We start from the raw sequence: 57,671 nt of genomic DNA on the forward strand, positions 1-57,671 counted from the left end.
GGGACGCGAAATAAGCTGGCGGATACGGCGCTTCGCTATGAGTCCTCCGACCCGGTGGTGGCGGAGGTGACGGATGAGGGCGTATTGATTGGACACACGCCCGGCACAACGGCTGTGCGGGTGACTGCTGTCGGAAATCCGAAGGTGTATACGGAGGTGCCGGTAACGGTGGTACAGAAGGCTGTCCGCATGGAAGTCTCCCTGCCGGAGGAGCTTCCGGCCAATGAGTACTATTATCTGGTGCATCGGGGGGACAGCGTATCCTTTCAGCTAAAGCCCACACCGGCCAACGCGCAGGTGGAAAATGTCACCTATGAAAGCAGTCGTCCGGATGTGGCCTACGTGACGGAGCGTGGCGAAATCCGGGCGTTCAAGGGCGGAACCACGCTGGTCAGCGTCTACTGGACAGGACCCTACACGCCGGAGGGACAGAAGGAGCTGCTGGGTGAATTCTGGCTGAATGTGTGCCGCCGGGGCGATCACGACAGCCTGGCCCGCCACGAAATCCAGTGGTATGAGGAAAGCTGCCTTATTGCCCATGCCCTGGGAAATGCGGGCGAGTATAAATACACGAATACCCGGGACGCCCTGGAGGAGTCCATTTCCGAAGGCTTCAAAATCATCGAGGTGGATCTGGCCAAGACGTCTGACGGTGAGATTGTCTGCCGCCACAACTGGAAGAAGGATACCTTTGACGTGTCCTATGACGGGCACATTCCGGATCTGGCCACCTTTGAGCGGGAAAAATACTACGGAACCCTGACGACACTGACGGCCAGAGGCCTTCTGGAAATCTGGTCGGAGCATCCGGAGCTTTATTTTATCACCGATGTGAAGCAGGATGAAAACACCGATTTGCCCGAGGTCATGGAGAAATTTGTGGCCCTGGCCAGGAAAATGGGACAGGAAAAACTGCTGGATCGTCTGATTGTGCAGTTGTATAATGCGGAAGATTATGATAAAATCAATGCGATTTATTCCATGAAGCACTGGCTGTTTACCTTCTATCAGCTGCCGAAGACGACGGAAGCAGAGGAAGCGGCGGCCAAATACTCCAAGGAGATGAATTTCGGAGCCTTCACGGTGCCGGTCAAGTGGAAGAAAACCGCCTACTTCGTGAACCTGGCGGCGGACAATAAGCTGGATATGTTCGTCCATGTGGTGGACGAGCCGTCGGAGATCCGAAAATATATGAAAAAGGGCGTGTACGGCTTCTACACCGATTACTGGAGCCCGCGCGCCTTAGAAGAACTGAGAGAAAGTGGAGAATAGTACGAAATGAAAAAATTATTCGGACAGATTGTAAAATTTGGAGCCGTGGGCTTCCTGTGTTTCTTTATTGATTACTTTATTATGGTGGCTTTAACTGAGCTGGTGGGAATCCCATCCTTTATTTCCAGTGCATGCTCCTACACCATCTCTACCGTAGTCAATTACATCTTAAGCATTACCGTAGTCTTCGACGCGGATAAGAATGCCAATAAGACGGCCCAGTTCGGTATCTTTGTAGTCTTAAGCCTGATTGGCCTTGGTATCAACCAGCTCCTTATGTGGGCAGGTACCGGCTGGCTGGAGGGTCTGATGGATCAGAGCAGCCTGCTGGCGGCATATTCCCGTTACGCGTACATGGTAGTGAAGATTTTCGCGACCGCAGTGGTGATGGTTTACAACTTTATTACACGTAAAATTTTTATCGAAAAGCACTGAGCAAAATAAGTGTTTTCAGAAAGGAGCAGATATGAGGGAGAAAAGGATAGCACTGGCTGTCTGCCTTGTGCTGCTCCTTATCAGTTCCGTCTGGCTGATAAGGTTTCCGGTGCCGGCATCTGCGTTGGATTCCCAGGTGCTGACTGTCAAAAAGGCGGAGAAGCTGATGAAAAGCCTGACGCCGGTAGAAGGGGAGAAACGGCTGCTTACCGGGCTTTATTTCGCGGACGGAGAGCTGCCCTGCGACGAGGCCAGCCGGACCTGGTACATTCCGGTGGACATGGACAATTCCGCCTGGGAGAGCGGAAGCTTCACAGGAGCGGACGGCGTTGAGCTTTATCTTCTGGACAATCCGCTGCTTGATGATAAGCAGGAGGCCGTAAAGACCGGTAAGGCCTATCGGCTGCTGGCGGTGAAGGGCGGTAATTATGAGATCGTACAGGTGGTATTTTCAGGACTGCCCATGATAAGCCTTACGACGGACAGCGGCGAGGAGATCCGCTACGACGAGATCTACGGAACCATGCGGTTCTATGCGGCGGACACCAAGGAAAACTGGGTGACGGAAAGTGTCATGAGCGCCCATATCCGGGGCGGCTCCAGCCGCCTGAACCCGAAGAAATCCTACAAAATGACCCTGTACAGACAGAACCAGACCGGCGCGGGCGCTTTGCGGAAAAACAAGCTGTCCTTCCTGGGAATGCGGACTGACGACGAGTGGCTGCTCTATGCCATGTACAGCGAAGACTCGAAGGTACGTGATAAACTTTCTCAGGATATATGGAACGAATCAGGCGCTTTGGGTATTGAATCGACCGGTTTTTATGGCTATCATATGGAATACATTGAGGTCTTTCAAAATGGGGAATACCGCGGTATCTACGGTCTGATGGAGCCGGTGGACTACAAGCAGCTGGGTCTGACCAAAGAAAACGGAAAGAATCCGGAGGAGTATCTGTACAAGCAGAAGGATCCGGAGGTCTATGAGCTGAAGGGAAATCACAGCGCGGATGATGAAGCCCATCGGGAAGTCCTCGACACATACCTTGCATATCTGGGGGCAGACGACGAGACCTTTGCGGCCCATATCGGGGAGTTGATCGATGTGGATAACGCGCTGGACGTCTGGCTCTATCTTCAGGCTGTCATCGGCATGGATAATATTCAGCGGAATATCTTCTATCCGGCGGTCTGTGCGGACGACCGGTATCAGATTCGTTTCATGCCCTGGGACATGGATTATACCTGGGGAAATGTACACGATTTTGATGCGGGGAACCGTACCAGGTTCTCGGAAGACATTCTGACCATGCGCATCGCCTGGAAAATAGGCGACCGTCTGGTGAAGCTTGACGTGGACGACGCCCGGGCGAAGGTCACGGCCAGATGGAAGGAGCTGCGGGAAAGCGTCTATTCCGACGGGTGGCTCTGTGAGCATATAGATACGTATGCCCACAGCGTGGTGGATTCCGGCGCCTTTGAGCGGGATCAGGCTATTTGGGAAAATGGCGGACATAATTCCGACTATGAGAGTCTGAAAGAGCTTGCCTGTGATCGGATGGCCTTTCTGGATGAGCAGATGGCCGATCCGCTTTCCTATCTGGATTTGGAGGAGTATGTGGAGTGAAAAAGAAGATAGCGCTTCTTTTAAATTTGATATTGCTTGGCTGCTGCCTCACAGGCGTCTTCTGCTGGCGGTTCCTTACGCCGGCACTGGGCTATCGGAGCGCGGACGCGGAGGATATAAAGGCCATGAAAGCGACTCATACGCAGGCGGCGGAGCCGTTTTTTACGGCGTTGGCGTTTTCCGGAGAGCAGCTGCCCTATGACAGCGCCACCTCGACCTTCTATCTGCCTCTGGATATGGAGACGGACGTATGGGAGAGTGGGGAGCTTAGCTCCCTCGATAAGAGCGTGCAGCTCCTTTTTGAGGAAGATATGGCCGACACGGACAAGCAGGAAGCCATCCGGACGGGAAAAGCCTTCTGTTTCTATGCAGTAAAGGATGGGGAATATCAGGTCTGTCAGGTGGTGGCCACCGGCCTTCCGGTCATTTCTATTGAGACGGCAGAAAGCGCGGACACAGAAGTTTTTGGCGGAAGCGCCTTTTTCTGGGATAATACCACCAAGGTAAACTGGACCTCATCCAGCATTCTGGAGGCCCATATCCGCGGCAATACCAGCCGCATGTATCCGAAGAAGGGGTACAAGCTGACCCTGAAAAAGCAGAAGAAAAGCGGCGATATTGTAGCAGATAAAAAATCTCTGTTCGGCCTGCGTTCGGATGATGAGTGGATTCTGAACGCCATGTATACAGATTCTTCCAAGATCCGCGACAAGCTGAACGCGGATCTCTGGAGTGAAATCGGCGCGGTGAGAAGCGATTTCCCAAGCGCTTATTTCGGCACCCGGATGACCTATGTGGAGGTTTTCTTCAACCACGAATACTGGGGACTCTATATGCTGGCGGAGCCGGTGGATTCCAAGCAGCTGAACCGCGCGAAGCTGAACGAAGGCAAGGCGGAGGAGTATTCCTACAAGTCCGTGACGCCGCAGACCCTGCCTACGGAGGAGCTTCTGAATCAACCTGAGTATGGTCAGAATCTGGACGGCTATGAACTGAAGGGCAAGCGGGATACGGTGGGGCGTTCCGATTGGGAGCCACTGCTTGACTATCTGAAGCTGCGGGATCTGACCACAGATGAAGAATTCCGGGAGACGGCCTCGGCTCTTACGGATCGGGAGGGTGCTCTGAACGTCTGGATTTTCCTTCAGGCGGTGCTGGGCATTGACAACCGCGGAAAAAATATGTATTATGTGGCAAAGCAGACTGCGAGCGGTCCGAAGCTGTACTTTGCGCCCTGGGATATGGATATTACCTGGGGAGACGCCTTAAGTGAAAATGAGGACGGAGACAGCGTGTGGAAGGTAGGGCTGTTTACCGGTCTTTATTCCGAGCGGATCAACTGGGCCTACGGCGACCGTCTGGTGGAGCTTGACGTGGACGAAACAAGAGATTATGTAAACCGGACATGGAAGGAGCTGCGGGCCGGCGTTTTCTCAGAGGAAAATCTGACGGAGCGTATCGACGGCCTTGTACATCAGGTGCAGGATTCCGGCGCTTACACAAGGAATGAAGAACGCTGGCCGGACAGCAGCAGCGGACAGAATTACGACCTGTTCAAGCGGATGGCCTTTTATCGGTTTGGCATCCTGGATTATTATTTTAACGGCAATCTGGAGGAATACATGGGGCTTGGATACGAATAGGTCCCGCTCTAAAGGAGAAAACATGGATTATCGGCATGAATTAAAGTATGTGATTACGGCGGCGCAGCAGGCGCTTCTGGAAAACCGGATTCAGGGTTTGATAAAGCCGGACAGTCACGCGGGCGCGGACGGTATGTATCACATCCGCAGTCTGTATTTTGACGATTACTATAACAGCTATTATAAGGAAAATGAGATCGGCAGCGATCCGAGAGAAAAATTCCGGATCCGCATCTACAATGCCGGTACGGGGCGTATCAGCCTGGAACTGAAGCGGAAAGAACACGGCATGACCCAGAAGCTTTCCTGCCGCCTGACCGAGGAGCAGTGCAGGGAGCTGATGGTCGGAAGACCCCTTCCAATGGATCCTTCTTATCCGCCGGTATTGCAGAAGCTGAACCTGCAGATGCGGACGAGACTCTTAAGACCCCGGATTATCGTAGAGTATGACCGAATTCCCTATGTGGATCCCCTGGGCAACACCCGTATTACGCTGGATCTGAATATCCGTTCTTCCAGCTATACGAGCCTGTTTCTGACGGAGCAGCCGCCTATGCGGCCCATTATGCCGAAGGGGCGGAATATTCTGGAGGTCAAATACGACGAGTTCCTGCCGGATTACATATACCGGAATCTGCAGCTTGACAGCTTACAGCAGACGGCGTATTCCAAATACTATCTATGCAGACGGTACTCCTTTACGGGAATACCGGAGTAATATAAAGAATTCAAAAAAGACTATGGAGGATATGAAAAATGGGATTTAAAGATGTATTCAAAAAGTCATTTCTCGAAGGCTTTACCAGCATGGACATTTCTGCCGGACGGATTATGGCGACCTTTGCAGTGACCTGTATTCTGGCCTGCTATGTATTTCTGATTTACCGCCTGGTGACCAGAAAGTCCTTCTATTCTAAGGGCTTCAATGTGTCGCTGGCAGCCATGTCCGTGATTACCGCGGCGATTATTCTGGCCATGCAGTCCAACCTGGTCATCTCCCTCGGTATGGTCGGCGCGCTGTCTATCGTGCGTTTCCGTACGGCCATCAAGGATCCGATGGATCTGGTGTTCCTGTTCTGGTCCATCAGTATCGGTATCATCTGCGGCGCAGGTCTCTATGAGGTAGCGCTTCTGACCTGTCTGGTGGTGACGATTCTGATTCTGGTGCTGGAGAATCTACCGGCTTCCAGAGCGCCCATGATGCTGGTGGTCAATGTGACCGATGCGGATAAAGAGGACGCAATTCTGGATATCGTAAAGAAATACAGCCGTTTCTACAAAGTAAAATCCAGAAACCTGACAGCAGGCGCCCTAGATATGGTAGTCGAGGTACAGGTGAAGGAAGAGGGCGCCTTTGTGAAAGAGGTCGCTGCGGTGGATACCGTAATGACAGCTTCCCTGATTGCCCACGACGGCGAGGTAACCTTCTAAATATGGGAAAAATCATGCGGCTTGGCGGGCGCGGACTGCGGTATATAAAGCAGTACGGGCTCGCCCGGCTTTATCGGAAGATTATGGAGCGAAAGCGGCGGAACGCAGCCGAGGCCGGTTACAATGACTGGCTTCAGAAACAGCTTCCGGATGCGGAGGAGGACGCGCGCCAGCGGGAAAAGAAGTTCGCGTATGAGCCGTGCATCAGCATTCTGGTACCGGCTTATGAGACGCCGGAGATCTTTCTGCGGCAGATGATCGACTCCGTACTGGACCAGAGCTATGGAAACCTGGAGCTGTGTATCGCCGATGGCAGTCCTTCCGATAAGGTCGAACAGACAGTAAAAGAATATGAAAAGAAGAATTCCCGGATAAAATATCGGCATCTGACGGAAAACCTGGGAATTTCTGACAATACCAACGCGGCGCTTGCCTTGGCGACCGGCGATTATGTGGGCCTTTTGGATCATGACGATCTGCTGCTTCCGGGGGCTCTTTTTGAGATTGTAGAGGCACTCAATGAGAGCGACGGCGCAGACGCGGTTTATACGGACGAGGATAAGGTCAATATGGAACTGACCCGTCATTTTCAGCCCCATTTCAAGCCGGACTTTAATCAGGAATATCTGCGAAGCAATAATTATATCTGTCACTTTTTCGTGGTTCGGCGCTCCATTGCCCTGAAGGTGGGCGGCTTTCGGGAGGAGTTCGACGGAGCCCAGGATCATGACTTTATCTTCCGCTGTACAGAAGAAGCGGAGCAGGTATTGCATGTGGCGAAGGTGCTGTATTCCTGGCGCAGCCACGAGGCATCCACGGCCACGAACCCCGAGAGCAAGCTTTATGCTTATGAAGCGGGAAAGCGGGCGGTGTCGGCCCATCTTGCCCGGACCGGACGCATGGGAACCCCGCAAAATACGGATAATTACGGCTTTTACCGGGTCTGCTATCCGGGCGTTCCATCTATCTTAAAGAATTCTTTCGAAAAATTTGATGGACAAACAGGTGTAAACGTTGTATATTATGGTAAGGTATGTAATATTTCCGTAACAATTAACCCGGAAGATCGTTATGTGCTTTTTATGCATGTTCGGAATCAGAGACAGAAGCATATGCGGGTAAACGCGCAGTTTTATGAGGCGCTGAAAGCCTGTTGTGACCGTCCTGATACGGGGCTGGCCTGCGCGCGGGTGTACGACGCGCGGAAGCGGCTGGCAGGCGATATCCGGATGCGCGGTGTGAAGGATCCCTTTTCCGATGGAATGAAGGGTCTGAAATACGGATATACCGGATACAATCACCGGGCGGTGCTGCAGCAGGAGCTGGAGCAGCCGACGGACTGCTTTATGGCGAGGGCGGATATCTTAAAGACCTGTGTGCCGGAGGGCGGAGAAGTGTCTGTGGAGACGCTGGCGGCGAAGCTTATAGAATCCGGTTACCATATCTACTATGAACCCTGGGCGGTGTTGTATGAAGGCTGACAGTCAGGTATCCATTGTGATACCCAATTACAATGGAATGGCTTTTATGGAAGCCTGCATGCAGGCAGTACTCCGGGACGCGCCGAAAGCGGAGCTTATCGTGGTGGACAATGCGTCAAAGGACGGAAGCCTCGAATATACCAGAGAGCATTTCCCGGAAGCGCGTGTACTGGCCATGGATCAGAACTATGGGTTTGCCCGGGCAGTCAATGAAGGCATCCGGGCGGCAACGCGGCCCTACGTGATTCTTTTGAACAATGATACCGAGGTGGAGCCGGGCTTTACGGACGCGTTGGTGGGGGCTCTGGAAGCGGACGCGAGGGCATTTTCAGCCCAGGCCAAGCTGATTCAGCTTCAGGATCCGTTGAAGCTGGACGACGCGGGCAATTTTTACTGCGCCCTCGGCTGGGCTTTTGCGAGAGGAAAAGATAAGCCTTCCGCAGATTATGAAGAACAGGACGAAGTATTCGCGGCCTGTGCGGGAGCGGCGGTCTACCGGAAAGCGCTTTTTGAAGAAATCGGGTATTTTGACGAAGCTCATTTCGCCTATCTGGAGGATATCGACATCGGCTGGAGAGCGCGTATCTTCGGGTACCGGAATCTCTACGTACCAAAGGCCAGGGTATTGCACGCCGGAAGCGGAACCAGCGGTTCCCGTTATAATGAATTTAAGGTGACATTAAGTTCACGGAATAATATATGGATTATCTATAAGAATATGCCCCTGCTTCAGCTGGTGCTGAATCTGCCGTTTTTGGTGGTGGGCTTTGGGGCAAAGCAGTTGTTTTTCTGTAAGAAGAAGCTGGGCGGCACTTACGCTCGGGGGATTCTTAAGGGAATCCGTACCTGCGACCGGGAGAAAAAGGTCCGCTTTATGTGGAAGCATTTCCCGGCGTATGCCAGACTCCAGTGGGAGCTCTGGCGGAATATAGCGAGAAAAGAAATCATTTAGTACAGGCTGAAGCACTTGCTGCTGAAGCCGAATGTGGGTGAGAAGTAGTGATAAAGGATAATCAGCAGCATTTTAACCGGCTTCACGTGCTGGTGGATGCGCTGGTGGTCGCGGCAGCCTATCTGCTGGCGTGGACTATCCAGTTTAAATTACTGAATCATATATCCGGTTTTGTATTCCAGGATTATATGCTGATTCTGATTCCGCTGGTGCCGGGATATCTGGCGCTTTACGCGGCTTTTGGCATGTATACCACCAAGAGTGTCAGAAGAAAGCGTGTGGAGCTGGAGAAGATCGTACAGGCCAATACGCTGGGGCTTGGTATTTTTATGATGGCTATGTTTTTACTGCGCTGGAATACCGAGTTTACGACGAACTTCTCACGTCCCATGTTGTTTTATTTCTACGCCATCAACATCGTGCTGGAAGCCATGGCCCGCAATTCCATCCGTCTGGCCCTGCACCAGCTGCGGAAGAAGGGATTCAACCAGAAGCACATGATTCTGGTGGGCTACAGCCGCGCGGCGGAGGAGTATATTGACCGCATCAAGGGCAATCCGGAATGGGGCTATGAGATCATGGGGATTCTGGATGACAATGTGGAACAGGGCATGAAGTATCGGGGCGTGGAGGTGTTTGGCCGCACTGAGGAGATCGAAGAAGTTCTGGAGAAGGCCAAGCCGGATGAGATTGCCATTACCCTGGGCTTAAGCGAGTATTCCAAGCTGGAGCATATCGTGGCGGTCTGTGAGAAATCCGGCGTGCATACAAAGTTCATTCCGGATTACAATAATATCATCCCGACCCGTCCGTACACGGAGGATTTGATGGGGCTTCCGGTGGTCAATATCCGCCATGTGCCTCTGACCAATACATTCAATGCATTTGTAAAGCGAACGGTGGATCTGGTGGGGGCAGTCTGTGCCATCATCATCTTTTCGCCGATTATGCTGGTGACAGCCATCGCCATTAAGCTGACCTCTCCGGGACCCCTGATCTATGCCCAGGAGCGTGTGGGACTTCATAACCGGAACTTCAAGATGTACAAGTTCCGCTCCATGGACGTCCAGTCGCCCAAGAAGGAACGGGGAGCCTGGACCGTGCCGAACGATCCCCGTGTCACAAAGGTGGGAAAGATTATCCGCAAGACCAGCATAGACGAGCTGCCGCAGCTCTTTAATATCTTAAAAGGGGACATGAGTCTGGTGGGACCCCGTCCGGAGCGCCCGTTTTTTGTGGAGAAGTTCCGGGAGGAGATTCCCCGTTATATGATTAAACACCAGGTGCGTCCGGGTATGACCGGCTGGGCCCAGATTAATGGGTACCGGGGCAATACCTCGATCCGCAAGCGTATCGAATATGATCTCTACTATATTGAGAACTGGACGCTGGGGTTTGATATAAAAATCTTATTTCTGACGATTTTCAAGGGCTTCGTCAACAAGAATGCCTATTAAGGTGTCAGAACACAGGAAAGGATTTTACACGTATGGCAGATACAAGAGGCAGAAACGCGAGGGGACGGGACGAGGAACACAGCACACGTCGAAACAGCAGCAGTCGCAACACCCGCAGTAATGCACATGCGCACAGCTCCCACAGTAAGGGCAGAACCGCCCATACACCGGAAGAAAAGCGCAGAATGGCAAAGAGACATAAAAAGGCGAAGCGCAAAAAGCGCATGATCGGAATCCTTGTTCTGGAGGTATTTCTGATCCTGATTCTCGGCGTCGGCGTCTGGGGCTTAGGGAAGCTTGACAAGCTCCAGAGTGAGAACATCGGTGACGTGGTCGTCAATGAAGATATGGACGAGGATACAGCCAAGCTCCTGAAGGGCTATACGAATGTTGCCCTGTTTGGTATTGATACCCGAAAGATTGGCGAGCTGGGCGCAGGCAACCGAAGCGACACCATGATCATCGCCAGCATCAACAACGAGACCAAAGAGGTAAAGCTCATGTCCGTATACCGCGATACCTATCTGAACCGGGCGGACGACACCTACGGCAAATGTAACGCGGCCTACAAGAGCGGCGGCCCCAAGCAGGCCATGGAAATGCTGAACACGAACCTGGATCTGAATATCCAGTATTATGTCAGCATAGACTTTGTGGCCCTGATCAAGACCATCGACGCCCTGGGCGGCATTGACATCGATGTACAGGACGATGAGTGGGAGTATGTCAACGCCTATATGTACGAAACGACTGAGATTTCCGAGGATTATCTGGATCACTACAGCCCGTTCCTGGAAGGACCGGGACTGCAGACTCTGGACGGCCTGCAGGCGACGGCTTACTGCCGCATCCGCTATACAGCAGGAAGTGATTTCAAGCGTACGGAACGTCAGAGAATGGTTATCAGTAAGATTGTCGAGAAGGCAAAGAGCGCAGGACTGGGTACGATTAACAAGATTGTGGACGAGGTATTCCCGCTGGTATCCACGAATATCCCGAAGACGACCATGATCGGAATGGCGGCCAATATGATGTCCTACGAGCTGGGCGAGAGCGGAGGCTTCCCGACCTATATCGAGAATAAGAAGATCAATAAGCAGGATATGGTCGTGCCTGCAGATCTGGAGTTGAATGTAATGGAGCTTCACAAGTTCCTGTTTGGAGAGGAAGATTATTATCCGTCACCGACAGTCTTGAAGATCAATGAGAAGATTATCTCTGACACAGGCGTAACGGCGAAATCGACGGAATAATTACACGGAATAAAAATGGACGGGGAGAGTAGGCCTCGTCCATTTTTTCAGAGAGGGAAAGTATGAAAAAAGAAGCGATTATCGACGCGGTTATCCCGGCTTACCGTCCGGGGGCAGAGTTCCGGGAGCTTCTGAAGCGGCTGATGGCGCAGAGCCGTCCGCTGCGGCGGATTATCATTATGAATACACGTACGGAAGTAGATATGCGAACCATGGCGGAAGATATTCCGGGGGCAGAGATTCACGAGCTGGACAAAAGTGAGTTTGATCACGGCGGCACCCGGGACGCGGGCGCGCGCCTGTCTGACGCGGATTACCTGCTCTTTCTGACACAGGACGCCCTTCCGGCGGACGAATATCTGGTGGAGCGTCTGGCGGCAGCTTTTACGGAACCGCAGATTAAGGCGGCATACGCGAGGCAGCTGGCCAGGCCGGATTGCCGGGAGCTGGAACGCTATACACGGATCTTTAACTATCCGGAGGAGTCTCGGGTTAAAACGGCGGCGGATCTGGACACACTTGGCATCAAGACCTTTTTTTGTTCCAATGTGTGCGCCATGTACGAACGGGAAACTTATGTAAACCGGGGAGGCTTTATCAGAAAAACCATTTTCAACGAGGATATGATTTATGCGGGCGGGCTTATTAAGGCCGGTTACGCCATCGCCTACGCGGCGGACGCCCGGGTCATCCATTCCCACAATTACAGCGGGCTCGAACAGTTCCACCGGAACTTTGATCTGGCCGTATCCCAGGCCGAGCATCCGGAGATCTTCGGCGGTGTGGCGTCGGAGGGCGAGGGCATCCGGCTGGTGAAGAAGACGGCGGCCCATTGCCTGCGGATCAGGAAACCCTGGCTCATCGTGACGCTGGTGTGGCAGAGCGGCTGGAAGTTCCTGGGTTACAGGATGGGTAAGAGTTATCGGAAGCTGCCCCGGTGGCTGGTGCTTCGCTGTACCATGAACCGGGCTTACTGGAACGGATACCGGAGATAACGGAGGATAAATTTTGGCAGAGTTATATGAAAATAAAGAGGCAGCCCGGGAGCGCGTCATCCTTGTCGGCGTCTGCACCCGGGAAAATGAAAATGTGGAGGAATCCCTGGATGAGCTGGCAGAGCTGGCCGACACCGCAGGCGCGGAGGCCGTAGGCCGGGTCATCCAGAACCGGGAGAGTATGCATCCGGGCACCTATATCGGCAGCGGCAAGATCGACGAGGTCCGGGAGCTGGCGGCAGAATTGCACGCCGACGGCGTCATCTGCGACGACGAGCTGACTCCGGCCCAGCTAAGGGGACTGGAGCAGGAACTGGATTTGAAGGTGATGGACCGGACCCTGGTGATTCTGGACATCTTCGCACAGCACGCTACCACCAGCGAGGGAAAATTGCAGGTGGAGCTGGCCCAGCTGCGTTATCGTCTGGCAAGGCTTACCGGAAAGGGTATCGCCATGTCAAGACTGGGCGGCGGTATCGGCACCAGAGGTCCCGGCGAGAAGAAGCTGGAGACGGACCGACGGCTGATTAAGAGCCGCATTGCGAGACTGAACCGGGAACTGAAGGAGATGCAGATTCACCGGGATACGGCGAGAAAGAAGCGCCTGAACGAGAGTGTGCCGGTGGCGGCCATCGTAGGCTACACCAACGCGGGCAAGTCTACCCTGCTGAACGCCCTGACCGGAGCCGGTATCCTGGCGGAAAATAAGCTGTTCGCCACATTGGATCCCACCACCCGCCGGATGGAGCTGCCAAGCGGCCAGGAGATTCTGCTGACGGATACGGTCGGCTTTATCCGGAAGCTTCCCCACCATCTGGTGGAGGCCTTCAAGAGTACGTTGGAGGAGGCCCGCTACGCCGATTACATTCTTCACGTAGTGGACAGTGTGAGTCCGCAGATGGACGCCCAGATGGAGGCAGTCTACGAGACTCTGGATCGTCTGGGTATCGCGGGCAGGCCGGTCATCACCCTGTTTAACAAGCGGGATCTGGCGGCGGGCAGCGAGCTTCCGAAGGATCCGAACGCGGTGCGCGCCATCGGCATTTCCGCCGGAACCGGCGCGGGACTTAAGGCGCTGCAGGAAGTGCTGGAAGAGCAGCTTCGTAACAGCCGGGTACAGGTAGAGAAGCTGTTTCCCTACGCCCAGGCAGGGGATATCCAGCGGATTCGAAGGTACGGACAGGTGCTGGAAGAGGAATATCGGGAGGACGGTATCTATATCAAGGCCTGGATGCCGCGGAATTATTAGGTGGCGCAGAGGATCCTTACAGTTGCATTCTATAAAAAAATACTATATAATTTCTTAAACGGACCTGCGGGAGAAGCGCAGAGACCAGAAACCATAACTTTATAAAACGAAGGAGAACGTAAAATGATTGATAAGCTGATTGCAAAGATTCAGAAGACCGGAGCCCCCATCGTGGTAGGACTGGATCCGATGCTGAACTACATTCCGGAGCACATCCAGAAGAAGGCGTTCGCGGAGTACGGCGAGACCCTGGAGGGAGCAGCAGAGGCCATCTGGCAGTTCAACAAGGAGATCGTGGACAAGACCTACGACCTGATTCCGGCGGTAAAGCCTCAGATCGCCATGTATGAGCAGTTCGGTATCGAGGGCTTGAAGGCATATAAGAAGACCATCGATTACTGCAAATCCAAAGACCTGGTAGTCATCGGCGATATCAAGCGCGGCGACATTGGTTCCACTTCTGCCGCATATGCGGTGGGCCATCTGGGCAAGGTACAGGTGGGCAGCAAATGTTACGTTCCCTTCGACGAGGATTTCGCCACTGTAAACCCGTACCTGGGCAGTGACGGCGTAAAGCCTTTCATCGAGGTATGCAAAGAGGAAAATAAGGGTCTGTTTATCCTGGTAAAAACCTCCAATCCGTCCAGCGGCGAGTTCCAGGATCAGCTGGTAAATGGCCGTCCGCTCTATGAGCTGGTTGGCGAGAAGGTAGCCCAGTGGGGTGAAGAGCATGTAGGCCAGTCCGGCTACAGCTACATCGGCGCGGTAGTCGGAGCTACCTATCCGGAGATGGGCGCGACCCTTCGTAAGCTTATGCCGAAGACCTTCATTCTGGTGCCGGGCTACGGTGCCCAGGGCGGCAAGGGCAAGGATCTGGTGAACTTCTTTAACGAGGACGGTCTGGGAGCCATTGTCAACTCCTCCAGAGGCATCATTGCCGCATACAAGCAGGAGAAGTACGCAAAATTCGGCGCGGAAAACTTCGGCGACGCTTCCCGCGCGGCGGTGGAAGACATGGTAGCCGACATCAGCGGCGCACTGAACGCACGATAGGAGAAGGCTATGAAATATCAGGAAACAGCGCTTATTAAAGAGCAGCGTGAGATTGCCCCGGGCGTCTACAGCCTGTGGCTTCAGACAGAGCATATCGCGGAAGAGGCGAGACCGGGCCAGTTCGTGTCCGTTTACTGCCACGATGAGTCCCGGCTTCTGCCCCGGCCCATCAGTATCTGTGAGATTGATAAAGAGAATAAAACCCTGCGTCTGGTATACCGGAAGGCAGGAGCCGGAACCGCAGAGTTTTCCGGCTACGGCGCGGGAGAGACCTTACGCCTCATCGGCCCCCTGGGAAATGGCTTCCCTCTGGACAAGGGCTATAAAAAAGTATTCCTCATCGGAGGCGGCATCGGCGTACCGCCCATGGTGGAGCTGTCAAAGCAGCTTCCCGGGGAGAAAATCGTGGTTTCCGGTTACCGGGGCGGCGACCTGTTCCTGAAGGACGAACTGTCCCGCCACGCAGAACTTGTGGTAGCCACTGAGGACGGAAGTGCCGGAACAAAGGGAAATGTATTGGACGCCATCAAAGAAAATGGCCTGACTGCGGACGCCATTTTCGCCTGCGGACCTGGTCCCATGCTTCGGGCCCTGAAGGCTTACGCCGAAGAGCAGGGCATCGACTGTTATCTGTCCCTGGAGGAGCGGATGGCCTGCGGCATCGGAGCCTGTCTGGCCTGCGTCTGCAAGTCCAAGGATGTGGACGCCCACACGAACGTGAAAAATAAGCGCATCTGCAAGGACGGTCCGGTCTTTGCGGCTGACGAAATCGAACTGTAACCGGAGGAAGAAGAGCTATGGAATACAAGACAAGTGTAAATCTGGCCGGAGTAGAGCTTAAGAACCCGGTGATGACAGCCTCCGGAACCTTCGGATCCGCCGGCGAATACGGAGAATTTTACGACCTGGGCGAGCTGGGAGCCGTAGTGACCAAGGGCGTGGCAAATGTACCCTGGCCCGGCAATCCGACCCCGCGTATCGCCGAGACAAAAAGCGGCATGCTGAACGCCATCGGGCTTCAGAACCCGGGATTGGACGTATTTTTGGAGCGGGATCTGCCGAAGATCCGCCGCTTTGATACCAAAATCATCGTCAATGTCTGCGGCAAGACCACCGAGGATTACTGCGACGCGGTGGAGCGCCTGTCCGACGCGGACGTGGATATGCTGGAGATCAATGTTTCCTGCCCCAACGTGAAGGAGGGCGGTATTGCCTTCGGTCAGAAGCCGGAAGCCCTGGAAGCCATTACAAAGGCTGTGAAGAAGTACGCAAAAAAGCCGGTTATCATGAAGCTGAGCCCCAATGTGACGGACATCACCGAGATGGCCCGGGCGGCAGAGGCAGGCGGTGCGGACGTGCTGTCCCTCATCAATACCATCACCGGCATGAAGATCGACATCAACCGCCGTACCTTCGCCATCGCCAATAAGACCGGCGGCATGTCCGGTCCGGCAGTAAAGCCCGTGGCCGTGCGCATGGTCTACCAGGTGGCAAACGCGGTGAAGCTGCCGATTATCGGCATGGGCGGCATCACGAACGGCGACGACGCCATGGAGTTCATCCTGGCCGGAGCCACCGCCGTATCCGTGGGAACCGCCAATTTCGCCAATCCCTACGCGGCAAAAGAGACCGCCGAGGGTATTCTGGCCTACATGAAGAAGTATCAGGTGGCCGATATCAACGAGCTGATAGGCGCAGTTCACTAGAAATTATTTCCGGAGAAAACATTACAGATAGTAATTACAACCCGCAAAAGCACTGGACAATCCCAGTGCTTTTTGTTATATTAAAAAATGATATTTTTTAAAATGATAAAGGTTTTACGGGATGATAGAGAATGAAAGACAGAAGAAAAGGCTTTACGTTGACGGAACTTACAGTTGTATTGGTGATTATGGCTATCATCACAGCAATCGCGGTTCCCTTTTTTGTTAAATACTGGAAAATTGCGGAATTTCGAAAAAATGAATCCAACGCCCGGACCGTGTATCTGGCGGCAGAGTCGAAGCTGACCTGGTATCGTTCCTCCGGACAGTGGGAACAGTTTCAGAGGGAAGTAAAAAAGAATGGAGAAGCGGCTGTGTTTGAGGAAGCCTCAAAGCTGAATGGCCGTATCTATACGATTACGCTGGACGCGGACAGCTATCAGAGCCCATCGGAAGAGGGCAAGCTGGTATTGCAGCTTCTGGATGATTCTGCCTATGATAAGAGCTTCTTAAACGGGGCCGTCGCCATTGAGATCGATATGGAATCGGGCGAGGTCTATTCTGCGTTCTATGGAACCAGGTGCAAGGGCTTGAATTATGCGGAGAAAGACGCGGACGGTTACCTGACCATGAAGGAGCGGGAATATGAGAGTCGGCAGAAGCGTCTGCTGGGTTACTATTCCGTGGAGGATACCGTCAACGTGGCAGCGCTGGATCCGGTGCGTCTGCGTATTACCACTATCAGCCTCTTAAACAGTGAAAAGCTGACCCTGAACTGGTCCTCCAACGCGAAAATCAAGAATGCAGTCAGCTATGAGCTGACCTTCTATAAGGCCGACGATAAAACAAAACTGTTCAGCCTCATGATGTCTCCCAACGATATGGGTACAAAGGGATGGGACGGCAAGAGCGGATCCACCTCAGAGATGGCTTCCTTTACCCTGCTGGATAAGGACGGCAATGAGAAAGGTATCTGGGACTTCCCGGTAAGCCAGAGCCCTAACGGCTATTCTCTGGTACTGGATGCCATGATGTCGGCAGAGATGCTTGGCACGCTGGATGCGAAAAGCGGAAGCGGTATCGAAGAGACCGAGAGCACCAGTATCTTACGTCTGGCGAATGTGGCGTCAGAGCTTGGACAAAATCAAAATATTTATGCCACGGTCAAGGCAACAGCCTACGCGGGAAGTGATCCGAGGGTGAAGCTGACCCAGGAATACCGGGACAGCGAGGTCGTGGCATCCAATACAGCGCAGACCCTGTACGGTGACGAAACCAAGGGGACATCCGTGGAAATCTGCACCTGGCGCCATCTGTCCAATATCCGTTACCGGAATCAGAATGGACAGATAACCTATACCCTGACAGCCAAAAACATGGACTGGGCTGCGGTGGGAACCGGCCTGTACAGTCTGCAGCCGGAGGGCGGGGATTCGATCTTAAAGCCCTGCTGGTCGGATAATGGCAGTGAAGTAGCGGACTTTCCGGCGATCCCGCAGCTTTCAAAGGATGCAGTGCTGAAGGGAGAAGGGGATAAAACCCTGCTTTCCAATCTGCAGCTGGGAGCTTCTTCCATATTGGATAACAAAACGGCGGATACAATTTATGGAACAGAGCATGATACCAGCTACCTGGGCCTGTTTGCCGAGAACAACGGAACCATTTCCGATGTGACACTGGCAGATCCGCGTCTGAAGCTGACATCCAATCAGGAGCATCCTTTTACGAAGCTGAAGGGTGTGGGCATTCTGGCCGGACGCAGCGAGGGCACACTGCAGAATATTACCATAGAAGCAGATAAGACAGCAGGTACGTCCGCTAAAGCAGAGGGGGAAGACAGCGATACGGTGTATGTGAGACTGGACGAAACCTATGGCGCGAAAGCAGCTGTGGGCGGTATCGCAGGTGTGCTGGCAAAGGTGACGGCTGCCGCGCCGGGCGAGTATCAGGCGGTACGGTCTCAGATTATAGAAAAGCTTTCCATGGACGGAACCATGGATGTACAGCTTCCGGCAGAGGAAAAGGATAAAAATGGAGACGCGTCGTCGGTGCGGTACGGCGTCGGCGGTATCGTCGGCTACGCGTATCTGGCCAATGAGGGAGAAGGCATCACGAAGCTGAACACCTGCGAAAATCATGCGGATGTAACCGGCAATCTGTTTACCGGCGGTATCGTGGGCAAACTGGAGGGAAGCATAGAGAATGGGAAAGGACTTTCCGAAGCGGATCATGCGGCAGTGGCCAGCGTGGCCGGCAGCAGCAGCGACGGCCTGATCTTAAGCTCTGTCCTGGCGGATGCGGATACCTTCGCAGGTCACTATTTCGGCGGCATTACCGGTTACAGCTATAACGCGGTCCTTTACGACTGCGAGACTGCGTCCGGAAGAGCCGGAGGCTACAGCTACGACAGCGCGCAGCAGGACAAGGTGCTGAAGGGCGATTATGTAGGCGGCATCGTCGGCTATGGCAATTACACCATCTTAAGCAACTGTGAGACTCAGAAGAACGGTTATGTCCTGGGTGAGAATTATGTGGGCGGCATCGCCGGAGGCCTTGGAAATGAAGTAGGAAGCTCCATCCGGAATACCGGAGAGGTGTTAGTCACCACTAATCGCAGCTATGTCATCGGTAAAAATTATGCGGGCGGCATCACCGGTATCAATACCGATGGCGTGACTCTTGAAAACTGTGTCAATAACGGCGTAGCCGCAGCCACGAAAAAATATGCGGGCGGCATCGTCGGCTATAATGAATATGGGGCGAAGATCAAGGACTGCGTAAGCTACCTGTCCGACTATGACAGCTCCATCTACAATATGATTGTGGATAAATGGAAGGCCACCGGCGATTACGTGGGCGGCATCGCAGGCTACAATAACGGAGCGATCACATTTGACAGCGCAAGCCAGAAGGTTATGGTAAAATCTGTCTCCGGTATCGTGGCGGGCGGAAGCTATGTGGGCGGTATCGCAGGCTTTAACGACGTACAGGGAACCCTGGACGCGAAATACGATCTGATCGGCGGCCGGATTCACGGTGACGGCGACGGGGTAGGAGGCTGCTTTGGTCTCAACGCGTCCAAGTCTGTCCTGACCTCGGAGCTGGTCATTAAACCCCGGAGCGTGGAGGGCCGCTATTATGTGGGCGGCGTCATCGGCGCGAACGTGGTGGAGCTGAACGGGAAGGAAGTGACGGCGGGCGGTCTGCGTGCGCAGAATTCCCTGGGCGTGATCCGCGGCCAGGCCTTTGTGGGCGGCGTCATCGGCTACCAGCGGACCTATAGGGCCGACCAGATAGATGTGGACAGCGACAAACCGATTCTGGAAGCGCTGGCCGCGGCTCAGAGTAATGGCAAGCAGCGGCTGCTTCCGGGTCTGGATGACAGTCATGTGCCGACGGCAGTCCAGGCTTCCACGGATCAGGGCAGACTGGTCCTGACGGCAGCCGGCAATACCGATGCTGCATTTACCGTAGACAGCAACAACATTCCCATCCAGGCGGGCTATTACGCAGGCGGCGTCCTGGGCTACTGCGAGCGTGGCAGTCAGCTTATCATCCGGAACTGCCGGAACGCGGGCAATCTGTCTCTCTATAGCCGGGTGGGCGCGGATGACGGCGTAGTACTGGAAAAATATGTAAAAAGCAGGGAGGTAAACAGCGCAGCTCCTGACGGTGCAGCGTCTGTGAAGCTTCATTTTGTGGGCGGCATCGTGGGCGTCAATCTGGAAAACCAGATCATCGATCATTGCAGCAATACCGGCAATATGTCCGGCTGCGTGGGCATCGGCGGTATCGTGGGCCTGAACGGCGGCTATATCTACAACTGTGCCTTAAGCGGCAACTTTGGCAACGCGGGCCTGAATTACCTGGGCGGTATCGCTTCCATCAATATCCGGACCTCTCGGGAGACAAAGAATTATACAGATAAGAATAAAACATACACAGCGGGAACCATTGAAGACTGCCGGACAGAGCAGGGCAGAACCGTCACCGGAAAGGACTGTGTGGGCGGCATTGTGTCCTGGAACCTGACAGACGGTCTGGTCAAAAACTGCGCAAGCGTGGCCAATGTGACGGCGGCAGGCAATTGCGCGGGCGGCATGGCCGGACGCAACAGCGGTCTCATTGAGCTGGCGGACGCGTCCTCGGATACGGCGGCAAGAACCGTACAGGGCAGCCGCGGCGAAGGCGTCGGCGGCATCGTGGGCGTCAATGAGGCAGGCGGTCAGCTCCGTATCAGCGGCGGACAGAACAGCCAGGTGGTAGCCGCAGGCAGCGGCCTTACGGTTATGGGACAGAGCAGCGTGGGCGGCATCATCGGAATCAACGAGGGTTCCCTTGGTAATGAGATCACCTATCTGGTCAGTCAGGTGAAGCTGGTGCGCGCTTCTAAAGGCAATGCGGGCGGCGTAGTGGGAACCAGCCGCGGCAATATTACCCGGGCTGTGAACCGCTCTGACGATGTCCGCGCGGACGAGGGCCCGGCGGGCGGTATTACCGCAGTAAATGAAAGGGCGATTACCGGCTGTGTAAACTATGGCGACGTCACCTCCAGCGCCGGCTATGTGGGCGGTATCGTGGCGGAAAATAAGGGTACCATCGCGGACAGCCGTGTAAATGATACAAACGGCGGTACGGTGACACTCATCGGCCGCGGCAAAGACGAGATGGGCGCAGTCTGCGCCCTGAACGAGGGCACCATCACGGGCAGCATGCCGGTGGCCAACGTAAAGCTTGCGGGAACAGCTTCCATCTTCGGCGGTATCGCGGGAAGAAACAAGGGTACCATAGAATATACGGAGCTTACTTATATGCCGGAGCTTTCCGGAAGTGGCAGTCTGACCGTCGGCGGCGCAGTGGGCGTTAATGAGAATAACGTCAATCATATTACAGCAAACGGCCTGAACTTCGAAGGCTTTACCAACTATCGTTATCTGGGCGGCATCACAGGCCAGAACGGTCTGAAGACCGACGGGGACGCGACGGCACAGGCGCAGGTTACAGCCAGCAGCTATTCCGGTACCATCAAAGAGGGCCGGAGCACGGCAGGCAACTGCTACGGCGGTATCGTCGGCATCAACTACGCGGCTCTGCGTGAGTGTACGGTAGCGCAGATCGTCATGGATATTCAGGGCGTCTACACAGCCACCAGCACCAGCACCACGGAGCAGAAGGAATCCCTGGCCAGCCATGCAGGCGGCGTTACCGGTAAGAATGAGACGAATGGCTCCATCGAGAACTGCGTCCTGACTAACAACGAGACGAGCAGCCTGACTGCCGGTTACGGTATGCTGGGCGGTATCGCAGGCTTCAATAAGGGCAGCATCACCGGATCCGGAAGCAATCAGACAAAGGCAGTGCTGGCAAATACCGGCGATAAGAAGAACGCGGAGGTGCTGGATCAGATCAATGAGAATGTGGTGGGAAACGGACTTACCCCGATAACAGATTATGTAAACTGGAAAAACAATACAGACATTGAAAACTTAAGCTACCGCAATGGCGGCGGAGTCACATCCGGCCGTCTGCAGATTCGGATGCTCAGCAACGGTAACCTGGGCGGTATCACCGCTTACAACAGTACCACAGGCAGCCTGAACAGCTGTGTATCCGGAAAATGGTTCCTGAACAATAAATCCGAGGCCATCGGCGTCGGTACCGGCGGTATCATCGGTATGAACGAGTCCGAAAAGGATATGCGGTATCTGGTGAACGGGGCCTTCGTGGGCCGTCAGATCAAAACAGGCAGCACCAACCGTTTCGCGGGCGGTATCATCGGAAACCAGAACAATTCCACCAGCAGTGAGTGGCGTCTGGAATACTGCGTCAATTATGGAATGATCTATTGCTATAATTCTCATTATTCAGGCGGCATCATGGGACAGTGGACTGGCACCGGCGGAACGATTACGAACTGCCGGAACTACGGAAGTCTGCAGACCACCTATGGAACGGCATGGATCGGAGCGTCCGGCGGCATCGTGGCGCAGCTGTACCATGCTTATGAGAATAATGAGTACAACCTGATAGGATGCGGAAATTACGGAAGTATCTTTACCGCAAACGGAAGAAAACATACATTTTCCAAGGAGGAAAGTGACGCAGGTCAGACCGGCGCGAATGACAGTGCCGGAATACTGGGAAATATTACCAATTACGAGGCGACCAGCCCGGAGAAATCCCAGAGCTATACAGTCCAGATCCTGGATTGTGTAAATGCGCCGGGTGTGGAGATCTATTCCGCGTCTATGGCGTCCGGAATCTTTGGTTTCCTGTCCAGCGATAATCCGGCAGGAGAGACGATTAAGAAGTCCACCGGAAATGTGGTTATCCGCATTGAGCGGTGTCGGAATTTCGCAAGAGTATTGAAGGGAGCCCAGTATACAGCGGGTATCTTCGGAGATCGCTATGGAGCGGAGGCATGGAAGAATCATACCATCGTCAAGGATAATTATTCGGTAAGAATGACGACTACATACCAAAGCTCGAACAATTCGCCGATTTATTCCGCACAATCCGGTTACTCCAAGTCAAACGGTCCCGGAACCATTAGTCCGGAGAGTAACCGGGCGCATAACTACTATATGAACGGCAGCGACAATGGCGACCATCAGTTTGACGATGTGAGTATCGGGCATGGGAAAACCGTGGGTTCGGGAACCAAGATAGCTTATAGCATGTCGGAATGGCTGAGAGGACTGCACGCGAATCCGTCCGCATTTATGTACGATATTGATAAGAAAAAGTACTTTGTGGCGGATATCACCATCGGAGATTCCGTGTCAGGTACAAACGGCGATTACATTGACGAGAATAATAACATCATACAGAAGAGTACCGGAAGAAAGCTTGGCAAGATTTTATATTATCTGGAAGATACGCGATACATGTACAAAGATCTGGAAAATAAATCCACAGTAAACGTGGACGATACCGTATTTGTTAATGCGCGCACAAGCTACCGGCGGCTGGAGGGCATCAAGGACAATAAGCTGGTTGCCCCGAAGAATGTAACAGCGTCCGTGGAGCAGGGAAAGATTAAAGTGGAGATAACGCCATGGACCCTGCAGGAGGCAGGTGTAGATTCATCTTCCACAGATCTATGCGATCCGTTTGCGTACCTGGTGAGACTGGAGGACAGTGAGGGACACAGCTATACCCATACATTATATACGGAAGCTGGCAGCTTTGAGCTTCCTGCGGATACCGAGCTGACAGGGAAACTGAACGTCATTGTCAAGGCGATCAGTATGTTTGATGATGTAAAAGATTCCGACGAGGTGTCCGGCGGCAGTGTATTGAACCCGACGCTTCCGGATCCGGATATCCGGATTCAGCTCATCTACACAGGGCCGAATAATAATAATTTCGCGTACCAAATCAGTCTGAATAATCTGGATGCGTACAGCGCGTATGACAGCTGGCAGACGGTGGTAAATATTGAACGCGAAGGCAATGTGGTCCTGACAGCGAAAAATCCGGTTCAGCGGCTTCCGGTAAAACAGAACAAGAATGCCATTTATCAGATGACGGCTCAGACGACCATGAACAGCGGAACCACGGATATTCAGGCTTCGCAGGTGGTATCGACTGCAGTCAGCCTGCCTGGAGGAGAAGGCATCGGAAAGCCGGAGTATCAGCTGGCAACCGCCTTCGGAAACAGACTTTTGAATGGCAGTGTCACTGTATCCGGTACGACGCTGGAGGATCTGACGATTGAGGTCAGTCTGACGTCGTCCGGCGCCATGACCACCCCGCCCATCTACCGCGCGGAACTGATTGGCGACTGGAAGGATACGAACGGCAGTGTGCAGACGGATACTGTACTGGCCCAGACCGATATTCTGACCGTATCCAGAGGAACCGCCACAGGAAACTTTACGGCGCTTCCGGAATACGTGGGAGACGCGACCAATATGCGGGTGCGTATCTGGTACGCGGCTTCGGGATTGGGACCGGTCTATACCTATGATATCGGCGTGGACGGTGATTCTGCAGACGCGAATTGTGATATGCATCAGCTGCTTGGCGTCACAGAAGAGGAGGACGGTACCAGGGCGGAACAGTGGCATAACACCAACAGCACTATCTGGGCGCGCAGAGGAAGTGACGCGGGATATCAGTTCTGCGATTACGCCCATGAGACCGGCATACTTTTCACCTGGCTTCCGAAGCCGGATCTGGTGGGAGCGGACAGCACCGAACGGATGAATCCGGACGCGAACGGCTGTTATACCTTCGAATGGGATAAGACCTTGGCGGCGACGGAAGACGCCCATTACCAGGTCTCCCTGACCGGTATCGACGCGGATGGCCGGGAGGTTATCATTCCGACAGACAGCTATTATACAGACAATACCAGCCGGAAGCTCTATATCGACGGCTCCGACTGGAACTACCAAAGCGTGAAGCTGAAGGTTACACGCATCGGAAGCGACAGGGGCACGACAAAATATATCGGTCTCTCTGGCACCGGCACCTATCTGGTTAAGGAGCGCCTGGAAGCGCCCGGACAGCCCTCCGTAACCAATGCGGATGAGAATGAACTGAACTATCAGTTAAGCTGGGCGGCCAATCTGTCCGAGGAAGGGCTGAAGGGCTACCAGGCCTATATTCAGACCTACGGAAGCGACGGCAGTCTCACGGACGCCATGCCCCTTGGCGGGCTGGTACCCGCAGGCAATTCCGGCGTGTACACAGAAACGGTGAACCTGGAGGATTACGCCGGCCAGAAGGTGGTTATCTACCTGAAGGCCATGGCCGTGGAGAACAGCCAGTATCTGGACAGCCTTCCCGGCGTCACCACAGAGCTTACGATCCCCAGCCGTCTGGCTGCGCCGAAGGTCAGCTGGCGTGCCGGTTGGAAATACGATAAACAGGTGCCGGTGACGGCTGCGGAGTTTCTGAACAGCCTGCAGATCAATCTGTCCGCTGGGCAGGACAGCATTCCGCCTGCGGGCAGCGCGTATCTGCTGTGCGCGTATATCTATGACAGCCAGGAAAAAGCACAGAACGCAAGCCTTACAAATCCCGGCGATTACCTTGCGGTATATCCGGTAAGCTATCAGGAAACCCGGGTTCCGGTACAGATGGATGTAAAGAGCAGTATGGAGTATTATCATGTACTGCAGAATCTGTCCATAGACTATGCCGGAAAATGGATTGCCTTCTACGCGCGGATCTCTTCCGGCAGCGGCAGCGTAAGCTCCGCGTGGACAAAAGCGGGAAAGGCATTCCGTCTGCCATACGTGAAGCTGGATACGCCGGATATAAGCTCTGATACCGTATGGACAGAGGTGGATGCACAGGTCAGCGATTCTCCGGATATCGCAGGACAGCCGGCAGAGCTTCCCTGGGAAGCAGAGCACACCCGGATCAACTGGAGCAGTGTGGACGGCGCTGAGGTATATGAGGTTACTTCGACGGAGAAAGCGGATATCAGCGGCGGAGCCGTGGATTTGACAAGAAATATCCGGATTCAGGAGAGCGGGGACAGCGTAACTGTAAGCCAGCAGTGGTCGGACCTGAGTGGCTATAACGTCAATGACTGGTCAGAAGCGGCAGTTAAGAAGACGGATGAAAATACCTGGCGCTTTGACCTGGCCTATCCGGATGTAATTGCGGGTGATATGGCGGCGCAGGGCTATTATGATACCCCGTCCGGAGCGAGAAGCTACTACACCGTGCAGGAGACAGCGGCGCTCTATGCCACCAGGAATGACGACGGCACCTGGAGCTATAGCCTGGAGCTTCCGGATATCAACAAACTGACGGCGAGGGATAAGGCAGAGGACGGCAATACGGAGGAAACCACCTTCCCCAATGAAAGCAGCCGAATCGTGAGCAAGGTGACCGTCCGGGCCAATGTGAAGGCCAACCTGTCAGAGAACCCGGCAGACCAGAGCGACGCCTACGCCGCGTCAGAGCGCGCAGAGGTGGAACTGAAATAAGATGAAACAGACCATAAAAAAGAAAGGAGGGGAGTCCCGTTGCAGCGAAAAGGAATGCGTGAACTAAGGAAAAACAGCCGTCAGGGTGTGTCTCTGGTCATCGTGCTGTGTGTATCAGCCTTCTTCGTGGCCTTTGCCGCAGCCATTCTGTATACAGCGGGACTTCTGACCTCCCAGAGCACCGGGCGGCTGAAGGAGGAACGGAGCTATCTGCTGGCCCAGAGCTTTGCGGAAGCTTTGGATAAGGAGCTTTCCGATTCGGACGCGTCCTTCTTTGAATTTGTGAACCGTTTTCTGGACGGAAATCAGTATGCGGAGGATACCCCCTACTCCTTTATGCCGGAGGGCACGGATCTTAAGAACCTGTATGCAGGCAGCGCCAAAAGTCTGGAAGGCTACGGCAACCTGCGTGTGACCCTGACCAAGGAAATTAACGAAAGTGAGAGCAGTGTCAGCCTCGGAGGCACAATCCCGGCGACGGGAGCCGGTAATTACGGGACGACCATTGCGGAGCTGGAGCGCATGACTGTGCGCCGCTATCTGGTGATAGTGGATGTGACGTCCTATTATGACGACATAACCTACACCTACAGCGCAGAATATACCCGGGAGCAGAAATACGCGTTGAATTTCTGGCAGGGGGAACAGAAGCTGGTATGGGAAAAGGGCTGGCATAAGGACACGGCTGTCGGACCGGTCTATGATCCGGATCCGACTAAGGATATCCGTTATGAGTATGACGCGTCCAATGTGACAGAATGTAAATTTGTGGAAAATACCTATACCGATACGGAGACTACCGATACGGAGCCGCCGGATCCGGAAGGAGGCGATACCAATGGGACCGATTAAAACACTGAGATCCCGTTCCGGGGATACGCTGGTGGAGGTTATGGCCAGCATCTTTATCTTCCTGCTGATGATGGGAATTCTCCAGGGAGCGGTATCCTACAGCAGCGCCTCCATGCGGAAAAATCAGGAAATCAGACAGGAAAACGCGGAGATTCTGAAAGAACTGAGCAAGGCCCAGGCTGAGCCCCGGGACGGCGGGAAGAATCAGCCGGTTGAGCTGGCGTTTCGCGCTGTCAATGCGGATTTTACCCAGATGGGTTCTGCTACAGGCTTTACCGTGGAAGTGGAGCTGTATCAAAAAAAGGCAAAGGATGTTTCCTTTCTTCTGTACCACCCACCGGAGAAGTCAGACGCTTCCGGCTCCGATGAGGACGGAGGTGACACGCCATGAGAAAAAAGAAGCATAGAATCCTGTGGGAACGCGCGGGAACGACGCTGGTGGAGACACTGGTATCCCTGCTTCTGATGAGCATTCTGATCGGTATGGCGGCCCGGGTGCTGAGCGGCGCTTACCGGGTGTATCTGCGGCTGCAGAAGACCCAGTACGCAGAGTCCATTCTGGATACAGCCATGACGGAGGTGCGAGATCTGGCAAATGAAGCCTGCGGCTATGTGAAGCTCTATCAGGATGGCGCGCAGATTGTGGATCAGCCTGGAAATAAGACCGGAACCGCCATGGAATTTCTGGATTCCAACGGCTACGTGGTGCTGATTTCCACTGACGGCTGTGAAAAGACCACCCTGTACCGGGGAAATGATCTGGAAAATGTCATTGGTACCCAGGAAGAGCTTTCAAAGGGGCGGCTGCTGGCCCGGTATTATAATCGTAAAAACGATGGCACCTATCTGTACACGGACGGTACCCAGCCGGTGGCCCGCGCGGCTGCGGAGGCCTACGGCGAGGGCTTTTATATGGGGTATTACCTGAAGGTGACCTACCGGGTACCGGATGAAACGGAAAACGGCGGGGCGTTGAGCTCTCTGGTTGCCGATGTGGCATTGTATCAGGATGAGAACTGCACAGAACTGGTAATTTCTGACACGGAAATCCTTGATTTTCGTTATAAAATAAAGTATAGTGAGGGTGTGACGGCAACGACTGTAATGAATAACACGCCGTAAGGCCGTACAAACAAGATATAGACGCCTGCCCGGGCGCTTATATAGAAAATATCTATAAAGAAAAAGGAGAAAAGAGAAATGTTTAAGAAACTCAAAGAGAACAAAAAAGGCTTTACACTGGTAGAGCTGATCGTTGTACTGGTAATTCTGGCTATCCTGGCAGCACTGCTGGTACCGGCACTGACTGGGTATATTGACAGAGCGAAGAAGAAATCCGTTATTGCTGAGACACGTCAGGCTGTAATGGCTGCACAGACACTGGTAGATGAGGCTTATACAAAGGTGGATGTTGGAGTTGCTATTACGGTAGGCAAAGATACAGGTACTGTAAAGTATTCTGAGATTAAAGATTTAGCAGAAGTTAAGGGTGAGATTACAGAGGTAACTCTGGACACTGCTGCAGATTCAAAAACACCGAATAAAGTAACAAAACTGGTTTATAAGAACTCTACATATACTTGTACATATGAGCCGGCTGGCACTAATAATAGCGATGGCGATTATAATGTAGCAAAAGTTACTAACTAAAAACTAGAATTTGATATTTTTATAAAAGAAAGGACCGTACCCCATGCCCACCCAGCACCCCGCCTCTGCACAACAGAATAAGGAAAAGCAACACCGCTGGCTCCGGCAGACCCTTACGGTTCTTTGTCTCGTACTTCTGGTGGTGGTCCTCTTGGCGCCCGGCGCGCTGGAGCTTCTGTACCGGGCGGACGCACTGACAGCGCTCCGGAACGCCCGGTCTGTAAGGATGGCGCTGGATGTGACCTCCACCGGGCAGTACGGCGGCAGCGCTCCCTTTGCGGATGCGGCAAAGCAGGGCGGCGTGGCCGAGGGCGTCTATGAGGACGTCCTTTTCTTAAGTAAGGCGCCGGGAGAATTCTGGATTCTTCAGACCGACGAGAGCGGTTACCGGGTGCAGAAATTTATCTATCAGGAGAACGAATACACGGTCTGGTATGACCGGAGCACCCATGTATACACCGTATACCATGACCGGCTGATGATCGGGGACGAGGATACCGATCCGTAAAAGCGCGGGAAGCGCACAGAACAAATTTTGATACAGCTATGAAAAGCAGGGCAGGACAAAAGTCCTGCGGGAAAAAGTAACACATTTGATATGACAGAATTAGTAATTTTAGAAGGAATTCTCTGGCTGATAAGGTTCCTCTTCGGAGCCTGCATCTTCAGCTTTTTAGGAGTGGTGGCCGATCGGCTTCCCCGAGATGAGGGAATCGTGAAGGGGCGGAGCCACTGTACAGCCTGCGGGCGGGTATTGATCCCGGCAGAGCTGATTCCCTGCGTAAGCTTTCTGGCTTTACGCGGACGCTGCAAGGGCTGCGGCACGCCGATCCCGAAACGGGCGTTCCTTGGCGAGCTGGCCGGAGGAGCGGCATGGATCCTGTGCGCGTGGCGCTATGGAGTTGGACACACCGGGCTGATTTCCCTGGAGGGCGCGGTGGTTTTTTGTTATCTTGGAATATTACTGGTGGTGGCCCTGATAGACTGGGACACCCAGATCATCTATAATCGATTTCACATAATCATAGCCATCCTGGCGGCGGCGCAGATCTTTCTGGTTCCGGAGCACGGAATCGGGGATCGTCTGCTCGGCGCGCTGATTGTGTCGGTTCCCATGCTGGTGCTGGCGCTGATCGTGCCGGGAGCCTTCGGCGGCGGCGACATCAAGCTTATGGCGGCGTCCGGGCTTTTTCTCGGCATGGACGCCATTGTCTGCGCCATGTTTTTCGGCCTGCTTTCCGGCGGCGGTTACGCGGCCTTTATGCTGGCCGCAAAACGGCTGAAAAAGAGCGACCAGTTCGCTTTCGGGCCTTTTCTGGCCTTTGGCCTGGCGGTGGCAGCCCTCTGGGGCGACCAGATCGCAGCCTGGTATCTGAGCGCACTGTAGAAGCGACAGTGAAATGATTTACATAATATAGAATACATAGGAGAAGCTTTACTTCATTTACATAAAGGAGAACAACAGATGGCCCGTTTTCAATATGTCGCGAAGGACATGAAGGGAAAAATAAAAAAAGGAACGGTCGAGGCAGCCAGCGAAAAAACACTGACCGCGGATCTGCTGGGGGACGGCCTGTATCTGGTGGAGGCGAAGAACCTGACGGAAGCCCGGGGTCATAAAAGACTTAAGCCTAAGCAGCTGGCGTCTTTCTGCCGGGAGCTGTCCACGCTTCTGGCTTCCGGCGTCAGTCTGGTGCGGGCGCTGGATATCATTTCCGGACAGGAGGGTATCCCGGCGGCGGAGCGTGAGGTCTACGACGCGGTGTTGACGGATCTTCGAAAAGGAGTCAGCCTGTCCGAGGCCATGGAGAACCGGCAGGCCTTTCCGGAGCTGATGGTGGGTATGATCCGCTCCGGCGAGGGCAGCGGTAACCTGGATCAGGTGACCGGACGCCTGGCCATCCAGTATGAAAAAGAGCATAAGCTGAATCAGCAGGTGAAATCCGCCATGACCTATCCGACGGTGCTGCTGGTCTTAAGCGTGGCGGTGGTCATCCTGATTGTGACCTTTATCCTGCCCCAGTTCCAGAGTCTTTTTGACGAGATGGACAGCCTGCCCTGGATTACGAATATGCTGATTGCCATATCGGATTTTCTGGTACAGAGGTGGTATGTGGCGCTGCTCGCCGTATTCATTTTCGTGGCGCTGGTGCGGCTGATTATCGGAATTCCGGCGGTGCGCCGGGGGGTGGACTACGCGAAGGTCCATGTGTGGGGCTTCGGAAAGCTGTATCAGGTCATTTACACAGCCCGGTTCGCGCGGACCTTAAGCAGCCTCTATTCCAGCGGTATGCCCCTGGCCCAGGCCATCGGCATCGCAGGCGAGACCGTAGGCAACCTGTATGTGCAGGAGCAGTTTGACATGGTGGTGACCCAGGTGCGAAGCGGCGTGGCCCTGTCCCGGGCCCTTCATGAGGTGGACGGCCTGCTTCTGAAGCTCTCCAGTACCATTCTGGTGGGCGAGGAGAGCGGTCGGCTGGACGTGATGCTGGATTCCGTCGCGGCCACTCTGGAGGATGACGCGGAACAGGCTACGAAGCGGATGGTGACGCTCCTGGAGCCGATTCTGATTATTTTCATGGCTCTGGTGGTAGGTATGATTATGATTGGCGTGATGCTGCCGATTTACCAGTCCTACGCAGCCATCGAAAACGCGTAACGGAGAATGAAAACAAAGGATATGGAAATAATTTACAAGGAGAACGATCATGAGTGACGCGGTCATTGTACTGAGAGAAGAATGCATCCTTGCGGCGGAGGGGAAAGCCGGACGCATGCCGAAGATCACAAAAGCGCACCGGATTCCGGTGGAAGGCTTCGGCAATACGATGGAGCAGTGGAAAAAGGCTCTGGAAACCTGTCTGGAGAGCCTGCATGCGGATCATGTGAAGCTGGTGCTTCCGGCTTCCTACTCTTCCGCGCGGATTACCCAGGTTCCCTACGCCACAGGAAAGCAGCTTGGGAAGATAGCGAAAAATGTCATGCAGGAAAATGAGAGCGAGGGCGTCGCTGACTATTCGGTGGTGCAGGGGGATAAGAAGCAGGGCTTAAGCCTGTGCTGCGGCAGCACCTCGGAGAAGTTCTTAAGCGATCTCACAGCCATTACCCGGGAGCTGGGAATCCCGGTGGACGCGGTGTCTGTGCCGCTGGAGGGCTACTTAAGGCTCATGTCCCAGCTGAAGGAGTGCCGGAACCGCACAGCCATCTATCTGATCTTTGAGGACAGCAGTGTGACCAGCCTGCTCTATCGGGACGGCGTCTACCAGTATTCCACCAGAAGCCGGATTTTCAGCGAGCGGGGAACCCTGGATTTCGGTACGGAGATCGTCCGGAATATCTCCGGTATCCGGCAGTTCTACGCCACCATGAATGCCGATATGCCCATTACAGATGTTTACTATACAGGCTGCGCGCCGGATGATTTCGAGGCAAGTCTGGACGGCATCCGTGCCATGAACCTGGAGGTCCGCCCGCTGGAGGTAAATCTTCCCTTCGACGCCCCCGGAAATCCGGGAGACTGGCTGGCCTGTATCGGAGCCATGATTACCGATAAGAAGAATATCAATCTGTATGACCGCTGGCTTGCGGATCAGAAGAAGGACGGGGTCGGAAAAGTCCATTTCGGAAAAGAACTGGTTCCCCCGGCAGTGACATTGGCGGTCTGCCTGGTGCTGTTTGCGGGCGTGGCGGTCTGGAATGGGGCCACATCAGCCAGAATCCGGAAAATGGATCGCTGGATGCAGGACTCTGCGGTGCAGGAACAGTACCGGCAGGCTGAGGAGCGGAAAAATTACAGCGCTTCCTTAAGTCAGTCCATTGCCCAGGTGAACCGGATGGAAGATAATCTGGCCACCTATCCGGATCTGACGGAAGGCGTGATCCGGGAGATCGAGGACGTCAGTGGCCGGGATATGGACGTGAAGATTCAGGGACTGGACATGGAGACAGGCACTCTGACCTTCAACGCGGTCAGCCGTCAGGTCATTGACATCCCGGGCTATGTGAGCCGTCTTACGACCACGGGTCTGTTTGAAGAAGTAAATTATACCGGTTATTCCTACGGGGATAACGAATATACATTGTCGCTGTCCTGCGTTCTCGCGGCAGCCGATGCCGGGGAGGTGCAGTAAATGAAGCTGGATACGGAATTAAAGCCGGGCGATATCGTCCTGTTAAAGGGACTGGGCTGCGTCCTGATTGTGGTGCTTTTCATGCAGCTTCTGATTTTCCCGGGACTGAATAAGCACGAGGATCTGAGCGCTTCCCTGGAGGCGAAGACAGCGCAGAAGCAGGAGATGGAGGACGCTATTGCAAATATACCTGCGGTGGAGGAAACCATCGCAAAGCAGGAGGAGACCCTGAAGGCGGCGCAGGATCAGTACTATGGCCTGATGGAAAATCAGGAGATCGATGAGCTGGTGACCGGCGTGGTGCTGAACCATAGTCTGTTCCCGGTGTCCTTAAGTATTGCGGAGACCCGGGACGCGGTGCCGGACGCTTATTTCCTGTCGGAACGGGCGGTGGCTGCGGACGCCGCAGAGAACTCCGATCCGGACACAGCCGCAGCGGAGCTGGACGGTGAGGAGGACAGCGGGGACAGTGCGGACACAGTGACGCCGGTGTACGCACAGTACGTACACATCACCGACGTGAGCCTGACCGTGCGGGGAAGCGAGGATATGATTCGCAGCTTCTTAAATGATATTGCGGTGGATTATCCGGGACTTCAGGTGCGTTCCTTCACCATGCAGGAGGGCACTTATCTGAATGAAAATCTGGATTCGGTGGATACGACCACCTGTAGCTGCGTCATCGCGGTATATACCTGCGGCGACGCGTCCAGTACAGGAGAGGAGACGGCACAGTGAATACAAACTTACGAATCGGAGACGTCTTAAAGGAAAAAGGATATGTAACGGATGAGCAGATGAACCAGGCCCTGGCCTATCAGAAGGAGCACCGGGACATGCGCGTGGGCCAGATTCTACGTGAACTGGGCTTCGTGACGGAGGAGAAGGTGCTGGACGCCCTGGCCAGCAGGCTGCAGCTGCGCATCGTGGATGTGGCCCAGCTGCCGGTGGATGTGAAGGCCGTAGCCATGGTAAGCAGAGAACTTGCGGAAAAGAATCTCCTGCTTCCTATCAGCGTCCAGGAGCATCATATGGTGCTGGCGGTTAATGACCCGCTGAACTATTTCGCTCTGGAGGAGGTCCGGCAGCAGACCGGCTGCCAGCTGGAGATCTGCCTCTCAGAGGAGGAACCCTTAAGAAAAGCGGTTTCCTATTATTTCGCGGAGGTCAGCGCCCGTCAGGCGGCCAGCCAGGCCAACGTGGGCTTTACCACCACGGCGGCGGACGATCTGGAAATCGAGGATCTGGAGAACAGCGACGATGAAGCGCCGATAATCCGCCTCTTAAACAGCCTTCTGGAGCGTGCCATTAAGACCGGCGCCAGCGATATCCATATCGAGCCCTTTGAAAATGAGACCCGGGTGCGCATGCGTATTGACGGCGTCATTATGGAATATGTGACCATTCACCGGAACATCCACGCGCCTCTTATCGCCCGTATCAAGATTCTGGCGAATCTGGATATCGCTGAGAAGCGTGTCCCCCAGGACGGCCATTTCCGGGTAAAGCTGGATGAGGGCAATATCAACATCCGTGTGTCCGTGCTGCCCACAGTCTTCGGCGAGAAAGCGGTGCTGCGTATTCTGGCTTCGGCGGCCCATCTGGATCACGCCGATCATTTCGGTATGGATGATTTCAGCTACAACCAGTTCGCACCCATGCTGAATTACCCCAACGGTATCATTTACATTACCGGCCCCACCGGAAGCGGTAAGTCCACTACACTGTATATGGTGCTGGATTACCTGTCCGGCCGGAAGGTGAATATCTCCACCATCGAGGATCCGGTGGAGAAAAATATTCCCGGCATCAACCAGACCCAGGTCAATGTGACCGCGGGTATGACCTTCGATGTGGGTCTGCGCGCCCTGATGCGTCAGGACCCGGATATTATCATGGTGGGCGAGACCCGTGACGGCGAGACTGCCGGTACTTCGGTCCGGGCGGCCATCACCGGTCATATGGTGCTTTCCACCCTGCATACCAACGACGCGGTGTCCAGTATCGTGCGACTGCAGGATATGGGCGTGGAAACCTATCTTGTGGCCAATTCCCTGGTGGGACTGGTGGCCCAGCGACTGCTTCGGAAGGTCTGCCCCAGCTGCGCCAGGGAGATGGAGACCACCGAGCAGGAGCGCTTATTTCTGGGCCGGGATGTGAAGAAGATTCACCGGGGCATGGGCTGCTCCCACTGCAATCATACAGGCTACAGCGGACGAATCGCAGTTCATGAAATTCTTCCGGTTAACAATGAGATTCGGCGGATGATCGTGGATCACGAAACCATCGAGGAGATCACGAAATATGCTGTCGAGCATCAGCATATGCGGACCCTGAAGGAGAGCGGTCTCATTCTGGTGAAGGAGGGCGTGACCACGCCGGAGGAGCTGATGAAAATCAGCTATGGAGAGTAAGATGACAGATATCTGTGAGATTATCCGGGACGCCCGGAAAAAAGGCGCGTCCGACATTCATATTTCCGAGGCAATGCCCATGTGGTACCGGGTAAATGGACGGCTTCAGGCGGCAGAGCTGCAGCCCTCGCCGGAGGAGGTGCGTTCCCTTCTGCTTTCGCTCTTAAGCGAGCGGCACCGGGCAGCCTTTGAGGCGGGCGAGGATGCGGATTTTTCCCTGGAGACCCCGGAAGGAGAGCGGCAGCGCGTGAATGTGTTCCGGCAGCAGAAGAAGCTGGCGGCCACCATACGACTGCTGAATGGGCGGATTCCCTCTTTGGAGGAGCTTAAGATGCCCACCACCCTTTATGAGATGGCCAAACAGCCCAGAGGCCTGATTCTGGTCACCGGCCCCACCGGCAGCGGTAAATCCACCACCCTGGCGGCCATGATCGAGTATCTGAACCGGAATCTGGATCGACATGTGATTACCATCGAGGATCCCATCGAGTACCGGTATGAGAGTAAGCGCTCCCTGATTCACCAGCGGGAGGTGGGCGAGGATGTAGGAAGCTTCGCGTCAGCCCTTCGAAGCGCGCTCCGTGAAGACCCGGATGTGATTCTGGTGGGCGAGATGCGTGACTACGAGACCATTTCCGCAGCGCTTCTGGCCGCGGAGACCGGTCATCTGGTGCTGTCCACCCTGCATACCACCGGCGCGGCCCAGACCGTGGAGCGTATCATCGACGCCTGCCCGGCGGAGGGCCAGAACCAGGTGCGCATCCAGCTGGCAGGCACCTTGAAGGGAATCGTCAGCCAGTGCCTGATTCCCTGTGGCGGAGGCGTAACCCGTATCGCCGCCACAGAGCTTCTTGTAAGCACCGACAGCATCCTGAACCTGATCCGCGAGGGCAAGACCCATCAGATCCCGTCCATGATGCAGGTAGGCGCCGATAACGGCATGCACACCCTGAATATGGACCTGGGCCGCCTGGTCCGGGAAGGCTATATCACCCGGGAGGACGCGCTGAGCTATACAAATAACAAGGCGGAGATCGCCCAGTATCTCTAAAAGCATCAGGAAAATGCTTTCCGGTATCCGGAGAGCATTTTTTAAATGCCGGATTGCGAAGCGGCAGGCTTTGTGCTAAGATAAAAGAAATATGGCTATTATTAGGAGGGTTAAGATAAAATGGAACAGTATAAGAAAGAATTCATAGAATTTATGCTTATCTGTTTTTGAAGATTCCTCTACTCTTTAGAAAAGCTTGATTTTAAAGGCTTTTTAGACATCATAGCATCTTTAAAAGTATTGTATTTTATCGAAAAATATCGCATCGTAGTAAAAAAAGTGTGTAGTAAAGTGTGTAGTGGATTGTAGGAAGGATATACCAAATATCATATTTAACTGAGAAAAAGTCTATGTAGATGTAGAAATACAAATACATAGACTTTTATTTTAAGTAACTTTAAATTCGGCCTTTTAGGCTGAGGACAAATCACAAGGAAACATATATGATTATTTGGGAAACTAAAAGTTATAATGCGGTAAATAAAATGAACGAATAAGGAGGAGAATATGAACTTTGTGGTAAGAACGCCGTTGCGGTTGAATTTGGAAAATCCGGAACAGGCCGAAATCTATCAGGTGATGAAGAATCTGAACAGGGATATTTACAAATCTCAGAATCAATTTATTGTAGAAGCTTTGAAGCATTACATCAATTACAGTGGAGCAGATACTTTGACAGAACAAGAAGAGTCAGAAAAAAGGAAATATGTGACAGTGGAAGAACAGGAGTTGATGAAAGAAGAACTGAAAGAAGAGTTGCGAAAGGAACTTCTGGATGAGACACGGGCAGAGGTTGTAAAGCTTTTGGGCCAATATGCAGCAGGTAGTCGAGAAAAATAAATTGATGCTAATAGATGGTGTCAAAACCGGAAAGTGGGGTCAAAAAGTAGCACTCTTTAGAAAAAGCAGGGTCAAAAAGTGATGCCAATAGAAAAAACAGAGCGAAAAGAGGCATCATAAAGTAATGTCAAAACCGGAAAATGACACCCAAAAGCGGTGTCAAAACAACAAAATGGTGTCAGAAAATGGCACCATTTTGTTATGCCAGGGGTTTTAGGGGATTTTCCCCTAACCAGAGGGTATTTGGACGGTGACGTCACAAATGCGTATCTGGCCGTAGACCCCCTAGGGGCTACGATGAATAATAGCATTGAACATAAAAATACCATCCTACAGTAAAGCTGCAAGATGGCATCAATCTTTGTAATGAGTAGCAATATCTTCAATGTTACAGTCCAGAATATTACATAAGGTGTTTATGGAGTTCATGCTTATACCTTCATTATTCCGGAGGCGATGTAATAAGGACTTACTGAGATTATATTTCTGAGTGAGGTCATATTGTGTAACGCCTTTCGATTTCATTGTAACCCACAATTTATCATACTTAATCATAGAATACTACCTTTAAGTCTTGTAATAACTCAATATTAACCCTATAATTAGTATGACCAAAGGTTCTATTTTCAGACCCTATAATTATACTATGGAGGAAATGTGATGATATGGAAAGGTTTGAATTGTTTGAGTATTTAGGAAAAAGAAATGATAAAGAAGCTACGATATACCGTTGTGGATATTACATAGTCAATCGGTATTGTAATAAAGTGGAGAGCGGATCAGTGAGCGATACATTTTATACTATATATGACAAGATATTTTTAAAGATTGATGTGTTGTTGAAAGAAAATAGACAGTATTTTAATGTGTATAGAATGAAAATTCTATCAGATAATCAACTTGAAAAGATAGAATGTATTACAAATTACTTAGAAGATATCAGTGAGGAATTGGTAGAAGCGATTATGAACATTGATAAGTATGACCCGGGAGAATGTACGCTAGACGCATTTTTAGCAGAATTAAAAGGGTAATATCTTAGAAAAGGACAGCTCTAAGGGGTTGTCCTTTTTGCATCGTAAAGTGCGTGTCAGACGCGCAGAAAGACGTCTTTTGCGGTATAAAATTCATTGCTCAAAAAAAATATACTGTTTACATAATAGATGTAACAGGAGGTGGAGTGCGTATGGAAGAAAAAGCAAAAGAGAAGGCATTGCTGAACGTAAAGGAGTTCTGTGAATATCTTGGGATTGGCCAGACAAAAGCTAGAGAACTTTTAAATGATCCGGCAAATGGATTCACAGTGAGAATCGGTAATCGTTTATATGCTCATCGTGGAAAATTAGATACGTGGCTGCTGAATCATATTTTATGATGGAAAATCTGAGAACTGGAAAGCCATGTAATACGGATTGAAACGCATAAGAATTTATGGTAAAATAGGGAGGATATTTGGAATCCTTCCTATTTTTGCTAGGAAGGAGGCACAAATGGGAAAATCCCTTAATGGTAAAGAATTAGGCAAAGGTATCTCACAACGAAAGGATGGATTGTATCAGGGGCGCTTTGTAAATCGTTTTGGTAAAAAACAAACGCTTTATGCAAAAACATTAAAAGACATAAGACAGAAACTCAGAAATGCCCAGTACGAAGATGAAAAAGCTCTGAATGTCGTGACGAAAGAAATAACGCTGGATGAATGGTATAAGGTCTGGATGGCTACTTGTAAGAAAAATTGCAGAGAATCAACCAAGGCCACTTATGCAGGGCAATATAAGCGGGTTCAAAAGGCACTTGGCTGGAGAAAACTAACTTCCCTGAATTTGATTATTATACAGCAGGCAATCAATGAACTAGGAACAGACAATCAGAGAAAAGAGACAAAAAAGATTCTGGTGGATATGCTGAGTAAGGCAGTAGATGCAGACTTATTGATAAAAAATTCGGCCAGAATGGTTAATACCGTTATTTCTAAGGAAGAAAAGAAAGAACGAAGGGTTTTAACAATAAGAGAAACATCAATATTCCTAGAGTATACGAAAGATACATTTTATTATGATTTGTATATACTGGCACTGGAAACTGGAATGCGTATAGGTGAATTGATGGGATTAAAGTGGTCAGAAATTGATTACGATAAAAGCGTTCTTTATGTCAGGCGTTCTCTATGCTATTTTCGTAGAGATGGCAAATATGTTTTTGAATGGCATGATACAAAAACTCATAACAGCAAAAGGGTGATTCCGCTTACGAAACAGGCTGTAAAGGCTTTAAAAAGGCAGTGGATTCGCAGACAGTCGATATTGCTGAAAAACGCTTCAGAGGTACAGGAGGAATACAGGGATCTGGTATTTGTAACTAAAAATAATCGACCTACACAGCAGTTTATCGTGGCAGAATGTATTGATGTGGCGATAAGGCGTATTAGAAAAGACTATCCGGAATTTGAAGGATTTTCACCGCATTGTTTTCGACATACATTTGCAACAAGAGCAATTGAGCGAGGAATGCAGCCGAAGATCTTGCAGAAACTTCTGGGGCATGGTTCCTTACAGACAACAATGGATCTGTACTGTCATGTGACGGAGGATACTCTTTATGATGCAATGAGCCTGATGGACACAGCAGTATGAAAAGTGTGTAAAAAGTGTGTAGTAGAGCAATTCAGAAAAATATGAAGGGTAGAAAACCCTTGAAAACAGGAGGCTTTTGGATAAAATGGAACAGTATAAGAAAGAATTTATTGAATTTATGGTAGAGTCGGACGTGCTGAAGTTCGGCGAGTTTACGTTGAAGAGCGGCAGAAAGTCCCCGTTTTTTATGAACGCGGGCGCTTATGTGACCGGCTCCCAGTTAAAACGGCTGGGCCAGTATTACGCGAAGGCCATCCATGACAAGTACGGCGACGACTTCGACGTGCTGTTCGGACCGGCCTATAAGGGTATTCCCTTAAGCGTGGTTACCGCCATTGCCTACAGCGATCTGTACGGCAAAGAGGTCCGCTACTGCTCAGACCGGAAGGAAGAGAAGGATCACGGCGCGGACAAGGGAAGCTTTCTGGGAAGTAAGCTGAAGGACGGCGACCGTGTCGTTATGATCGAGGACGTAACTACCTCAGGCAAATCCATGGAGGAAACCGTACCGAAGGTAAAGGGCGCGGCTGACGTGGAGATCGTGGGTCTGATGGTATCCCTGGACCGCATGGAGGTCGGCAAGGGCGGTGTGAAATGCGCTCTGGACGAGGTAAAGGATCTGTACGGCTTTGAGACCAACGCCATTGTTACCATGGCGGACGTGGTAGAGCACCTCTACAACCGTCCCTGCCAGGGCAGAGTTCTCATTGATGACACGTGTAAGGCGGCAATCGACGCATATTATGAACAGTACGGCGCAAAATAAGGAGGCAATTGCATGAACGAAAAAGCATATAAGACCATGACCCAGACCGGCGCAGGCTCTATTGCCGTCGGCATTATCATGCTGGTAACCGGTATCGTAACAGGAATCCTCTGCATCGTCAACGGCGCAAGACTTCTGAAGAATAAGTCAGATCTCATGTTTTAGGACGGATACGGGGCAGAATGAAAAAGAGAGATTCCAGAGACAGACTGAGGCAGGGAGGGCGCGTACTGCTGCTGATTTATCTGGCGTGCGTCGTCTATTTTATGTTTTTTTCAGAGGCCTATGGAAGAACCGATGTCAGTCCGGATTACCGATATAATCTGGTGCTGTTTCGGGAGATCCGGCGTTTCTGGCAGCACCGGGACATCCTGGGGACGTCCGCGATGCTGATCAATATTGTGGGAAATGTAGCCATGGTGATTCCTTTCGGATTCGCCGTGCCGCTGCTTTTTCCGTCTGCGCGGAGAATGGAGCGCACCATCATCCTGGCGTTTCTGGCAAGCCTTCTGGCAGAAACCTTCCAGTTAATCCTGCGGGTAGGCTGCTTCGACGTGGATGATCTGTTGCTGAATACCATGGGGGGAGCCATCGGCTACCTGTTGTTTGCATGGTTCTGGCATATATGGAGAAAGAGAAATGGTGAGAAGAAGTTATAAATTTACCGATAAAAAGCATACAAAACAGGGTCTTCTTTCGGTGGCCTGCGGAGGGACAGCGCTGATTCTGACGGCAGCGTCCCTGTCGCTTGCCTATCAGAGGTCAGGTCAGGCCGGAAGCATCGTGAGTCTCTTAGGAGTATTTGCCATGCTGGCCAGCGTCGTCGGGTTCGTACTGGCGCTTCGGGGCTTTCAGGAAGAGGACGTCTATGTGATCTCTTCCCAGATCGGCGTGGTTGTGGACGGACTTCTGTTTATTCTGTGGGCGATGGTATGCGTGATAGGAATGTAGGAGGAGTATAGATGGCAATGGAAGAAATCAGAGAGCGCTATGAGCTTGCGATGGAGCGGATACGGGCAATGAAGCAGGAAAAGACCGTGTCGGCTCCATTTTACGCATATTTTCAGAAAATGGCGGATTTTATATTGGAAATGGACGCGTACCGGGCGAGTGTGGAGAAGGGAGAGCCGGAACGGCTGAGTCTGGCTGAATTACAGGAGCAGAACCGGCGGCTGTACGGCGACGTGGCAGGCGGGACTTACAGGGAAAGCTATGCCAATCCGACGGGAGCAGTGGAAAAGCTTGGCGAGGGTTACGGACAGCTTCTTAGCTTTGTATACACGGAGCTGCGTGGCATGATCATCTGGGCGGTGGAAGGCCGTCTGACCGATATGACGGTCACCGCCGAGCTTTTTATCGAGCTGTATAATGCCTTTGAGGAAGATACGCCGTCCGTGGAGAAGCTGAAAGAAATCCTCTACTGGCATATGAGTGATTACTGCGATGTATTTATCCCGGATCGGATTCGGGAGCAGCTGGATCCGTCTCTGGATTTCGCGGCGAAGCTTATCCGCGGGGCAGATCTCAGTGATCCGCGTTATCTGTACCGTTTCGGCGAGTACATTACGGAAAATGAGCTGGGCGTCAGCCGCTTTCTGGCCGGACTGTCCCAGAGCGAGATTGACGCCATGGCGTCCACCTTTACCGAAGGCTATCGGATGGGCTTCGTGGCGGCAGGTATCGATCTGAGTAAAAAGAAGACGGTTAATATCCGCTATGCCCTGGGCTTTGAGCGGGTGGTGAAGGCGGCCATCGGTCAGTTTGAGGCTATGGGTCTTGAAAGTATCATTTACCGGGAAGCCCGTCACAGTATCAACCGGCGTCCCCAGGGAAGCCCGGGCTATGTAAGCTCTAAGCCGTCCAAGCAGTATGAGTTTGATCACCGGGAGGACATGGCCCTTTATCTGGATAAGAAACTGAACGAGCGGCGTTTAAGTGTGCTGCACAGCGCCTACGAGGAGTATAAGGATCTGGCGGCAGTCCATGCGGGGCCTGCAGTCATGGAGATCTTTGGCGAGCATCCGTTTATGCCCGAGAGCTGTCCGGCGGCCCTGCATCTGGACGCAAAGCAGCAGGAGATCATGGTGACGTACAACAGTGAGGCAGGCCAGCTGGTGAACCGCTACATCCCCGGCGACCAGCGCAGCTTTACAATTATTGCCTGGCCCATTCCGGAGATTGGCGATAATTACGAAGAGATTTTCCGGGAAATTGTGAAGATCAACAACCTGGATTATCACCTGTATCAGGGCATCCAGCAGAAGCTCATCGACGCCCTGGACCAGGGCGAGTACGTCTATGTGAAGGGCGCGGGGGCGAACCGGACGGAGATGTATGTGCAGCTGTGGCAACCGGAGAATCCGGCGAAGGAGGCCATCTTCGAGAACTGTGTGGCCGATGTGAATATCCCGGTGGGCGAGGTGTTTACCTCTCCGAAGCTGACCGGTACCCACGGTACGCTTCATGTGAGCCAGGTCTATCTGAATGAACTGAAATATATGGATTTGGAAATCCGTTTTGAAGATGGAAAAATCACGTCCTACAGCTGTAAGAACTTCGACGATGAGACCGAAAATCAGAAGCTCCTGAAAGCGAATGTACTCTTTAACCATGAGACTCTGCCCCTGGGCGAATTTGCCATCGGCACCAACACCACAGCCTATATGGTGGCGAAGCGCTATGATATCGGCGCGAAGCTTCCGATTCTGATTGCGGAGAAGATGGGTCCCCATTTCGCAGTGGGCGACACCTGCTACTCCTGGTCCGAGGACAATCCGGTGTACAATCCCGACGGCAAGGAGATTATTGCCCGGGATAACGAGTGCTCCCTGCTTCGGAAGACCGATGTATCCAAAGCCTATTTCAACTGTCATACGGATATTACGATTCCCTATGACGAGCTGGATTGCATCCGGGTGGTAAGACCGGACGGAAGCAGAATTCCGCTGATTGAGAAGGGAAGGTTTGTGCTGCCGGGAACCGAAGAACTGAATAAGCCGTTTGACGGAATGTAGAAAAGAAATAAGCAGTTTCGAAATTTTGTATGTTTTAGGTGTTGACAGAGAGTGTGATACCCTGTAAACTGGATTTATAAGTAAAACAAAAAGAAAATTAGGTATTTATAAGAAAAACTAATTAATACTTATTGGAAACAAAGTACCGTTCAGCCGGAAAGTTATTTCCCGCTAGGAACAGAAGAACGAAGGAGGTTCGCAGTTATGGCTAAGGTAGGTATTGTGATGGGCAGCGATTCCGATATGCCGATCATGAAGAAGGCGGCGGATGTGCTGGAGCAGCTTGGCGTGGAGTTTGAGATGACCATTATCTCAGCGCACCGGGAGCCGGATGTATTTTTTGAGTATGCGAAGAGCGCGGAGGAGAAGGGCTTCAAGGTGATCATCGCGGGCGCAGGTATGGCAGCCCATCTTCCGGGCATGTGCGCGGCAATTTTCCCGATGCCGGTCATTGGTATTCCCATGCACACCACATCCCTGGGCGGCAGAGATTCCCTGTACTCCATCGTACAGATGCCTTCCGGCATCCCGGTAGCGACGGTGGCTATCAACGGCGGCGTGAACGCAGGCCTGCTGGCTGCGAAGATTCTGGCAACCTCTGATCCGGAGCTGCTGGCACGTCTGAAGGCCTACTCCGAGGATCTGAAACAGCAGGTAGAGAAGAAGGATGCGCGGCTGAAAGAGGTAGGATACAAAAACTACTAAAAACTGTAGGAAACACCATGGTCACTAAATTCATGCGGCGCTTGCCGCTTGCATTCATTAAGTGTCCAGGTGTAGATTCGCACTAGGCTCGAAAACACCTCGCCAAGTGCTCATACTAGGAGGATAATAAAATGGATTACAAGAACGCAGGCGTAGATATTGAAGCAGGTTACAAGTCTGTAGAACTGATGAAGGAGCATATCAAGCGGACCATGCGTCCCGAAGTGCTGACCGGTATCGGCGGCTTCTCCGGCGCATTTTCCATGGAAGCATTCAAAAATATGGAGCAGCCGACGCTGGTGTCCGGCACTGACGGCGTGGGAACCAAGCTGAAGCTGGCATTTCTTATGAACAAGCATGATACCGTCGGCATCGACTGCGTAGCTATGTGTGTCAACGATATCGCCTGCGCAGGCGGAGAACCGCTGTTCTTCCTGGACTATATCGCATGCGGAAAGAATATCCCGGAGAAAATCGCTACCATCGTAAGCGGCGTGGCAGAGGGCTGCCGTCAGTCTAATGCAGCGCTCATCGGCGGCGAGACCGCTGAGATGCCGGGCTTCTATCCGGTAGACGAGTATGACCTGGCCGGCTTCGCGGTAGGCGTGGTAGATCAGAAGGATCTGATCACAGGCGCATCCATCAAACCGGGCGACGTACTGGTGGGTATGGCTTCCTCCGGCGTACACAGCAACGGCTTCTCTCTGGTAAGAAAGGTATTTACTATGAAGGAAGAGTACCTGAATACTTACTTTGAGAGCCTGGGCAGAACCCTGGGCGAGGCCCTCATCGAGCCGACCAAGATCTATGTGAAGGCTCTGCGCACCGTGAAAGAGGCCGGCGTGACCATCAAGGGCTGCAGCCACATCACAGGCGGCGGTTTCTACGAGAACGTACCGCGTATGCTGCCGGAGGGCGTGCGTGCCATGATCAAAAAGGACAGCTACGAGGTTCCGGCGATCTTCCACATGCTGCGTGAGGATGGCCGCATTGAGGAGCAGATGATGTACAATACCTTCAACATGGGTATCGGTATGGTGATGGCCGTAGATCCGGCTGACGTGGACAAGTGCGTAGCAGCAGTCCGTGAGTCCGGCGAGACTCCGTACATCCTGGGTGAAATCGCTGCGGGCGAAAAAGGAGTGACCTTATGCTAAAGGTAGCAGTACTGGTATCCGGCGGCGGCACGAACCTGCAGGCCATTCTGGACGCCATAGATGAAGGAAAAATCCGTAATGCCAGGATCGTCTCCGTTATCAGCAATAATCCGAACGCCTACGCCCTGGAGAGGGCAAAAAAGCATGGCGTTCCGGCGGTCTGCATTACCAGAAAGGCATGCGGAAGCACGGAAGCATTTAACGCGGCGCTTTTAAAAGCCCTGAAGGACTGCGGCGCTGAGCTTATTGTTCTGGCAGGCTGCCTGGTGGTGATTCCGAAGGAAATCATTCACGCGTACGAGGGACGCATCATCAACATCCATCCGTCCCTGATTCCGTCCTTTTGCGGCACCGGCTTCTATGGTCTGAAGGTGCATGAGGAGGCCCTGAAGCGGGGCGTCAAGGTGACGGGAGCCACCGTACATATCGTAGACGAGGGAACGGACACAGGCCCAATCCTTTTACAGAAGGCCGTGGAGGTAAAAGAAGGAGATACACCGGAGATTCTGCAGCGGCGTGTCATGGAGGAGGCGGAGTGGATTCTGCTGCCGAAGGCTATCGACATGCTCGCCAATAAGGAGGCATAACCTATGAAGATTTTAGTCGTTGGCTCAGGCGGACGGGAGCATGCGCTTTGCTGGAAGATCGCCCAGAGCCCCAAAGCCGAGAAAATATATTGCGCGCCGGGCAATGCCGGTATCGAGGAGTACGCCGAGTGCGTGCCCATTGGAGCCATGGAATTTGAGAAGCTGGCGGCTTTCGCAAAAGAGAACGCCATTGATCTAACTGTAGTCGGCATGGATGATCCGCTGGTAGGCGGCATCGTGGACGTCTTTGAGAAGGAAGGTCTTCGTATCTTCGGACCCCGTGCCAACGCGGCGATCCTGGAAGGATCCAAGGCATTTTCCAAGGACCTGATGAAAAAATACGGCATTCCCACAGCGGCATATGAGAATTTCGACGACCCGGAGAAGGCTCTTGCTTATCTGGAAACCGCGGATTTCCCCATTGTACTGAAGGCTGACGGTCTGGCTCTGGGAAAAGGCGTACTGATCTGTAATAATCTGGAAGAAGCAAAAGCAGGCGTGCAGACCATCATGCTGGACAAGCAGTTTGGCGCCGCGGGCAATCAGATGGTCATCGAGGAGTTCATGACCGGACGCGAGGTATCGGTCTTAAGCTTCGTGGATGGCAAGACCATCAAGTGTATGACCTCCGCTCAGGATCACAAGCGTGCCCTGGACGGCGATCAGGGACTGAATACGGGCGGAATGGGAACCTTCTCCCCCAGTCCCTTTTATACAGAAGAAGTAGATAAGTTCTGCAAGGATCACATTTACCAGGCGACCGTAGACGCCATGCGCGCGGAAGGAAGAGAGTTCAAGGGCGTTATCTTCTTCGGACTGATGCTGACCCCGAAGGGACCGCGGGTACTGGAATACAACGCAAGATTTGGCGATCCGGAGACCCAGGTGGTTCTGCCGAGAATGAAGACCGACATCGTGGACGTCTTTGAGGCCTGCATCGACGGCACTCTGGATCAGATTGACCTGGAATTCGAGGACAATGCGGCAGTCTGCGTGGTACTGGCTTCCGGCGGCTACCCCGTGGCCTATGAAAAGGGCTTCCCAATTCATGGTCTGGAGAGCTTCAAGGGCAAGGACGGTTACTATGTATTCCATGCGGGAACCAGGAAGGTGGACGGCCAGATCGTCACCAATGGCGGTCGTGTGCTGGGCGTCACAGCCGTAGGCTCCGATCTGAAGACCGCCCGTGCCAACGCGTACGAGGCAGTGAAGCTGGTGGAATTTGAGAAGGCTTATTGCAGAAGTGATATTGGTAAGGCCATCGACGAGGCGTAAAACAGAGATAAAAAGCTGCAGACGGGAGCGGAAAAGCTCCCGTCTTTTCACTTTTTCGCCACAATCTGTCATTTGACAAGGCCTTACAATACGATTATAATGAGATCAATATTGTGAGGATAAGGGATTTTATAAACCACAAGATATATGGAGGATAAAAGCATGAAGAAGAGATACACAGGAGTTCTGGCTGCGCTGGCGGCGGGCGTCCTGATTTTCAGTACAGGCATCACCGGCGAGGCGGCCCGGACCGGAACTATTACCACGGACGGCTCCCGGGTGCGGGCCACGGCGGACGCAGAGGGACAGAAGGTTTGCTCCCTGCCGATCGATACCATGGTAGACATTACCGATGAGACCCAGAGCGGCGGCAAGACCTGGTATCAGATCAGCTTCACCCTGGACGGAGCACAGAAGACAGGCTGGATTCGTTCGGATCTGCTGAGCGTGTCGGAGACCGAGGATCCGGCAGAGGAGCAGCCCGCGGAGAGTGAGGAGCAGCCGGAGGAAAGCGATGGCGGTGAGACCGGAAGCGTTTCCGCAGGAGCTTATACCATTCAGGAGCCTGCTGAGGCGTATACGGGCGCGGATTCCATGGAGCAGACCAGTGTCAGCGTGGGGGATCAGACTTACACGGCATATCAGAGTACGGCCACGGATCAGCTCTATCTGGTCTGGGCGGCAAAGGAAGACGGCAGCACCGGCTGGTACTGGTACGATCCGTCTGAGGAGACCTTCCAGCAGGATCTGGGACAGTTTAGCCAGCAGGGTCTGGTGACTTCTCTGCAAAATGAGCTGACTACCCTGAAATCCACCACAGCGAAAAGCCTGCAGCAGCGCCTGTACATTATGATTGGCCTGGGCGTTTTGAGTGTCATTCTTCTGATTCTGACCATCGTATTCGCGGTAAAGAGCCGCAATGCGGGTTACGAATACGAGGATGATGACAATGAGGACGACGGCGACATTTCCGATGACAGTGAGGAGCAGGACGAGGAAGAGGACGACGAGTTCGAAGAGGATGAGAAGCCGAAGAAGCGCCGTGGTCTCTTTGGACGCAGAAAGCGCGATGAGGAAGAAGACGAAGACGACGAGGACGACTTCGATGATTTCGTAGAGGATGTAAAGAAAAAGCGTTCTGAGAAGTCGAAAAAATGGGCGGATGAGGACGAGGATTACAGCGGTGAGAGTGCTTACGACGACGCCGTGTACGACAAGGCAGCCTATGACGAGGAGGATCTGAGCCTGACGGCCAATCTGCCGAAGATTGATCTGAGCGCCCTGGACGAGGCGGCGGAAAAGCCGAAGAAGACGGAGAAACCGAAGGCCGAAGAACCGAAAGCAGAAGAGCCGACAGACGCGGACGACGATCTGGACATCGAAATCCTGGATCTGGACGATCTGAATTTATAATGAAATGACAGAAGAAAAGAAGGCGGGGCGCGAAAACCCCGCCTGACTTTGCAGTTACGATAGCAGACAGAAGGAAGTGATAAAATATGTTTGAAAATTATACGGACAAAGCGGCCCATGTGCTGAAGCAGGCGAAAAAGGTGTCCGCAGAGTGCGGACAGAGCTATGTGGGAACGGAGCATATCCTGATTGCGCTGCTCCGGGAAGACTCCTGCGCGGCGGCAGAGCTTCTGGCAGAGCGAAAAGTAGAGGAAAGCACAGTGCAGGAGCTGATAAGAGAGCTTATTTCCCCGGAGGGCGGCGTGGCCCTGGGAGAGCGCAGCGGCTTTACGCCACGGGCGGAAAAGGTGCTTTATGATGCGGAGCAGGAGGCAGCCCGGTTCCACGAGGAGAAGACCGGAACAGAGCACATCCTGATTGCCATGCTCAAAGACGTGGAATGCGCGGCCAGCCGTCTTCTGAACACCATGGAGGTCAATGTGAAGGAGCTGTACTCCGCCCTTCTGGATTCCATGGGAAGAACCGGCCAGATATATCGGGAGGAAGCGGCCCGCAGCGCCAGGATGCAGGGAAGAGGAACGCCGACCCTGCATCAGTATACGAGGGATCTGACCTTTCTGGCCTTCGAGCATAAGCTAGAGCCCTGTGTAGGACGGGATCAGGAGATCAGCCGTCTGATTCAGACCTTAAGCCGTAAAACCAAGAACAACCCTTGTCTCATCGGTGAGCCGGGCGTGGGCAAGACCGCCATTGTAGAAGGACTGGCCCAGCGGATTGTGGATGGAGCCGTACCGGATTCCGTGCGGGGCAAGCGGCTTCTGACCCTGGATCTCTCCGGTATGGTGGCAGGCACCAAGTACCGGGGTGAGTTCGAGGAGCGTATTAAAAATGTCATGGACGAGGTGCGGGGCGCAGGGGATATCCTGCTCTTTATCGACGAGCTGCACACGCTGATCGGCGCAGGCGGCGCGGAAGGAGCCATGGACGCAGCCAACATCCTGAAACCGGCGTTGTCCCGGGGAGAGCTTCAGATCATCGGCGCAACCACCGTAGAGGAGTACCGCAAGCACATTGAGAAGGACGCGGCCCTGGAGCGCAGGTTCCAGCCCATTACCGTGGAGGAGCCCACTGAGGAAGAAACCATCGAGATTCTGAAGGGCATCCGGAAGAGCTATGAGAAGCATCATCAGGTGACCATTACCGACGCGGCCCTGGAGGCGGCAGCGAAGCTGTCCAAGCGCTATATCAGCGATCGGTTCCTGCCGGATAAGGCCATTGATCTGATGGATGAGGCAGCAGCCAGAGTACGGCTTGGGGATACCCGGACAATGGAGGCGACGGCAGAGCTGGAGCGGGAGAGCGACGAGCTGCTGGCGGAGATCGAGAAGGCTATCCGGGAGCAGGATTTTGTCCGGGCAGCGGAGCTTCGAACCGAACGTCTGACCCTGGAAGAAAGGCTGAAAAAAGAGCATGCCAGGATGAAGCGTGTCCGCAGCCGCAAGGCCCTGACCGTCGGCGAAAATGAGATCGCCCAGATTGTGGCGGACTGGACGAAGATTCCGGTCAACAGGCTTACTGAGACGGAAACTCAGCGTTTACAGAAACTGGAAAAAATATTACACAAGCGCGTCATTGCGCAGGAGGAAGCAGTTACGGCGGTAGCAAAGGCAGTGCGGAGAGGCCGGGTAGGCTTACAGGATCCTAACCGGCCCATTGGATCCTTTTTATTCCTGGGTCCCACCGGCGTGGGCAAGACGGAGCTTTCCAAGGCTCTGGCGGAAGTATTATTTGGCCGGGAAGAGGCCATGATCCGAGTGGACATGTCCGAATATATGGAGAAGCACAGCGTCTCCAAGCTCATCGGAGCGCCTCCCGGATATGTGGGCCACGACGACGGCGGCCAGCTGTCCGAGAAGGTACGCAGGAATCCCTACACGGTGATTTTGTTCGATGAGATTGAGAAAGCACACCCGGATGTGTTCAATATCCTTCTGCAGGTGTTGGACGATGGCCGGATTACCGATTCCCAGGGACGGACTGTGGACTTTAAGAATACGGTTATCATCATGACCTCCAACGCGGGCGCCGGATCCATCATTTCCCCGAAGCGGCTGGGCTTTGCGGCGAAGGATGATGAAAAGCAAAATTATGAGGCGATGAAGAACAGCGTCATGGAAGAGGTGCGCCGGATGTTTAAGCCGGAATTCCTGAACCGTATTGATGAGATTATCGTATTCCATGCCCTGAATAAGGAGCAGATGAAGGAAATCGTGTCGATTCTGTTCAAAGACCTGATTAAGCGCTGCAAGAACCAGATGGGTATCTCACTGAAGGTGCGTGACAGTGTCAAAGGCCATATCGTGGACACAGCCTACGATGTAAAATACGGTGCGCGTCCCTTAAAGCGGGCCATCCAGACCAGGGTGGAGGATCCGTTGGCTGACGAGATCCTGTCCGGACATGTAAAGCAGGGCGATGACGTCGTGGTGACCATGCGCAAAGGTGTGATTGCGTTTACTGTACACACATCATAATTCCGCGAGGTATATTCCTGTACACTTTGTGTACGGGAATAAAAATTACTCTGGAAATGCGAAGCGGAATCGTATATAATCATGTATATCAAAAACGGCGCCGCAACGGGCGACCGGGAGATAAGATTAAACATAAGATCCACTAGGAGGACAAAAGAGATGGCAGCAGTAAAAGAATTGATCCGTGCAGAGGCAGACGGAAGTATCAGCTTTGGAGACTACGAGCTGGCTTCCAAGACAAAGAAGCAGGATTTTGAATATCAGGGAGATTTGTATAAGGTTAAAACCTTCCGTGAGATTACCAAGCTGGAGCGCAACGACCTGTTCGTATACGAATCCGTACCGGGAACCGCTGTAGAGCATTTTAAAGTAACTGCGGACAGCGTGGAATTTCAGGTTGAAGGACCGGAAGACGCGCAGATTACCCTGGGGATGGAGGATGACACCGAGTACCTGACCGTTGTGGACGGCGTCAGCGCAGGAGCCATTACCACAGGTCTGGGCGGCAAGCTGGTCTTAAGCGTAGAGCTGGGCGGCAAGGCTGCTGTCACAGTAGAGATTAAGAAGGCATAAGAACATGATTCAGGAGTGAACATGGCAAAGGGAAAGACCTCTACGGTATTCTTCTGCCAGAGCTGCGGATATGAGTCACCCAAATGGATGGGGCAGTGTCCGGGCTGTCGGGAATGGAATACCTTTGTAGAAGAAACGGTAGAAAAGAAAAGTGCCGCGAAGGCACATGAGAGAAGGGCAGCCGGTGGTCCGGTCTGCCTTTCTTCGATTGAGACGAAGGATGAGGAAAGGGTAACCACCCGGATGCAGGAGCTTGATCGGGTGCTGGGCGGCGGTATCGTGCCTGGTTCTCTGGTTCTGGTGGGCGGCGATCCCGGCATCGGAAAGTCCACCCTGCTCTTACAGGTGTGCCAGAAGCTGGCGGATGACGGGCATGAGGTGCTGTATATATCCGGTGAGGAGTCGCTGAAGCAGATTAAGCTTCGGGCAGAACGCATCGGGCAGTTTTCCGATAAGCTCCGGCTGTTCTGCGAGACGAATCTGGAGCTGATCGGCGATACTATCCGAAGCAGCAAGCCGGAGGTGGTCATCATTGACTCCATTCAGACCATGTATAATGAGGACGTGAGCTCTGCCCCGGGCAGTGTGTCCCAGGTACGGGAGTCCACGTCAGTGCTGATGCAGCTGGCCAAGGGCCTGGGCATTTCCATTTTCATCGTGGGCCATGTGACCAAGGAAGGTACGGTGGCGGGTCCCCGTGTGCTGGAGCATATGGTGGATACGGTGCTGTACTTCGAGGGCGACCGGCATGCATCCTATCGAATCCTGCGGGCTGTGAAGAACCGTTTCGGATCGACCAATGAGATCGGCGTCTTTGAAATGCGGGAGACGGGCCTGACGGAAGTTGAGAACCCTTCTCAGTTTATGCTGAATGGTCGCCCCGAGGAGGCGTCTGGTTCTATTGTGGCCTGCTCCATGGAGGGCACGCGGCCCATCCTGCTGGAGATTCAGGCCCTGGTGGCCCGAAGTCAGCTGGCCATGCCGCGGCGTACCGCCGCCGGTATGGATTACAACCGGGTGAGTCTGTTGCTGGCGGTGCTGGAGAAGCGGCTGAATCTCCATCTCTCCGGCAGCGACGTCTATGTGAATATCGCAGGCGGCATCCGCATCAATGAGCCCGCCATCGATCTGGGCGTGGTGCTGGCTATCGTATCCAGCAGCCGGGACCGGGCCATTGATGAGAAAGTCCTTGCCTTCGGTGAGGTGGGCCTAAGCGGCGAGGTCCGCGCTGTCAGCCAGGCCGCCCAGCGGGTCCAGGAGGCGAAGAAGCTGGGCTTCACCACCGTCATTTTGCCGGAGGTCTGCCGGGAGCAGATCGGTGAAGTGAAGGGTGTGCGGCTCATCGGTGTCCGCAGCGTCGGGGACGCGGTGCAGGCGATTTCGTAAGGAAAAAAGATTTCAGTTTCTCAGAGATTTCATTTCCAATAGCATTCTAAGAGCGAAAATGAAATTGGGAGGATTCCCTTTACTGGGAGACAGAGGAACGAAAAACCGGAAGAATAAAAATAGCAGAAAAAAACCTATTCTGCTTTTCAACTTCTGTGATATAATACTTTATTGTAAAAATTTCCATGGACAAAATGAGGTGAACCAAGTGAAAAAGAAAACACTTGTGCCTCTTATCACTTTTTTACTGGGCATATGCCTTGTTAGTTTGATTGTATACAAAACAGACACCCACGAAAAAGAGCAGAGACACATAACAGCACAATTAAACGTAGCCAACTATGGCGAACGAATAAAGAATGAAATTACAAATGGAATTGAGATCACAGATACCTTGAAGCAAATCTTAATAAGTGAAAATGGCGAAATCCATCAGTTTGAAACAATTGCTGGAAATCTTATGTCTGATTCTATTGAAAGTGTACAGCTCGCTCCTAATGGTGTTGTTACAGATATTTATCCGGCTAATGGAAATGAGGCAGGTAAGATTGATTTGATCCATGATAAAGACCGCGGAAAAATTTCCTGTTACGCAAGAGACAACCATACAATCATTACGCAGGGCCCCTTCAAATTAAAACAGGGAGAATATGGAATTGCAGTCCGCAATCCCATATACCTGAAAGATAAAAACGGACATGAGTATTTCTGGGGATTTACTATTGTTATCCTGCGTGTTCCGGATATTTTTTCAGATTCAATCAGTGCACTTTCAGATTTTGGATACGAATGCAAAATTTCAAAAACAGACGCTCCATGGAGTGATACTTATAAAGTGATTTATCAATCAGATGGGCAAATAAATCATCCTGTTTCTTATACATTTACAATAGGAGATGAAAACTGGAAATTTGAAATAACTCCTAAAAGTGGATGGAGAAATGCCACACTACTGATAATCATCATCGGAATGTTTCTTACAATAAGCCTTCTCCTGTCAGTTCTTACCAGAGTATGGTTAGTAGCAAGTGAACATAAGAAAAAGTTTCAGATACTGGCACGCACAGATTCTCTTACAAAAATTTATAACCGCTATGGATTTGATGAATTTGCAGAAAAAATGATTCAAAAAAATCCAAAAGCACATTTTGTGGCCGCGCTCTTTGATATCGATAATTTCAAGCTTATTAATGATATCTATGGACATAATTACGGAGACAGGGCATTAAAAAATCTTGCAGACAGCATGAAGGCTTTTTTCCCATCCGATGCATTACTAGGAAGAAATGGTGGTGATGAATTCTGCATTCTTTTACCAAATTGTACCGTTAAAGAAGCAGAAGTACAGCTGCAGCAATTCACCAAACTTCCTAAATCATTCTCATACCATGGTAAGGAACATGCATTTTATATTTCTCTGGGATATGCAGAATATCCAACTTTTGCATCCAATTGTTCACAGCTCATGCGCTGCGCAGATGCAGCTCTTTATGAGATAAAGCTTCATGGTAAAAATGGATGTATGGTCTACAGGGAAGGTCTTCGGTCAGGTGCCCGCAAACAACTTGGATTCGCATTCAAGGATATCTCTGAACATCTTCCAGGTGCATTCATCATATACAGAGCTGACAAAGAAGATGATGAACTAATTTTTGCAAATGATGAATTTCTTCATATGTCCGGATATAAAGATATAGATGAACTGTTCAGACTTACCGAGAAAAGTTTTCGCAACTTGATTCGTGAAGATGAACAGCAACAGATAGAATCAAGTATCTGGGAACAGATTGACAGCGGCAATGAAAATGACTATATTCACTTTCATCTTCGAAAAGCTGACGGAACTTATTTTTCTGTTCTTGATCATGGAAGAATTGTAGAGAGCCCGCAATACGGGAAAGTATTTTACGTATTGTTCATGGATTGGGAAGATATGCATATTCGTTACAATGATAAATTTGCAAGATAAAATATTGCAAAAAACAGAGTGTATGATCTATTTTCATATAATGTTTCTATTTTTTGTAACATTCTTTTTTGACATAAGTGTCAATGGGGTGGGTTATGTACAAGAACAAGGTGAATGATATGAATAACATAGCAGGCGCAGCCATCCAGAGGATAGAAGCCCGAAAACGCTTCATAACCGATATAGAGCTGTCCTACTTTGCGAAAGTCTTTAACGTGGACTATCAAGAACTGCTGAAAATGCCAATAGAGTAGAAATTTCCCCGGGAAGAGAAAATTCCCGGGGATTCTTTATGGAGCTGGAAAGGCGTTCTCCTTTCCTGAATTTTGCTGTTGAGAGCAGATAACGGGAATCGAACCCGCCTCCCCAGCTTGGGAAGCTGGTGTTCTACCGATGAACTATATCTGCGGAAAACAGGCGTTAAGCAGAAAGGCTTTCACCTGTTGTTTTTAATTAAATCAAGCCATTTCTTTATGATATGTCTATACTACCACTTTCATACCCGAAATGCAAATAGTATTCTCCCGAAAACTAAGAAAAACCGCCCGGATGCCGGGCGGCTTTTCTTTTCTTATGAGGGGGGAGATAGTGATGTCTTAATCAACTATCTGACGTTTATTATAAGCAGGAAATGTGTTCAAAGTATGTCCAGATTCTAAAAGAATGATAAAAAAAGGACGGATTTCCTTATGAAAATCTTAACAGAAACGAAAATCAACCGTAAGGATTGGAAATGGAAGGCAGGATATGATATAATGTCGCCAGATGTAAAAGTGTACTCTGCCGCAAAGAGAGGCGGCGGGTAAAGAAGAAGAACCGGCGGCATGGCCGGGCAGGAGGTATCGAGATGGCAGAAATGCGGACATTGGAGAATGCATATCTTGTAGTAGAAGTGAATGACGCGGGGGCTGAGCTTTCCCGCGTGTATGATAAGAAGAAGGAGAGGGAGGTTCTGTGGAACGCGGACCCGGAGTATTGGGGACGGCACGCGCCGATTCTCTTCCCCTTCGTGGGCAAGCTGAACGGCGGAGTCTATCATTATGAAGGAAATGAATATACCATGAGCGCCCACGGTTTTGCCCGGGACAGCGAATTCGAATGCGTGGAGCGAAGCGCCACGGCTGTAACACACCGCCTGGTATCCACCGGGGATACGAAGAAAAATTACCCGTTTGACTTCGAGCTTCTGGTAACCCACAGACTTACAGAGAATCATATCAGCGTAGAGTGGACCGTGAAAAACACCGATACCAAGACCCTGTACTATTCCATCGGCGGCCATCCGGCCTTCAACGTGGATTCCGTCATGGGCTGTCGTCTGATATTTGAGGGTATGGACAAATTATCCTGCACCGGTATTGATCTGCCCACCGGAACCGCGGATGCGGAGCATCCGGCGACGCTGGCGCTGACAGATCATGTATACACAGTTGGCGAGCATACCTTCGACGCCGACACCATGGTTTTCGATGAGGGCCAGGTAAAGAAGGTAAGCCTTCAGGAGGCGGACGGCACCAAGCGCGTCACCCTCATCTGCCCGGACGCGCAGCACGTAGGCATCTGGTCCCCGGTACAGAAAAACGCCCCGTTTATCTGCCTGGAGCCCTGGCTGGGCCGCTGCGATAACAAGGGCTTTACCGGCGAGCTGAAGGATAAGTATGGCGAGCAGAGCCTGGAGGCGGGTAAGAGCTTCCGGACCGCGTACGAGATCGTGGTTGAAAAATAACGCATCTATTAGAATTGAGATTATTATCAGAACCATAAAATATAGAAGTTAAAAATAAAATCATTGGCACAAATAATTTTAAATGGTTTGAATAGAAAAGGAAAAGGAAACAAAATCATTGGCATAAATGATTTTGAATGGTTTTAGTATAAGGAGGCAGCATATGAGAGCAGCACGCGAATTACTGAAAGATCTGAAATACGAAGTCCTGAGCGGCAGCATCGACGTCAACGTCAGCGAGCTTGTATACAATACCAGAAAAGTAAAGAAGGAGTGCATGTTCGTCTGCATCAAGGGCGCCACCTTCGATAGTCATGATGTGGCAGGCGAAGCGGCAAAAAACGGCGCGGTGGTTATCGTGGCTGAACATCCGGTGGACGTACCGGCAGGCACAGCCGTAGTTCTGGTGGAGGACACCCGGTACGCCCTGGCCCTGATTTCCGCGGCCTACTTCGGATATCCCGCGAAGAAGCTGAAGGTCATCGGTATCAC

General features: G+C 52.4%; 49 protein-coding genes and 1 tRNA gene (2 of these 50 cut by a window edge). 48 read left to right on the top strand and 2 right to left on the bottom strand.

Going from position 1 to position 57,671, the window contains the following annotated elements:
• The 28 genes from ACESZP_RS05480 to ACESZP_RS05615 all read left to right on the top strand — a co-directional run.
• Positions 1-1,272 carry the 3' portion of a glycerophosphodiester phosphodiesterase family protein gene (locus ACESZP_RS05480; protein ID WP_499708276.1) on the top strand. Its footprint begins 183 nt before the window's first position, so 1,272 of the gene's 1,455 nt are visible here — the last part of the coding sequence; the start codon falls outside the window, past its left edge; its stop codon occupies positions 1,270-1,272.
• A 6-nt stretch (positions 1,273-1,278) separates the two neighbouring features.
• On the top strand, positions 1,279-1,707 hold the full coding sequence (locus ACESZP_RS05485; RefSeq protein ID WP_178038458.1) for a GtrA family protein: 429 nt from the start codon (positions 1,279-1,281) through the stop codon (positions 1,705-1,707).
• 31 nt (positions 1,708-1,738) lie between these two features.
• The gene (locus tag ACESZP_RS05490) at positions 1,739-3,334 is read left to right on the top strand and encodes a CotH kinase family protein (RefSeq protein ID WP_499708277.1); all 1,596 of its coding nucleotides are present in this window, start codon (positions 1,739-1,741) and stop codon (positions 3,332-3,334) included.
• Complete coding sequence (locus ACESZP_RS05495; RefSeq protein WP_499708278.1) at positions 3,331-4,977, top strand: CotH kinase family protein; 1,647 nt, start codon at positions 3,331-3,333, stop codon at positions 4,975-4,977. The genes ACESZP_RS05490 and ACESZP_RS05495 overlap by 4 nt, the downstream gene beginning before the upstream one ends.
• A gap of 22 nt (positions 4,978-4,999) precedes the next feature.
• Positions 5,000-5,695 carry a polyphosphate polymerase domain-containing protein gene (locus ACESZP_RS05500; protein WP_499708279.1) on the top strand — a complete coding sequence of 232 codons (696 nt, stop codon included), beginning with the start codon at positions 5,000-5,002 and terminating at the stop codon, positions 5,693-5,695.
• 38 nt (positions 5,696-5,733) lie between these two features.
• On the top strand, positions 5,734-6,408 hold the full coding sequence (locus ACESZP_RS05505) for a DUF4956 domain-containing protein (RefSeq protein WP_178038454.1): 675 nt from the start codon (positions 5,734-5,736) through the stop codon (positions 6,406-6,408).
• Between the two features lie 2 nt (positions 6,409-6,410).
• Positions 6,411-7,889, top strand: coding sequence for a glycosyltransferase family 2 protein (locus ACESZP_RS05510; RefSeq protein WP_499708280.1), 1,479 nt, complete (start codon positions 6,411-6,413; stop codon positions 7,887-7,889).
• Positions 7,879-8,841 (top strand): glycosyltransferase family 2 protein, encoded by a 963-nt coding sequence (locus ACESZP_RS05515; protein WP_499708281.1) that lies wholly within the window; start codon positions 7,879-7,881, stop codon positions 8,839-8,841. Before ACESZP_RS05510 ends, ACESZP_RS05515 begins: the two co-directional genes overlap by 11 nt.
• 47 nt (positions 8,842-8,888) lie before the next feature.
• A complete protein-coding gene (locus tag ACESZP_RS05520) occupies positions 8,889-10,298 on the top strand; it encodes an undecaprenyl-phosphate glucose phosphotransferase (RefSeq protein ID WP_178038451.1) in 1,410 nt (469 codons plus the stop codon).
• Between the two features lie 32 nt (positions 10,299-10,330).
• Positions 10,331-11,551 (top strand): LCP family glycopolymer transferase, encoded by a 1,221-nt coding sequence (locus tag ACESZP_RS05525; RefSeq protein WP_178038450.1) that lies wholly within the window; start codon positions 10,331-10,333, stop codon positions 11,549-11,551.
• Between the two features lie 62 nt (positions 11,552-11,613).
• On the top strand, positions 11,614-12,546 hold the full coding sequence (locus ACESZP_RS05530; RefSeq protein ID WP_440322607.1) for a glycosyltransferase family 2 protein: 933 nt from the start codon (positions 11,614-11,616) through the stop codon (positions 12,544-12,546).
• A 13-nt stretch (positions 12,547-12,559) separates the two neighbouring features.
• Positions 12,560-13,795, top strand: a complete 1,236-nt coding sequence (hflX, locus tag ACESZP_RS05535) for a GTPase HflX (RefSeq protein ID WP_499708282.1) — start codon at positions 12,560-12,562, stop codon at positions 13,793-13,795.
• A gap of 123 nt (positions 13,796-13,918) precedes the next feature.
• On the top strand, positions 13,919-14,848 hold the full coding sequence (gene pyrF / locus ACESZP_RS05540; protein WP_178038447.1) for an orotidine-5'-phosphate decarboxylase: 930 nt from the start codon (positions 13,919-13,921) through the stop codon (positions 14,846-14,848).
• A gap of 9 nt (positions 14,849-14,857) precedes the next feature.
• Positions 14,858-15,628: a dihydroorotate dehydrogenase electron transfer subunit gene (locus tag ACESZP_RS05545; RefSeq protein ID WP_499708283.1), complete on the top strand. Its 771-nt coding sequence runs from the start codon at positions 14,858-14,860 to the stop codon at positions 15,626-15,628.
• A 17-nt stretch (positions 15,629-15,645) separates the two neighbouring features.
• Positions 15,646-16,554: a dihydroorotate dehydrogenase gene (locus ACESZP_RS05550; RefSeq protein ID WP_499708284.1), complete on the top strand. Its 909-nt coding sequence runs from the start codon at positions 15,646-15,648 to the stop codon at positions 16,552-16,554.
• A 131-nt stretch (positions 16,555-16,685) separates the two neighbouring features.
• Complete coding sequence (locus ACESZP_RS05555) at positions 16,686-26,504, top strand: prepilin-type N-terminal cleavage/methylation domain-containing protein (protein WP_499708285.1); 9,819 nt, start codon at positions 16,686-16,688, stop codon at positions 26,502-26,504.
• A 39-nt stretch (positions 26,505-26,543) separates the two neighbouring features.
• Complete coding sequence (locus ACESZP_RS05560; protein WP_499708286.1) at positions 26,544-27,356, top strand: hypothetical protein; 813 nt, start codon at positions 26,544-26,546, stop codon at positions 27,354-27,356.
• On the top strand, positions 27,343-27,747 hold the full coding sequence (locus ACESZP_RS05565) for a PulJ/GspJ family protein (protein ID WP_499708287.1): 405 nt from the start codon (positions 27,343-27,345) through the stop codon (positions 27,745-27,747). The genes ACESZP_RS05560 and ACESZP_RS05565 overlap by 14 nt, the downstream gene beginning before the upstream one ends.
• Positions 27,744-28,478, top strand: coding sequence for a type IV pilus modification PilV family protein (locus ACESZP_RS05570; protein ID WP_499708288.1), 735 nt, complete (start codon positions 27,744-27,746; stop codon positions 28,476-28,478). The genes ACESZP_RS05565 and ACESZP_RS05570 overlap by 4 nt, the downstream gene beginning before the upstream one ends.
• 78 nt (positions 28,479-28,556) lie before the next feature.
• Positions 28,557-29,006, top strand: coding sequence for a prepilin-type N-terminal cleavage/methylation domain-containing protein (locus ACESZP_RS05575; RefSeq protein ID WP_499708289.1), 450 nt, complete (start codon positions 28,557-28,559; stop codon positions 29,004-29,006).
• A gap of 43 nt (positions 29,007-29,049) precedes the next feature.
• Positions 29,050-29,514, top strand: a complete 465-nt coding sequence (locus ACESZP_RS05580; protein WP_499708290.1) for a hypothetical protein — start codon at positions 29,050-29,052, stop codon at positions 29,512-29,514.
• A gap of 90 nt (positions 29,515-29,604) precedes the next feature.
• Positions 29,605-30,393: a prepilin peptidase gene (locus ACESZP_RS05585; protein ID WP_499708291.1), complete on the top strand. Its 789-nt coding sequence runs from the start codon at positions 29,605-29,607 to the stop codon at positions 30,391-30,393.
• A 78-nt stretch (positions 30,394-30,471) separates the two neighbouring features.
• Positions 30,472-31,665 (top strand): type II secretion system F family protein, encoded by a 1,194-nt coding sequence (locus tag ACESZP_RS05590; protein ID WP_499708292.1) that lies wholly within the window; start codon positions 30,472-30,474, stop codon positions 31,663-31,665.
• A 49-nt stretch (positions 31,666-31,714) separates the two neighbouring features.
• Positions 31,715-33,136 carry a hypothetical protein gene (locus tag ACESZP_RS05595; protein WP_499708293.1) on the top strand — a complete coding sequence of 474 codons (1,422 nt, stop codon included), beginning with the start codon at positions 31,715-31,717 and terminating at the stop codon, positions 33,134-33,136.
• Complete coding sequence (locus tag ACESZP_RS05600; RefSeq protein WP_499708294.1) at positions 33,137-33,874, top strand: hypothetical protein; 738 nt, start codon at positions 33,137-33,139, stop codon at positions 33,872-33,874. It abuts the gene before it with no gap.
• Complete coding sequence (locus tag ACESZP_RS05605) at positions 33,871-35,550, top strand: GspE/PulE family protein (RefSeq protein ID WP_499708295.1); 1,680 nt, start codon at positions 33,871-33,873, stop codon at positions 35,548-35,550. The genes ACESZP_RS05600 and ACESZP_RS05605 overlap by 4 nt, the downstream gene beginning before the upstream one ends.
• Before the next feature lies 1 nt (position 35,551).
• Positions 35,552-36,601, top strand: a complete 1,050-nt coding sequence (locus ACESZP_RS05610) for a PilT/PilU family type 4a pilus ATPase (protein WP_178038434.1) — start codon at positions 35,552-35,554, stop codon at positions 36,599-36,601.
• A gap of 507 nt (positions 36,602-37,108) precedes the next feature.
• The gene (locus ACESZP_RS05615) at positions 37,109-37,441 is read left to right on the top strand and encodes an ATP-binding protein (protein WP_178038433.1); all 333 of its coding nucleotides are present in this window, start codon (positions 37,109-37,111) and stop codon (positions 37,439-37,441) included.
• Between the two features lie 354 nt (positions 37,442-37,795).
• On the opposite strand, the gene ACESZP_RS05620 is transcribed toward ACESZP_RS05615, so the two are convergent.
• On the bottom strand, positions 37,796-37,996 hold the full coding sequence (locus tag ACESZP_RS05620; protein ID WP_178038432.1) for a helix-turn-helix domain-containing protein: 201 nt from the start codon (positions 37,994-37,996) through the stop codon (positions 37,796-37,798).
• Positions 37,997-38,106: 110 nt separating this feature from the next.
• Here ACESZP_RS05620 and ACESZP_RS05625 point away from each other — a divergent pair, with 110 nt between their 5' ends.
• The 18 genes from ACESZP_RS05625 to ACESZP_RS05710 all read left to right on the top strand — a co-directional run bounded on the left by ACESZP_RS05625 (position 38,107) and on the right by ACESZP_RS05710 (position 55,707).
• Positions 38,107-38,475, top strand: a complete 369-nt coding sequence (locus ACESZP_RS05625; protein ID WP_178038431.1) for a hypothetical protein — start codon at positions 38,107-38,109, stop codon at positions 38,473-38,475.
• Between the two features lie 152 nt (positions 38,476-38,627).
• Positions 38,628-38,816: an excisionase gene (locus ACESZP_RS05630; RefSeq protein ID WP_178038430.1), complete on the top strand. Its 189-nt coding sequence runs from the start codon at positions 38,628-38,630 to the stop codon at positions 38,814-38,816.
• 115 nt (positions 38,817-38,931) lie between these two features.
• Complete coding sequence (locus ACESZP_RS05635) at positions 38,932-40,074, top strand: site-specific integrase (RefSeq protein WP_499708296.1); 1,143 nt, start codon at positions 38,932-38,934, stop codon at positions 40,072-40,074.
• Between the two features lie 85 nt (positions 40,075-40,159).
• A complete protein-coding gene (gene pyrE, locus ACESZP_RS05640; RefSeq protein ID WP_178038428.1) occupies positions 40,160-40,840 on the top strand; it encodes an orotate phosphoribosyltransferase in 681 nt (226 codons plus the stop codon).
• 12 nt (positions 40,841-40,852) lie between these two features.
• On the top strand, positions 40,853-41,005 hold the full coding sequence (locus tag ACESZP_RS05645) for a hypothetical protein (RefSeq protein ID WP_178038427.1): 153 nt from the start codon (positions 40,853-40,855) through the stop codon (positions 41,003-41,005).
• 17 nt (positions 41,006-41,022) lie between these two features.
• A complete protein-coding gene (locus ACESZP_RS05650; RefSeq protein WP_178038426.1) occupies positions 41,023-41,499 on the top strand; it encodes a VanZ family protein in 477 nt (158 codons plus the stop codon).
• Positions 41,480-41,791 carry a DUF6142 family protein gene (locus tag ACESZP_RS05655; protein WP_178038425.1) on the top strand — a complete coding sequence of 104 codons (312 nt, stop codon included), beginning with the start codon at positions 41,480-41,482 and terminating at the stop codon, positions 41,789-41,791. Before ACESZP_RS05650 ends, ACESZP_RS05655 begins: the two co-directional genes overlap by 20 nt.
• An 11-nt stretch (positions 41,792-41,802) precedes the next feature.
• Entirely contained in the window at positions 41,803-43,854 is a 2,052-nt protein-coding gene (locus ACESZP_RS05660) for an aminopeptidase (RefSeq protein WP_499708297.1), read from the top strand.
• Positions 43,855-44,058: 204 nt separating this feature from the next.
• Complete coding sequence (gene purE / locus ACESZP_RS05665) at positions 44,059-44,559, top strand: 5-(carboxyamino)imidazole ribonucleotide mutase (RefSeq protein WP_178038424.1); 501 nt, start codon at positions 44,059-44,061, stop codon at positions 44,557-44,559.
• 131 nt (positions 44,560-44,690) lie between these two features.
• On the top strand, positions 44,691-45,716 hold the full coding sequence (purM, locus tag ACESZP_RS05670) for a phosphoribosylformylglycinamidine cyclo-ligase (RefSeq protein ID WP_499708298.1): 1,026 nt from the start codon (positions 44,691-44,693) through the stop codon (positions 45,714-45,716).
• Positions 45,710-46,303 carry a phosphoribosylglycinamide formyltransferase gene (gene purN, locus ACESZP_RS05675; RefSeq protein WP_178038422.1) on the top strand — a complete coding sequence of 198 codons (594 nt, stop codon included), beginning with the start codon at positions 45,710-45,712 and terminating at the stop codon, positions 46,301-46,303. Before purM ends, purN begins: the two co-directional genes overlap by 7 nt.
• 3 nt (positions 46,304-46,306) lie before the next feature.
• Positions 46,307-47,578 (top strand): phosphoribosylamine--glycine ligase, encoded by a 1,272-nt coding sequence (gene purD, locus ACESZP_RS05680; RefSeq protein ID WP_499708299.1) that lies wholly within the window; start codon positions 46,307-46,309, stop codon positions 47,576-47,578.
• A 162-nt stretch (positions 47,579-47,740) separates the two neighbouring features.
• Complete coding sequence (locus tag ACESZP_RS05685; protein WP_499708300.1) at positions 47,741-48,991, top strand: hypothetical protein; 1,251 nt, start codon at positions 47,741-47,743, stop codon at positions 48,989-48,991.
• 86 nt (positions 48,992-49,077) lie between these two features.
• A complete protein-coding gene (locus ACESZP_RS05690; RefSeq protein ID WP_178038419.1) occupies positions 49,078-51,525 on the top strand; it encodes an AAA family ATPase in 2,448 nt (815 codons plus the stop codon).
• 159 nt (positions 51,526-51,684) lie between these two features.
• On the top strand, positions 51,685-52,098 hold the full coding sequence (locus ACESZP_RS05695) for an endosialidase (protein ID WP_178038418.1): 414 nt from the start codon (positions 51,685-51,687) through the stop codon (positions 52,096-52,098).
• A gap of 21 nt (positions 52,099-52,119) precedes the next feature.
• Positions 52,120-53,484, top strand: coding sequence for a DNA repair protein RadA (gene radA / locus ACESZP_RS05700; protein ID WP_499708301.1), 1,365 nt, complete (start codon positions 52,120-52,122; stop codon positions 53,482-53,484).
• 208 nt (positions 53,485-53,692) lie between these two features.
• Positions 53,693-55,453 carry a diguanylate cyclase domain-containing protein gene (locus ACESZP_RS05705; RefSeq protein WP_499708302.1) on the top strand — a complete coding sequence of 587 codons (1,761 nt, stop codon included), beginning with the start codon at positions 53,693-53,695 and terminating at the stop codon, positions 55,451-55,453.
• Between the two features lie 119 nt (positions 55,454-55,572).
• On the top strand, positions 55,573-55,707 hold the full coding sequence (locus tag ACESZP_RS05710) for a hypothetical protein (RefSeq protein ID WP_499708303.1): 135 nt from the start codon (positions 55,573-55,575) through the stop codon (positions 55,705-55,707).
• Positions 55,708-55,790: 83 nt separating this feature from the next.
• Here the strand turns inward: ACESZP_RS05710 and ACESZP_RS05715 are convergent.
• Positions 55,791-55,861 (bottom strand) — tRNA-Gly (locus ACESZP_RS05715).
• A gap of 439 nt (positions 55,862-56,300) precedes the next feature.
• Between ACESZP_RS05715 and ACESZP_RS05720 the strand changes: the two genes are divergently transcribed.
• Together ACESZP_RS05720 and ACESZP_RS05725 are read left to right on the top strand one after the other, a co-directional pair.
• Positions 56,301-57,179 (top strand): aldose epimerase family protein, encoded by an 879-nt coding sequence (locus ACESZP_RS05720; protein WP_178039888.1) that lies wholly within the window; start codon positions 56,301-56,303, stop codon positions 57,177-57,179.
• A 163-nt stretch (positions 57,180-57,342) separates the two neighbouring features.
• A protein-coding gene (locus ACESZP_RS05725) for a UDP-N-acetylmuramoyl-L-alanyl-D-glutamate--2,6-diaminopimelate ligase (protein WP_178039889.1) crosses the window boundary here: on the top strand, positions 57,343-57,671 show its beginning. 1,141 nt of this gene lie beyond the right edge of the window; only the first 329 of its 1,470 coding nucleotides appear in the window; its start codon is at positions 57,343-57,345; its stop codon lies off the right edge, out of view.

It is taken from the genome of Candidatus Dorea massiliensis AP6, from assembly GCF_964245105.1.
GTDB classification, from domain to species: Bacteria; Bacillota; Clostridia; order Lachnospirales; family Lachnospiraceae; genus Laedolimicola; species Laedolimicola intestinihominis.

Bases quoted from the DNA above. Each gene is read 5' to 3' on its own strand.
- ACESZP_RS05485 (WP_178038458.1), top strand. From the start codon at position 1,279: ATGAAAAAATTATTCGGACAGATTGTAAAATTTGGAGCCGTGGGCTTC.
- ACESZP_RS05490 (WP_499708277.1), top strand. From the start codon at position 1,739: ATGAGGGAGAAAAGGATAGCACTGGCTGTCTGCCTTGTGCTGCTCCTT.
- ACESZP_RS05500 (WP_499708279.1), top strand. From the start codon at position 5,000: ATGGATTATCGGCATGAATTAAAGTATGTGATTACGGCGGCGCAGCAG.
- ACESZP_RS05505 (WP_178038454.1), top strand. From the start codon at position 5,734: ATGGGATTTAAAGATGTATTCAAAAAGTCATTTCTCGAAGGCTTTACC.
- ACESZP_RS05510 (WP_499708280.1), top strand. From the start codon at position 6,411: ATGGGAAAAATCATGCGGCTTGGCGGGCGCGGACTGCGGTATATAAAG.
- ACESZP_RS05515 (WP_499708281.1), top strand. From the start codon at position 7,879: ATGAAGGCTGACAGTCAGGTATCCATTGTGATACCCAATTACAATGGA.
- ACESZP_RS05525 (WP_178038450.1), top strand. From the start codon at position 10,331: ATGGCAGATACAAGAGGCAGAAACGCGAGGGGACGGGACGAGGAACAC.
- ACESZP_RS05530 (WP_440322607.1), top strand. From the start codon at position 11,614: ATGAAAAAAGAAGCGATTATCGACGCGGTTATCCCGGCTTACCGTCCG.
- pyrF (WP_178038447.1), top strand. From the start codon at position 13,919: ATGATTGATAAGCTGATTGCAAAGATTCAGAAGACCGGAGCCCCCATC.
- ACESZP_RS05545 (WP_499708283.1), top strand. From the start codon at position 14,858: ATGAAATATCAGGAAACAGCGCTTATTAAAGAGCAGCGTGAGATTGCC.
- ACESZP_RS05550 (WP_499708284.1), top strand. From the start codon at position 15,646: ATGGAATACAAGACAAGTGTAAATCTGGCCGGAGTAGAGCTTAAGAAC.
- ACESZP_RS05555 (WP_499708285.1), top strand. From the start codon at position 16,686: ATGAAAGACAGAAGAAAAGGCTTTACGTTGACGGAACTTACAGTTGTA.
- ACESZP_RS05565 (WP_499708287.1), top strand. From the start codon at position 27,343: ATGGGACCGATTAAAACACTGAGATCCCGTTCCGGGGATACGCTGGTG.
- ACESZP_RS05570 (WP_499708288.1), top strand. From the start codon at position 27,744: ATGAGAAAAAAGAAGCATAGAATCCTGTGGGAACGCGCGGGAACGACG.
- ACESZP_RS05575 (WP_499708289.1), top strand. From the start codon at position 28,557: ATGTTTAAGAAACTCAAAGAGAACAAAAAAGGCTTTACACTGGTAGAG.
- ACESZP_RS05580 (WP_499708290.1), top strand. From the start codon at position 29,050: ATGCCCACCCAGCACCCCGCCTCTGCACAACAGAATAAGGAAAAGCAA.
- ACESZP_RS05585 (WP_499708291.1), top strand. From the start codon at position 29,605: ATGACAGAATTAGTAATTTTAGAAGGAATTCTCTGGCTGATAAGGTTC.
- ACESZP_RS05590 (WP_499708292.1), top strand. From the start codon at position 30,472: ATGGCCCGTTTTCAATATGTCGCGAAGGACATGAAGGGAAAAATAAAA.
- ACESZP_RS05595 (WP_499708293.1), top strand. From the start codon at position 31,715: ATGAGTGACGCGGTCATTGTACTGAGAGAAGAATGCATCCTTGCGGCG.
- ACESZP_RS05600 (WP_499708294.1), top strand. From the start codon at position 33,137: ATGAAGCTGGATACGGAATTAAAGCCGGGCGATATCGTCCTGTTAAAG.
- ACESZP_RS05610 (WP_178038434.1), top strand. From the start codon at position 35,552: ATGACAGATATCTGTGAGATTATCCGGGACGCCCGGAAAAAAGGCGCG.
- ACESZP_RS05615 (WP_178038433.1), top strand. From the start codon at position 37,109: ATGAACTTTGTGGTAAGAACGCCGTTGCGGTTGAATTTGGAAAATCCG.
- ACESZP_RS05620 (WP_178038432.1), bottom strand. From the start codon at position 37,996: ATGATTAAGTATGATAAATTGTGGGTTACAATGAAATCGAAAGGCGTT.
- ACESZP_RS05625 (WP_178038431.1), top strand. From the start codon at position 38,107: ATGGAAAGGTTTGAATTGTTTGAGTATTTAGGAAAAAGAAATGATAAA.
- ACESZP_RS05630 (WP_178038430.1), top strand. From the start codon at position 38,628: ATGGAAGAAAAAGCAAAAGAGAAGGCATTGCTGAACGTAAAGGAGTTC.
- ACESZP_RS05635 (WP_499708296.1), top strand. From the start codon at position 38,932: ATGGGAAAATCCCTTAATGGTAAAGAATTAGGCAAAGGTATCTCACAA.
- pyrE (WP_178038428.1), top strand. From the start codon at position 40,160: ATGGAACAGTATAAGAAAGAATTTATTGAATTTATGGTAGAGTCGGAC.
- ACESZP_RS05645 (WP_178038427.1), top strand. From the start codon at position 40,853: ATGAACGAAAAAGCATATAAGACCATGACCCAGACCGGCGCAGGCTCT.
- ACESZP_RS05650 (WP_178038426.1), top strand. From the start codon at position 41,023: ATGAAAAAGAGAGATTCCAGAGACAGACTGAGGCAGGGAGGGCGCGTA.
- ACESZP_RS05655 (WP_178038425.1), top strand. From the start codon at position 41,480: ATGGTGAGAAGAAGTTATAAATTTACCGATAAAAAGCATACAAAACAG.
- ACESZP_RS05660 (WP_499708297.1), top strand. From the start codon at position 41,803: ATGGCAATGGAAGAAATCAGAGAGCGCTATGAGCTTGCGATGGAGCGG.
- purE (WP_178038424.1), top strand. From the start codon at position 44,059: ATGGCTAAGGTAGGTATTGTGATGGGCAGCGATTCCGATATGCCGATC.
- purM (WP_499708298.1), top strand. From the start codon at position 44,691: ATGGATTACAAGAACGCAGGCGTAGATATTGAAGCAGGTTACAAGTCT.
- purN (WP_178038422.1), top strand. From the start codon at position 45,710: ATGCTAAAGGTAGCAGTACTGGTATCCGGCGGCGGCACGAACCTGCAG.
- purD (WP_499708299.1), top strand. From the start codon at position 46,307: ATGAAGATTTTAGTCGTTGGCTCAGGCGGACGGGAGCATGCGCTTTGC.
- ACESZP_RS05685 (WP_499708300.1), top strand. From the start codon at position 47,741: ATGAAGAAGAGATACACAGGAGTTCTGGCTGCGCTGGCGGCGGGCGTC.
- ACESZP_RS05690 (WP_178038419.1), top strand. From the start codon at position 49,078: ATGTTTGAAAATTATACGGACAAAGCGGCCCATGTGCTGAAGCAGGCG.
- ACESZP_RS05695 (WP_178038418.1), top strand. From the start codon at position 51,685: ATGGCAGCAGTAAAAGAATTGATCCGTGCAGAGGCAGACGGAAGTATC.
- radA (WP_499708301.1), top strand. From the start codon at position 52,120: ATGGCAAAGGGAAAGACCTCTACGGTATTCTTCTGCCAGAGCTGCGGA.
- ACESZP_RS05710 (WP_499708303.1), top strand. From the start codon at position 55,573: ATGAATAACATAGCAGGCGCAGCCATCCAGAGGATAGAAGCCCGAAAA.
- ACESZP_RS05720 (WP_178039888.1), top strand. From the start codon at position 56,301: ATGGCAGAAATGCGGACATTGGAGAATGCATATCTTGTAGTAGAAGTG.